The 53751-nt window shown below is 63.2% G+C and carries 63 protein-coding genes and 1 pseudogene (2 of these 64 only partly in view); 31 read left to right on the forward strand and 33 right to left on the reverse strand.

The features are described 5' to 3' along the window. Positions 1-13, forward strand: the 3' portion of a protein-coding gene (gene curA / locus BMW89_RS10485; protein WP_092025474.1) for an NADPH-dependent curcumin/dihydrocurcumin reductase. Its footprint begins 1010 nt before the window's first position; the window shows 13 of its 1023 coding nt (coding positions 1011-1023); its start codon lies beyond the left edge, outside the window; its stop codon occupies positions 11-13. Between the two features lie 160 nt (positions 14-173). Next, on the forward strand, positions 174-449 hold the full coding sequence (locus tag BMW89_RS10490) for a hypothetical protein (RefSeq protein ID WP_092025477.1): 276 nt from the start codon (positions 174-176) through the stop codon (positions 447-449). Between the two features lie 9 nt (positions 450-458). Here BMW89_RS10490 and BMW89_RS10495 read toward each other — a convergent pair whose 3' ends face one another. The 10 genes from BMW89_RS10495 to BMW89_RS37815 all read right to left on the reverse strand — a co-directional run bounded on the left by BMW89_RS10495 (position 459) and on the right by BMW89_RS37815 (position 8912). Continuing rightward, positions 459-1523: a LacI family DNA-binding transcriptional regulator gene (locus BMW89_RS10495; protein WP_092026281.1), complete on the reverse strand. Its 1065-nt coding sequence runs from the start codon at positions 1521-1523 to the stop codon at positions 459-461. 39 nt (positions 1524-1562) lie between these two features. Further along, on the reverse strand, positions 1563-2594 hold the full coding sequence (locus BMW89_RS10500) for a succinylglutamate desuccinylase/aspartoacylase family protein (protein WP_092025480.1): 1032 nt from the start codon (positions 2592-2594) through the stop codon (positions 1563-1565). Between the two features lie 58 nt (positions 2595-2652). Next, positions 2653-2997, reverse strand: coding sequence for a RidA family protein (locus BMW89_RS10505; protein WP_018645782.1), 345 nt, complete (start codon positions 2995-2997; stop codon positions 2653-2655). Between the two features lie 58 nt (positions 2998-3055). After that, complete coding sequence (locus BMW89_RS10510) at positions 3056-3853, reverse strand: transporter substrate-binding domain-containing protein (RefSeq protein WP_092025483.1); 798 nt, start codon at positions 3851-3853, stop codon at positions 3056-3058. A gap of 31 nt (positions 3854-3884) precedes the next feature. Beyond that, entirely contained in the window at positions 3885-4613 is a 729-nt protein-coding gene (locus BMW89_RS10515; protein ID WP_092025486.1) for an amino acid ABC transporter ATP-binding protein, read from the reverse strand. Beyond that, positions 4600-5250 carry an amino acid ABC transporter permease gene (locus BMW89_RS10520; protein WP_092025489.1) on the reverse strand — a complete coding sequence of 217 codons (651 nt, stop codon included), beginning with the start codon at positions 5248-5250 and terminating at the stop codon, positions 4600-4602. Before BMW89_RS10520 ends, BMW89_RS10515 begins: the two co-directional genes overlap by 14 nt. Before the next feature lie 9 nt (positions 5251-5259). Next, positions 5260-5919 (reverse strand): amino acid ABC transporter permease, encoded by a 660-nt coding sequence (locus tag BMW89_RS10525; protein ID WP_092025492.1) that lies wholly within the window; start codon positions 5917-5919, stop codon positions 5260-5262. A 9-nt stretch (positions 5920-5928) separates the two neighbouring features. Next, complete coding sequence (locus BMW89_RS10530) at positions 5929-7224, reverse strand: amino acid deaminase (RefSeq protein ID WP_092025494.1); 1296 nt, start codon at positions 7222-7224, stop codon at positions 5929-5931. Positions 7225-7365: 141 nt separating this feature from the next. After that, positions 7366-8208 carry a metallophosphoesterase family protein gene (locus BMW89_RS10535; RefSeq protein WP_092025496.1) on the reverse strand — a complete coding sequence of 281 codons (843 nt, stop codon included), beginning with the start codon at positions 8206-8208 and terminating at the stop codon, positions 7366-7368. A gap of 68 nt (positions 8209-8276) precedes the next feature. Further along, entirely contained in the window at positions 8277-8912 is a 636-nt protein-coding gene (locus tag BMW89_RS37815) for an acriflavin resistance protein (protein ID WP_177195957.1), read from the reverse strand. Positions 8913-9071: 159 nt separating this feature from the next. Here BMW89_RS37815 and BMW89_RS10545 point away from each other — a divergent pair, with 159 nt between their 5' ends. Both BMW89_RS10545 and BMW89_RS10550 read left to right on the forward strand, forming a co-directional pair. Further along, positions 9072-9494 (forward strand): MAPEG family protein, encoded by a 423-nt coding sequence (locus BMW89_RS10545; protein ID WP_092026284.1) that lies wholly within the window; start codon positions 9072-9074, stop codon positions 9492-9494. A 35-nt stretch (positions 9495-9529) separates the two neighbouring features. Further along, complete coding sequence (locus tag BMW89_RS10550) at positions 9530-10831, forward strand: RsmB/NOP family class I SAM-dependent RNA methyltransferase (protein WP_092025499.1); 1302 nt, start codon at positions 9530-9532, stop codon at positions 10829-10831. A 110-nt stretch (positions 10832-10941) separates the two neighbouring features. Here BMW89_RS10550 and BMW89_RS10555 read toward each other — a convergent pair whose 3' ends face one another. The 3 genes from BMW89_RS10555 to BMW89_RS10565 all read right to left on the reverse strand — a co-directional run bounded on the left by BMW89_RS10555 (position 10942) and on the right by BMW89_RS10565 (position 13078). Next, positions 10942-11151: a cold-shock protein gene (locus tag BMW89_RS10555; protein WP_008141931.1), complete on the reverse strand. Its 210-nt coding sequence runs from the start codon at positions 11149-11151 to the stop codon at positions 10942-10944. A gap of 264 nt (positions 11152-11415) precedes the next feature. Further along, positions 11416-11748: a DHCW motif cupin fold protein gene (locus BMW89_RS10560; protein ID WP_092025501.1), complete on the reverse strand. Its 333-nt coding sequence runs from the start codon at positions 11746-11748 to the stop codon at positions 11416-11418. 67 nt (positions 11749-11815) lie between these two features. Further along, positions 11816-13078, reverse strand: coding sequence for an MFS transporter (locus BMW89_RS10565; protein WP_092025504.1), 1263 nt, complete (start codon positions 13076-13078; stop codon positions 11816-11818). A gap of 95 nt (positions 13079-13173) precedes the next feature. Here BMW89_RS10565 and BMW89_RS10570 point away from each other — a divergent pair, with 95 nt between their 5' ends. Continuing rightward, on the forward strand, positions 13174-13626 hold the full coding sequence (locus BMW89_RS10570; RefSeq protein ID WP_092026286.1) for a winged helix-turn-helix transcriptional regulator: 453 nt from the start codon (positions 13174-13176) through the stop codon (positions 13624-13626). 174 nt (positions 13627-13800) lie between these two features. Beyond that, on the forward strand, positions 13801-15399 hold the full coding sequence (gene guaA, locus BMW89_RS10575; protein WP_092025507.1) for a glutamine-hydrolyzing GMP synthase: 1599 nt from the start codon (positions 13801-13803) through the stop codon (positions 15397-15399). Positions 15400-15430: 31 nt separating this feature from the next. Here guaA and BMW89_RS10580 read toward each other — a convergent pair whose 3' ends face one another. After that, a complete protein-coding gene (locus BMW89_RS10580; RefSeq protein WP_143062737.1) occupies positions 15431-17302 on the reverse strand; it encodes a P-loop NTPase fold protein in 1872 nt (623 codons plus the stop codon). Positions 17303-17696: 394 nt separating this feature from the next. Here BMW89_RS10580 and BMW89_RS10590 point away from each other — a divergent pair. Together BMW89_RS10590 and BMW89_RS10595 are read left to right on the forward strand one after the other, a co-directional pair. Further along, a pseudogene (locus BMW89_RS10590) lies at positions 17697-18028 on the forward strand (MerR family transcriptional regulator); the annotation flags it as partial. 126 nt (positions 18029-18154) lie between these two features. Continuing rightward, the gene (locus BMW89_RS10595; protein WP_143062739.1) at positions 18155-18571 is read left to right on the forward strand and encodes a hypothetical protein; all 417 of its coding nucleotides are present in this window, start codon (positions 18155-18157) and stop codon (positions 18569-18571) included. Between the two features lie 38 nt (positions 18572-18609). Here the strand turns inward: BMW89_RS10595 and BMW89_RS10600 are convergent, their stop codons facing one another. Next, the gene (locus BMW89_RS10600) at positions 18610-20028 is read right to left on the reverse strand and encodes a M6 family metalloprotease domain-containing protein (RefSeq protein ID WP_177195958.1); all 1419 of its coding nucleotides are present in this window, start codon (positions 20026-20028) and stop codon (positions 18610-18612) included. 356 nt (positions 20029-20384) lie between these two features. Here BMW89_RS10600 and BMW89_RS10605 point away from each other — a divergent pair, with 356 nt between their 5' ends. Next, on the forward strand, positions 20385-20813 hold the full coding sequence (locus tag BMW89_RS10605; protein WP_092026289.1) for a MerR family transcriptional regulator: 429 nt from the start codon (positions 20385-20387) through the stop codon (positions 20811-20813). After that, positions 20749-21147 (forward strand): carboxymuconolactone decarboxylase family protein, encoded by a 399-nt coding sequence (locus BMW89_RS10610; protein WP_177195991.1) that lies wholly within the window; start codon positions 20749-20751, stop codon positions 21145-21147. The genes BMW89_RS10605 and BMW89_RS10610 overlap by 65 nt, the downstream gene beginning before the upstream one ends. 76 nt (positions 21148-21223) lie before the next feature. On the opposite strand, the gene BMW89_RS10615 is transcribed toward BMW89_RS10610, so the two are convergent. After that, entirely contained in the window at positions 21224-22615 is a 1392-nt protein-coding gene (locus tag BMW89_RS10615) for an NAD-dependent succinate-semialdehyde dehydrogenase (RefSeq protein WP_092025523.1), read from the reverse strand. A 365-nt stretch (positions 22616-22980) separates the two neighbouring features. On the opposite strand from BMW89_RS10615, the gene BMW89_RS10620 reads away from it, so the two are divergent. Both BMW89_RS10620 and BMW89_RS10625 read left to right on the forward strand, forming a co-directional pair. Continuing rightward, positions 22981-24240: a serine hydrolase domain-containing protein gene (locus BMW89_RS10620; RefSeq protein WP_092025526.1), complete on the forward strand. Its 1260-nt coding sequence runs from the start codon at positions 22981-22983 to the stop codon at positions 24238-24240. Positions 24241-24331: 91 nt separating this feature from the next. Beyond that, positions 24332-25210, forward strand: a complete 879-nt coding sequence (locus BMW89_RS10625; RefSeq protein ID WP_092025529.1) for an AraC family transcriptional regulator — start codon at positions 24332-24334, stop codon at positions 25208-25210. Between the two features lie 13 nt (positions 25211-25223). Here BMW89_RS10625 and BMW89_RS10630 read toward each other — a convergent pair whose 3' ends face one another. Then, positions 25224-26363, reverse strand: coding sequence for an FAD-dependent oxidoreductase (locus tag BMW89_RS10630; protein WP_092026292.1), 1140 nt, complete (start codon positions 26361-26363; stop codon positions 25224-25226). A 78-nt stretch (positions 26364-26441) separates the two neighbouring features. On the opposite strand from BMW89_RS10630, the gene BMW89_RS10635 reads away from it, so the two are divergent. Then, on the forward strand, positions 26442-27125 hold the full coding sequence (locus BMW89_RS10635; RefSeq protein WP_092025532.1) for a TetR/AcrR family transcriptional regulator: 684 nt from the start codon (positions 26442-26444) through the stop codon (positions 27123-27125). Positions 27126-27146: 21 nt separating this feature from the next. Here BMW89_RS10635 and BMW89_RS10640 read toward each other — a convergent pair whose 3' ends face one another. After that, on the reverse strand, positions 27147-28067 hold the full coding sequence (locus tag BMW89_RS10640) for a LysR family transcriptional regulator (protein WP_092025534.1): 921 nt from the start codon (positions 28065-28067) through the stop codon (positions 27147-27149). A 124-nt stretch (positions 28068-28191) separates the two neighbouring features. On the opposite strand from BMW89_RS10640, the gene BMW89_RS10645 reads away from it, so the two are divergent. Next, the gene (locus BMW89_RS10645; protein ID WP_092025537.1) at positions 28192-28737 is read left to right on the forward strand and encodes a carboxymuconolactone decarboxylase family protein; all 546 of its coding nucleotides are present in this window, start codon (positions 28192-28194) and stop codon (positions 28735-28737) included. A 288-nt stretch (positions 28738-29025) separates the two neighbouring features. Beyond that, complete coding sequence (locus tag BMW89_RS10650) at positions 29026-29364, forward strand: hypothetical protein (protein WP_143062740.1); 339 nt, start codon at positions 29026-29028, stop codon at positions 29362-29364. Positions 29365-29369: 5 nt separating this feature from the next. On the opposite strand, the gene BMW89_RS10655 is transcribed toward BMW89_RS10650, so the two are convergent. From BMW89_RS10655 to BMW89_RS10680, 7 genes are all read right to left on the reverse strand, one after another. Beyond that, positions 29370-29873: an ASCH domain-containing protein gene (locus tag BMW89_RS10655; RefSeq protein WP_092025543.1), complete on the reverse strand. Its 504-nt coding sequence runs from the start codon at positions 29871-29873 to the stop codon at positions 29370-29372. Next, positions 29816-31147 carry a hypothetical protein gene (locus tag BMW89_RS37280; RefSeq protein ID WP_143062741.1) on the reverse strand — a complete coding sequence of 444 codons (1332 nt, stop codon included), beginning with the start codon at positions 31145-31147 and terminating at the stop codon, positions 29816-29818. Before BMW89_RS37280 ends, BMW89_RS10655 begins: the two co-directional genes overlap by 58 nt. Further along, positions 31138-32175 carry a radical SAM family protein gene (locus BMW89_RS10660; protein WP_143062742.1) on the reverse strand — a complete coding sequence of 346 codons (1038 nt, stop codon included), beginning with the start codon at positions 32173-32175 and terminating at the stop codon, positions 31138-31140. The genes BMW89_RS37280 and BMW89_RS10660 overlap by 10 nt, the downstream gene beginning before the upstream one ends. Then, positions 32172-32777, reverse strand: a complete 606-nt coding sequence (locus tag BMW89_RS10665; protein ID WP_092025549.1) for a DUF4186 family protein — start codon at positions 32775-32777, stop codon at positions 32172-32174. The genes BMW89_RS10660 and BMW89_RS10665 overlap by 4 nt, the downstream gene beginning before the upstream one ends. Positions 32778-32785: 8 nt before the next feature. Beyond that, positions 32786-34234, reverse strand: a complete 1449-nt coding sequence (locus tag BMW89_RS10670; protein ID WP_244547569.1) for a helix-turn-helix domain-containing protein — start codon at positions 34232-34234, stop codon at positions 32786-32788. Next, positions 34231-34704 carry a DUF6932 family protein gene (locus tag BMW89_RS10675; RefSeq protein WP_143062743.1) on the reverse strand — a complete coding sequence of 158 codons (474 nt, stop codon included), beginning with the start codon at positions 34702-34704 and terminating at the stop codon, positions 34231-34233. The genes BMW89_RS10670 and BMW89_RS10675 overlap by 4 nt, the downstream gene beginning before the upstream one ends. A gap of 81 nt (positions 34705-34785) precedes the next feature. Next, positions 34786-35283 (reverse strand): peptide deformylase, encoded by a 498-nt coding sequence (locus BMW89_RS10680; protein WP_092025556.1) that lies wholly within the window; start codon positions 35281-35283, stop codon positions 34786-34788. 77 nt (positions 35284-35360) lie between these two features. Between BMW89_RS10680 and BMW89_RS10685 the strand changes: the two genes are divergently transcribed. The 4 genes from BMW89_RS10685 to BMW89_RS10700 all read left to right on the forward strand — a co-directional run bounded on the left by BMW89_RS10685 (position 35361) and on the right by BMW89_RS10700 (position 39199). Further along, positions 35361-35945, forward strand: a complete 585-nt coding sequence (locus BMW89_RS10685; protein WP_092026298.1) for a TetR/AcrR family transcriptional regulator — start codon at positions 35361-35363, stop codon at positions 35943-35945. A 100-nt stretch (positions 35946-36045) separates the two neighbouring features. Further along, complete coding sequence (locus BMW89_RS10690) at positions 36046-36636, forward strand: DUF308 domain-containing protein (RefSeq protein ID WP_092025559.1); 591 nt, start codon at positions 36046-36048, stop codon at positions 36634-36636. Between the two features lie 207 nt (positions 36637-36843). Then, positions 36844-37860 carry an alpha/beta hydrolase gene (locus tag BMW89_RS10695; protein WP_092025561.1) on the forward strand — a complete coding sequence of 339 codons (1017 nt, stop codon included), beginning with the start codon at positions 36844-36846 and terminating at the stop codon, positions 37858-37860. Between the two features lie 118 nt (positions 37861-37978). After that, positions 37979-39199, forward strand: coding sequence for an MFS transporter (locus BMW89_RS10700; protein WP_092025564.1), 1221 nt, complete (start codon positions 37979-37981; stop codon positions 39197-39199). A gap of 6 nt (positions 39200-39205) precedes the next feature. Here BMW89_RS10700 and BMW89_RS10705 read toward each other — a convergent pair whose 3' ends face one another. Continuing rightward, positions 39206-40084 (reverse strand): bifunctional helix-turn-helix transcriptional regulator/GNAT family N-acetyltransferase, encoded by an 879-nt coding sequence (locus BMW89_RS10705; protein ID WP_092025567.1) that lies wholly within the window; start codon positions 40082-40084, stop codon positions 39206-39208. A gap of 254 nt (positions 40085-40338) precedes the next feature. On the opposite strand from BMW89_RS10705, the gene BMW89_RS10710 reads away from it, so the two are divergent. Beyond that, complete coding sequence (locus BMW89_RS10710) at positions 40339-41196, forward strand: matrixin family metalloprotease (protein WP_244547570.1); 858 nt, start codon at positions 40339-40341, stop codon at positions 41194-41196. A 72-nt stretch (positions 41197-41268) separates the two neighbouring features. On the opposite strand, the gene BMW89_RS10715 is transcribed toward BMW89_RS10710, so the two are convergent. The 3 genes from BMW89_RS10715 to BMW89_RS10725 all read right to left on the reverse strand — a co-directional run bounded on the left by BMW89_RS10715 (position 41269) and on the right by BMW89_RS10725 (position 42509). Further along, entirely contained in the window at positions 41269-41688 is a 420-nt protein-coding gene (locus BMW89_RS10715; RefSeq protein WP_092025570.1) for a cupin domain-containing protein, read from the reverse strand. A gap of 169 nt (positions 41689-41857) precedes the next feature. Further along, positions 41858-42010: a hypothetical protein gene (locus BMW89_RS10720; RefSeq protein ID WP_092025572.1), complete on the reverse strand. Its 153-nt coding sequence runs from the start codon at positions 42008-42010 to the stop codon at positions 41858-41860. 145 nt (positions 42011-42155) lie between these two features. Then, entirely contained in the window at positions 42156-42509 is a 354-nt protein-coding gene (locus BMW89_RS10725) for an MmcQ/YjbR family DNA-binding protein (RefSeq protein ID WP_092025574.1), read from the reverse strand. A gap of 75 nt (positions 42510-42584) precedes the next feature. Here BMW89_RS10725 and BMW89_RS10730 point away from each other — a divergent pair, with 75 nt between their 5' ends. The 3 genes from BMW89_RS10730 (at position 42585) to BMW89_RS10740 (ending at position 44543) form a co-directional block, all read left to right on the forward strand. Beyond that, positions 42585-43136, forward strand: a complete 552-nt coding sequence (locus BMW89_RS10730) for a carboxymuconolactone decarboxylase family protein (RefSeq protein ID WP_092025576.1) — start codon at positions 42585-42587, stop codon at positions 43134-43136. 127 nt (positions 43137-43263) lie between these two features. Then, complete coding sequence (locus BMW89_RS10735; protein ID WP_092026304.1) at positions 43264-43890, forward strand: PadR family transcriptional regulator; 627 nt, start codon at positions 43264-43266, stop codon at positions 43888-43890. A gap of 8 nt (positions 43891-43898) precedes the next feature. Continuing rightward, positions 43899-44543, forward strand: a complete 645-nt coding sequence (locus BMW89_RS10740) for an O-methyltransferase (RefSeq protein ID WP_092025579.1) — start codon at positions 43899-43901, stop codon at positions 44541-44543. A gap of 4 nt (positions 44544-44547) precedes the next feature. On the opposite strand, the gene BMW89_RS10745 is transcribed toward BMW89_RS10740, so the two are convergent. Next, positions 44548-44766, reverse strand: coding sequence for a tautomerase family protein (locus BMW89_RS10745; protein WP_092025582.1), 219 nt, complete (start codon positions 44764-44766; stop codon positions 44548-44550). Positions 44767-44869: 103 nt separating this feature from the next. Between BMW89_RS10745 and BMW89_RS10750 the strand changes: the two genes are divergently transcribed. The 4 genes from BMW89_RS10750 to BMW89_RS10765 all read left to right on the forward strand — a co-directional run bounded on the left by BMW89_RS10750 (position 44870) and on the right by BMW89_RS10765 (position 48961). Beyond that, positions 44870-45763, forward strand: a complete 894-nt coding sequence (locus BMW89_RS10750) for a LysR family transcriptional regulator (protein ID WP_092025585.1) — start codon at positions 44870-44872, stop codon at positions 45761-45763. Between the two features lie 270 nt (positions 45764-46033). Further along, the gene (locus tag BMW89_RS10755) at positions 46034-47698 is read left to right on the forward strand and encodes an acetolactate synthase large subunit (protein ID WP_092025588.1); all 1665 of its coding nucleotides are present in this window, start codon (positions 46034-46036) and stop codon (positions 47696-47698) included. Positions 47699-47916: 218 nt separating this feature from the next. Next, entirely contained in the window at positions 47917-48264 is a 348-nt protein-coding gene (locus tag BMW89_RS10760) for a Lin0512 family protein (RefSeq protein WP_092025591.1), read from the forward strand. A gap of 4 nt (positions 48265-48268) precedes the next feature. Continuing rightward, positions 48269-48961: a GNAT family N-acetyltransferase gene (locus BMW89_RS10765; protein WP_092025593.1), complete on the forward strand. Its 693-nt coding sequence runs from the start codon at positions 48269-48271 to the stop codon at positions 48959-48961. A 28-nt stretch (positions 48962-48989) separates the two neighbouring features. On the opposite strand, the gene BMW89_RS10770 is transcribed toward BMW89_RS10765, so the two are convergent. After that, entirely contained in the window at positions 48990-49553 is a 564-nt protein-coding gene (locus BMW89_RS10770) for a hypothetical protein (RefSeq protein ID WP_092025595.1), read from the reverse strand. Positions 49554-49799: 246 nt separating this feature from the next. Between BMW89_RS10770 and BMW89_RS10775 the strand changes: the two genes are divergently transcribed. The 4 genes from BMW89_RS10775 to BMW89_RS10790 all read left to right on the forward strand — a co-directional run bounded on the left by BMW89_RS10775 (position 49800) and on the right by BMW89_RS10790 (position 52158). Beyond that, a complete protein-coding gene (locus BMW89_RS10775; RefSeq protein ID WP_092025598.1) occupies positions 49800-50984 on the forward strand; it encodes a serine hydrolase domain-containing protein in 1185 nt (394 codons plus the stop codon). 95 nt (positions 50985-51079) lie between these two features. Beyond that, on the forward strand, positions 51080-51289 hold the full coding sequence (locus BMW89_RS10780; protein ID WP_092025601.1) for a YgaP family membrane protein: 210 nt from the start codon (positions 51080-51082) through the stop codon (positions 51287-51289). After that, positions 51286-51807 (forward strand): RNA polymerase sigma factor, encoded by a 522-nt coding sequence (locus BMW89_RS10785; protein ID WP_092025604.1) that lies wholly within the window; start codon positions 51286-51288, stop codon positions 51805-51807. The genes BMW89_RS10780 and BMW89_RS10785 overlap by 4 nt, the downstream gene beginning before the upstream one ends. Positions 51808-51810: 3 nt before the next feature. After that, positions 51811-52158 carry a carboxymuconolactone decarboxylase family protein gene (locus tag BMW89_RS10790; RefSeq protein WP_092025607.1) on the forward strand — a complete coding sequence of 116 codons (348 nt, stop codon included), beginning with the start codon at positions 51811-51813 and terminating at the stop codon, positions 52156-52158. A 42-nt stretch (positions 52159-52200) separates the two neighbouring features. Here the strand turns inward: BMW89_RS10790 and BMW89_RS10795 are convergent, their stop codons facing one another. Further along, positions 52201-53541 (reverse strand): RtcB family protein, encoded by a 1341-nt coding sequence (locus tag BMW89_RS10795; protein ID WP_092025610.1) that lies wholly within the window; start codon positions 53539-53541, stop codon positions 52201-52203. A gap of 114 nt (positions 53542-53655) precedes the next feature. Next, a protein-coding gene (locus BMW89_RS10800; RefSeq protein ID WP_092025614.1) for a TROVE domain-containing protein crosses the window boundary here: on the reverse strand, positions 53656-53751 show its end. 1236 nt of this gene lie beyond the right edge of the window; only the last 96 of its 1332 coding nucleotides appear in the window; its start codon lies beyond the right edge, outside the window; it ends in the stop codon at positions 53656-53658.

Below are 53751 nucleotides of genomic sequence, written 5' to 3' on the forward strand. Positions count from 1 at the left end.
GGATAAGGCCTAGCTGCAAGGCCCAGTTGCATTGGCGCCACAGTCCGGGCGCGGATGGTTAAGGAAGAGTCACCAAACGGTCACACCTGCCCGCAAAAGCCGCAGGTGTGACCGCTCATTCATTGACCTCTAGACGAAGGCATTGAATCATTGCGCATATTTCAGGTGTTGCGATGATTGAGATCGGTATTTTCTGCGTAATCCTTCTGGCTGCCGGCTATTGGGCGACGATGTTCGTCATGGGCCGGCGCGACGACGTCATCCATGGCAAGTTCGTGCGCGCCGAGGAGGCGGGCGATTTCGCGCCAGCCGCGATGCCGGCGCCGCCGTTCCCGAAGCGTCCGGTGAAGATTGTGCAGCCCGCGATCGCTGAAGCGAAGCCGGTGAACAGCGCCGCGCTGGAATCCCTGCTGGCTGCGATCCAGCAGGATCTCAAGAGCGTAGCCTAAGTCCAACGCTCAAACGCTGCCGCGCTCGACCAGGAACAATTCGACGGCCAGCCGCTGCTCGGCGGGCGGCGTGCCGGACAGGCGCGCCAGCAGCAGCTCGCCCGCGATGCGCCCCACCGCCGCCGCATCGAACGAGATGGTGGTGAGGCCGGGCGTGATCTGATCGGCGACATCGTTGTCGCCGAAGCCGAGCACCGCGAGATCGCGCGGCACGGAAAGTCCGCGTGCGCGAGCCTCGATCAGCGCGCCGGTCGCGAGCAGATCGTTGGCGCAGAACACGGCATCGACAGGATCGCTGCGCTCGAGCAGTGCAGTGAAGGCGGCGCGGCCGTCGACCAGCCCCGTGACCTCTCCAACGACGATCTCGTGCACGATTTCGAGCCCAAGCTGCGCCGCTGCCGTGCGAAAACCGTCGCGGCGCAGCGCGCCACGGCCGCTGCTGCGGCCGATGAAGGCGACGCGGCGGCGACCGGCCGCGGCCAGCCTGCGCGCCGCCATCGCGCCGGCATCGGCATTGGGCAGTCCGACCAGCATGTCGATGGGATCGCGCGGGAACGCCCAGGTCTCGATCACGGGAATGCCGAGCTCGGCAAGCGCTGCGCGGTTCTCCTCGAGCTCGATCACGCCGGTGAACATCACCGCTGCGGGGCGGATGCCGCGCAGCGACTGGATCATCGCGACTTCCTTGGCATAGGAGTAGGAGGTCTGGCCGACCAGCACCTCAAAACCCTCAGGCTCCAGCGTGGCGGCAAAGCTGCGCACGGCGAGGCCGAACTGCTGGCTGAGGATGTTGGAGACGAAGGCCATGACCACGTTCGAGCGGCCCGAGCGCAGTGCGCGCGCATGCGGGTTGGAGGCGTAGCCCGTCGCCTCGATCACTTCGAGAATGCGTTCGCGGGTTTCGCGATTGACCTTCTCGGGATGACACAACACCCGCGACACCGTGATCGGCGACACGCCCGCGCGTTCCGCGACCTCCGCGATGCGCGGCGGCCGTCCGGTTGCGCTGGCGCGGCCGGGCGGGGCCGGAATGCGCACCACATCGTCATAGCCTGGCTTTGCCGGATCGGTCATCGAATCCTGATCGGTGATGCGAGACAAGGCTAATCGAACTCAGCTCGTCGTCAAAACCTCCTCACGCTTCAAGGCACGGCCGACCTGGACCAGGCAGTCGCCGCTCTGGCTGTCGGTGTGCAGGCGCTGCGAGATCACGATGCCGTCGGCCGGAAAACGCAGCACCTCTTCCGGCAGTTCCGGTCGCTCGAAGTCGTGATACCAGCCGGCGACGTCGCCGGCCGCGACGCGTGCGCCGACAGTGACGGCGGGCTCGAACCAGCCGCGCCGCGTCGCGAACACCGCCTGTGCATGGCTTTGCAGCGCCAGCAGCTCGGTGGCGCGTTCGACCGGCGCATGCGGCCCCAGCACCGGCGCCTGAACCAGACCGAGTGCGAGCAGCAGACGATCGACGGCGCGCGCGGTGAGCGCCATGGTCTGCGGCGTCACGGTGCCGCCGCCGCCGAATTCGCCTGATAGCCCGATCGCGCCGGCGCGCGCGGTCGCCGCCATCGAGGTCGGTGCGGTCGCGCCGTTCTCGGCGACGAAGGCGAAGGGCATGCCCAGCCCTTCCATCAGGCGCAGCGCGTGGCCGAACATCTCGGGCGGCCCCTGCCGCTCGATCAGCGCGCAGGGCACGTGCGCCATCGAGGTGCCACCGGAGTGGATGTCGAAGACAACGTCGTGGCGCGGAAACAGCTCGTGCTCGAGGAAGTGCGCAAGGCGGAACGTCGGCGTGCCCGCAGCATCGCCCGGGAAGGCGCGGTTGAGATTGCCCTCGTCGAGCGGCGAGCGGCGGCGCGCCGCCATCACGGCGGGCAAATTGGCGAAGGGCAGGATGGTGATCTCGCCCTTGATGGCGGCTGCATCGAGCCGGCGATACAGCCGCGTCAGCGTGATCTCGCCCTCATATTCGTCGCCGTGATTGCCGGCCATCAAGAGAAGTTTGGGGCCGGCGCCGTTCTTGATCCGGAAGATCGGGATCTTGAGCTGGTAATAGGGGGAGCGGTCGATCGAGAAGGGAATGCCGAGGTGGCCGGACCATTTCTGGTCCTTCTCGAAGTCGATGTCGTGGAACAGTCCGGTATGCATGGGAGGCCTCAAGGCCGCGTCGTCGCCGACGCCGGCCGAAGGTTGGAAGGAGCGCTCTTCAGAGCAAGGCGACCGCGGTCATCTCGACGCGCAAATCGGGGTCGGCGAGGCGGGCTTCGACGCAGGCGCGCGCCGGCGGATTGGCCGGATCGATCCAGGCGTCGTAGACCGAGTTCATGGTGTCGAAGTCGGTGATGTGCGGCAGGAAGACATTGACCGCGATCAGTTTGGAGCGGTCGGAGCCGGCCTCTTTCAGCAGCGCGTCGATCTTGGCGAGCACCTGCTGGGTCTGCGACACGATGCCGGCCTTGCGGTCATCGGCGACCTGGCCTGCGATGTGCACCATGCCGCCGGCGGCGACCGCCTGGCTCATGCGCGAACCCACGACGTAACGTTTGATCATCTGAAAATCTCCTCGTGAAAGTGTGGCTCCCGCGACGCGCGCGGGAGCAAGTGTCGGCTTACAGCGTCGGCAGCGTCTGCTCTTCCTTGAACCACTTCAATTGCAGTGCGCCGAGCTTGCCGTTGAGCTTGTTGAAGAAGATGTCTGTGTTGATCCAGTTGAGCAGGTTCTGCTCGCCCTGGCGCACACCGACATGGGCCGGCGACTGACGGATCAGGAATTTCAGCTCGACCTCCTTGGTCGGGTTCTGGTCCTGCACCTTCAGCGCGATGGCGCTGTTCTCGGCGAAGGTGTCGGCCTGTCCCGCGAGGTAGGCGGCGAGCGCGGCCGGCGTGTCCTCGAAACGCACCAGCTTCACCTTCGGCGCGTTGTCGGTGAGCCAGACGTCGAGCGTCGAGCCCTTGGCCACGGCAACGCTGCGGCCGTCGAGATTGTCGGGCTTCTTGCCGGTCGCGGCCGGAATCGACTTGGGGCCGTAGACGCCGAGATTAACCACCGCATAGGGTTGCGAGAACATCACCTGCTGGGCGCGCTCGGGCGTGGCGCCAAGACCCGCGATCAGGATGTCGATCTTGTCCGAGAGCAGGCTGGGAATACGCGCGGCGCCCGTCACCGGGACGAGCTCGAGCTTGACGCCCATGTCGGCGGCGATCAGCTTGGCGAGATCGGCATCGAGGCCGGCGATCTCGCCCTTGTCGTCCTTGAAACCCCACGGCGCGGCATCGGTCAGCAGGCCGACGCGGAGCTTGCCGGAGCCGAGCACGTCCTGGAGCTTGTCGGCGTGAGCAAGGTTCGGCGCAGCAATGATTGCGAGCGCGGTGGCTGCGATCGCAAAGAGGGACTTCAATTGTCTCATGACTCTCTCCTGGTGACGGATGGCTGGTTGATCATTTCGCGGAAGCGATGAAGCTTGCGAGCTCGGGGGTCTTGGGGTTAGCGAACAGTTTTGCCGGTGGGCCCTGTTCCCAGACGCGGCCCTGATGCATGAAGACGATGCGGTCGGCGACGTTGCGGGCAAAGCCCATCTCGTGGGTGACGAGGATCATCGTCATGCCCTGTTTCGCCATCGCCTCCATCACTTTCAACACTTCGCCGACCAGCTCGGGATCGAGTGCCGAAGTGACCTCGTCGAACAGCATGAGGTGAGGGGCCATGGCGAGGCAGCGCGCAATGGCGACACGCTGCTGCTGGCCGCCGGAGAGCTGCTCGGGCCAGGCGTCGATCTTGTCGGCGAGGCCGACGCGGGTGAGCACGTCTTCGGCCAGCGCACGGGCCTTTGCCTTCTCGGTGCGGCCGGTGAGGAGCGGCGCGAGCGTGATGTTGCGCTCGACCTTCAGATGCGGAAACAAATTGAAGGCCTGGAACACGATGCCGACGCGCTGACGAAATTTTTTCAGGTCCGGCATTTTGGCATGGACCCGCTCGCCCTCGACGCGGATCTCGCCGGAATCGACGCTCTCCAGCGCGTTGATGCAGCGGAGCAGCGTCGACTTGCCCGAGCCGGAGCGGCCGATGATCGTGACGATCTCGCCTTCCTCGACGTCGAGCGAGACGCCCTTGAGCACCTCGACCTTGCCGAATGTCTTGTGCACGTCGCGGATTTCAACGAGAGCCATCGAGGCGGGCCTCCAGGGAGCGGGACCAGAGCGTGAGCGGCAGGCACAGCGCGAAATAGATCGCGGCGACCAGCGCGTAGGTGAGCAGCGGTTGGAACGTCGCCGCGCTCACCACTTGCCCTGCGCGAGCGAGCTCGACGAAGCCGATGATGGAGGCGAGCGAGGTGCCCTTGATGAGCTGCACCAGGAAGCCGACGGTCGGCGGCAGCGATAGCCGCAGCGCTTGGGGGCCGATGATGTGGCGGAATTGCTGCCAGGCGGAGAGGCCGAGGCAGGCGCCGGCCTCCCATTGCGCCTGCTTCACCGCCTCCAGGCCGCCGCGCCAGATCTCGCCGAGAAAGGCGGCGGTGTAGAGCGTATAGGCGACGGTGACGGCGAGGATCGCGGGCACCTGGATGCCCAAAAACATCGGCATGCCGAAATAGAAGAAGAACAACAGGCCGAGCAGAGGCACGCTCTGGACGATCTGGATGCACGCCGCCATGATCCAGCGCAGGCCGGCGAAGCGGCTGATGCGGCCCATTGCGAGCCCGAGCGCCAGCGGCGCACCGAAGCCGAGCGCGAGCACGACGAGCGCGACGGTCCAGCGCAGGGCTTCAACGAGCGAGACGAGATCGATGAGGGAGAAGGATCGCATCGCCTGCCCTTAGCGCCGTCGCGGCCAGCGGAAGGCCGCCGCACCGATGATGGCGAACAGCGCCTTGAACGACATCGCCATCGCGAAATAGACCACGCAGATCACCGCGTAGACCTCGAAGCTGCGATAGGTGCGGCTTTCGATGAAGCCTGCGACATGGAACAGCTCGTCGGTTGCGACTTGCGAGGCCAGCGAGGTGCCGAGCAGCAAAAGCACGAACTGGCTGGTCACGGCCGGATAGACGTTGCGTAGCGCCGGCGGCAGCACGATGTGGCGAAACACCTGCCAGCCTGATAGGCCGAGACACTGGCCGGCTTCGACCTGGTTGCGCGGGATGGAGTCGAGGCCGGCGCGAATGATCTCGACCGAATAGGCGCCGAAATACAGCGAGAGCGCGACGCTGGCGGCCTCGAACGCCGGCAGTTTCAGGCCGAAGTTCGGCAACACGAAGAAGACGATGAAGAGCTGGATCAGCGACGGCGTGTTGCGGAGCAGCTCGATGTAGCCGCGCACCAGCCAGCGCAGCGGCGTGATCCGCCCATTCAGTGCGACCGCGCCGGCAACGCCGATCAGGAGCCCGCATACCGCCGAGATCACCGTCAGCTCGAGCGTGACGATGGCCCCGTCGATGAGCTGGTTCTGATAGCGCCAGAGCGGCAGGAAATTCATGCGCTGCTCTCAGCCGAACTGGGTGGGGAGGGCGCGCGTCACGACACCGTCGGCGTCGAGGGCGAGGATCACGCGCCAGCGGTCGAGACAGGTGCAGGGATGCGAGATGCCGAAGGCGATGATGTCGCCGACGGCAAGCGCGGCTTCGGGAGCGACGGAGAGGAACGCGTGCTGGTCGTTGAGGCGCGTCACCGCCAGCTGATCGGCGAGCCCTTGCTGCTCGACGCCGTCGCGGAAGACGCGCAAGGGCACGGGCAGTCCCTGATCGAAGGAGGCATCGCGCATGCCGAAGCCGGCGATTGCAAGCCCGGCTTCGGGGCGCGACAGCACCTCGGCCCAGAGCGTCAGCGCGGGACGAAAGTTGTCCACGGCCGAGTGGCGCGTGCCGTCAATGAGCAGGCCGCCGCGCCGGTCCAGTTCAGCGAAGGCGCGGGCGTAGATGCCGTGATCGGCAAAGAACAGCGCGCCCGAACGCAGGATGACCGTGGCGTTGCCGTCGGCCTGCGCGCTTGGTGCGAGTGTTTGCGCGACGATATCGAAATACGCGGAGCCGCCGGCACTCATGATCAGTGGCCGCTGCGGGGCAGCAGTGCGCACCAGCGCGAAGGTCTCGACAGTGCGTTCCATCAGTGCCGCGATCGCGCGCATCGTCTCATCGGCATCGGGCGTTGCGACCGCGCCTTCGTAAGTGGCGACGCCGCCGAGCACGAGCCGGTCGGCCGCGAGCACCGCGGCAATCGTTGCTTCGACCGCGGCACGATCGCGCGCGCCGGCGCGGCCGGCGCCGAGTTCGATCAGCACGGACAATTCGCTGCGACCCGCGATGCGCGCTGCCTCGGCGAGTGCTGCAACGGCGGCCGGCGAATCCGCGAAGGCGTGAAACTCGACATCGGGATAGGCGCCGAGCAGCGCGCCGAGCCGCCGGCCGGAAGCGAGCCCGCCGATCTCGTTGGCGAGCAGCAGGCGTCGCTCGCCGCTCGCGAGCAGCACGGCGGCCTGCTGGATATTGGCGACCGTCGTGCCCCAGGCGCCGGCCTCGCGTAGCGAGCGGGCGAGCTCCGGCGACATCGGCGTCTTGGCATGGGGGGCAACCGCAACGCCGGCGCTCGCGCACCATCTCAGGAAGAGGTCGCGATTGGATGCGAAAGCGGCTTCGTCGAGGGTGAGGGCGGGCAGGGCAAGATCGCCGCGGGAAGGCTGCCAATTCTGGCTGGCGATCTCATCGACCGGCAGGCCATCGACCAGGGGAATACCCCGAATGGTCGCTGAAAGACGTTGGCTATCCCACCGGGACAAGAACTGCATCGTCGCTCCGTTTGCGGCCCTCGACCGCGGAAGGAACGATATGTCGGAATGACAACGTTGTCATCAGGCTCTTTTAGTCATTCCCAAGCCATGTTTGATGCAATAAGGTATCAAGGTAGGGAATGGTGCTCGTCGCCTAGGCTAATGCTCGCCGCCCATCTGCGCGAGCAGCTCCTCGATATCGACATCGACCTGACCTGCCGCGCGGAGGTGACGAACCTCAAAGCTGTCGGGCTGGAAGCGGTATTCGACGAGCCCGACTTCCTTGATCGCGATGCGGTCCTGGCGCGAATCGTTGATCCTGAAGCCGGCCGACGGCGCCCAGACATGGCGGGTGTGGCGATAGCTGAAGTCGCGGCGCTGGTGCACGTGACCGCTGGCGATCAGGCGCAAATCGACATTCGCAAACATCTCGATCAATCGCGCGCGCGCCGGCTGCGGCACGTAGCGGATCGAGGTCTCCGGCGTCTCTGGATCGTTAGGCAGGTTGAGGAACAGCGGCTTGTGCAGGAACAGCGCGACGGGCTTGCCGTTCACGCGCGATACGTCCTGGGACAGCCAGTCGAACTGCTCGGCCTCGAAGGCGAGGCCCGAATTCATCACCAGCGTGTTGAGGCCGATGAAGCGCCAGCCTGCGGCCTCGAACGACCAATGATCCTCGCCGATGATGTCGCAGAATTGCCGGCGGTGCGCTTCCATGACCGGCGGTTTCGGCGCAGGTCCGATCGCGGTCGGATTGTCGCCGATGTCGTGATTGCCGGGGATGTAACGGCAGGCGACGGGCAGGGCATCGTGCAGGCCTTTGGCGAAGGCGACATCATCGCGGCTGGTCGGCCCGTCGAAGGAGACATCGCCGGTGTTGATCACGAGATCGGGTCTGTTCGCGTCGATGTGCTCGCTGACGCGCTCGAAATTTGCGATCAGGCCGGGAAAGCGCCGGCCGAGATGGGTGTCGGAAATCTGCGTCAGGCGAAATTCGGACATGGGCGAAGTATTGCGCCGCCAGACGTCGGAACGATGACGCGCGCGTGCAATCCGCGATCGAACAAAGTTTAAAGCACGCGATAGCGGATGGTGTAGGCGTCCTGCGGGGCGACGGCGCCCGCCCCCGGTGAAGCAATGCGGTCGGCGAGGTGCCAGGGGCCGAACTGCTCGGAGCGATGTGGTTCGGCGGGCAGGCGAAGGCGGAATTCGAACGTGCCCTTGCCGGGCAGGTTCACGACCAGCACGCGGTCGGCGGTGCGGTGGTTGAGCGCCACCGCGCCGCGCAGCACGGAGCGTCCGTCGGCGAGGTCGCGCACGCCGTCGACCAGCGCCAGCGTCTGGTTGCGGTCGGTGTGCAGCTCGATCTGGCTGTCGGACGCCGCGGTCAGAGTCTCCCTGGGCATGCGGATCTCGAACTCGACCGCGGGTTTGGATGGATTGAGGCCGAGATAGGCGAGCGCGGCGTGGCGCATGTCGTAGGCGGCGAAGCCGAACAAGGCGACGGCGGTGAGCGTGGCCAGGCCATGCCTGACGATGTCGCGCCAGCTCCGGTAGCCCATGCGGAAATACACCGTCAGCGCCAGCGCAACTGCCAGCGCCGTCGCGATACCCGAGAGCGCCGACATCAGGATGCCGAGCCGGCCGTCAGCGGATTCGGACAAAGAGCTCATCAAACCGGCGATCTGGCTGAAGAGGGTGTTCATGGCGGGTGCTCGCCTCAGGCCCCGAAAAGGGGCCGAAATCGCTTTAACTATCGGTGGTTGGTCGCAAGATATGGAACCCCGGTTCAACTGGTTGATTGTCAGCGCCAGCAGTCGCGGCTAATGACGGCTCGCGGCGTTCCGCCTTACGGGAAAGTTCCGATGTCCATCCAAATGGTCCTGCTGCCTGTCTTCGTGCAGGTCGGCCTCACCTTCGCGCTCCTGATCGGCATGGTGTTCGGGCGCCGGAAGGCGCTGGTCTCGGGCGAGACCAAGATCCGCGACATTGCGCTGGGCGAGCCGAACTGGCCCAAGGACGCCACCCAAATCGCCAATTGCTACCGCAACCAGTTCGAATTGCCGGTGCTGTTCTACGCCCTGATCGCGCTGGCGCTGCCCTTGCGCCATGCCGATCTCTTCATCGTGCTGATGTCCTGGGTGTTCGTGGTGACGCGCTTTGCCCATGCCGGCGTGTTCGTCGCCTCGAACGATCTCGGACGGCGCTCCACGGTCTGGCTCGCCGGCGTGCTGGTGCTGCTCGCGATGTGGATCTACTTCGCGCTGAAGATGCTGTTGCTGATCTAGGCGCTTAAGCGCCAATCCTCATCTGAAAGATTCAAATGACTCCTGCTGCCCGGCTGTCCGCAGCCATCGAACTGATCGACACCATCGAGAAGGACCGCGTGCCCGCGGCGAAAGCGCTGAAGGAGTGGGGCACCGCGCACCGCTTTGCCGGCTCCGGCGACCGCGCCGCCATCGCCGGCCTCGTCTGGGACGTGCTGCGCCGCTACGCCTCGAGCGCGTATCTGATGGACGCCGATACCGCACGCGCCCGGCTGATCGGCATGCTCCGCCTCGAGCGCAACATGGACACGGCGACCATGGCCGCCTTGTTCGACGGCAGCCGCTTTGCGCCGGCGCCGCTGACGGAGGCCGAGCAGGCGGCGCTCTCCGCGCGCTCCCTGAAGGGCGCGCCGGCCGCGACCGCCGGCGACTATCCCGAATGGCTCGATCCGTACTTTGCAAAAACGTTCGGCGAGGACCGCGTTGCGGAGGCAACCGCCATGGCGAGCCGGGCGCCGCTCGATTTGCGCGTCAACACGCTAAAGTCCAATCGCGACAAGGTGCTGAAGGCGTTGGCTCATCTTCATGCAGAACCGACGCCATGGTCCGCAAACGGCTTGCGCATCGCGCTTTCGGCCGATGCGCGCAACCCCGGCATCCAGGCCGAAGAGGATTTCATCAAGGGCGCCGTTGAAGTGCAGGATGAGGGATCGCAGCTGGCGGCCGCTTTGACTGCGGCAAAACCCGGCGAGCAGGTGATCGATCTCTGCGCCGGCGCCGGCGGCAAGACGCTGGCGCTCGCCGCGATGATGCAGGGCAAGGGCCGCTTGATCGCGACCGACAGCGACAAGCGGCAGCTCGTACCGATCCACGAACGTCTGTCGCGCGCCGGCGTCCACAATGCCGACATCCGCACGCCCAAGGGCGATGCCGATCCGCTGGCCGACATTCGTGCGTCAGCCGACCTCGTCGTGATCGACGCCCCCTGCACGGGCACGGGCACCTGGCGCCGCAATCCCGACGCCAAATGGCGGATGCGCCCGGGCGCGCTGGAGATCCGCATGCGTGACCAGGTTGAGGTGCTGGAGCGCGCGGTGCCGCTGGTGCAGACCGGCGGTCGCATCGCCTACATCACCTGCTCGGTGCTGGCGGAGGAGAATGGCGACCAGGTGAGGGCGTTCATCGGCCGGCATCCCGAGTTCGCGGTGGTGCCGCCCGAGCAGACCGCGAGCGTGCTCTGGGACAAGGCGGAGGATTTTGCGCAAGCCGCGATGCAGTCGCCGGAAGGCTGGCTGATGACGCCGCGGCGGACCGGGACGGATGGGTTCTTCGTGTCGGTGTTGAAGAAGACGGGCTGATCAACGTTGTCATTCCGGGGCCCAAAACAAAAACCCCGCGAACCGAAGTTCGCGGGGTCTTCCAACTCGACGTTCTGCCGGTACGTCCGTGGTCAGAACGGTGCGCGGCGTTAGCCGACGCGGAGATTGTCAGCCGAGGACTTGCCGCTGCGACGATCGGCGACGATGTCGAACGAGACCTTCTGACCCTCGTTGAGGGAGGAGAGGCCAGCGCGCTCGACGGCGCTGATGTGCACGAACACGTCCTTCTGGCCGTCATCCGGCTGGATGAAACCATAACCCTTTTGGGTGTTGAACCACTTCACGGTGCCCATAGCCATGGGAATTTCCTTTAGTTAGTTAGAGAGGATACGCACGCGGACCGGTACGCAGCCTTGCGCCCATGGCCCTGATGAGTCGATGTTTTGGAGAAGTCATCTGGCGTGCGCGCCTGTCTTGGACGAGGCGTAGCGGCCCAGTCGTTCGGCCAAGTATCGATGATCACATTATAGCGAGATTTTGGGCCACTTCAAGGCACCACCCGTCACCCGGTACATCGGGTGACTTTGCTATTTTGCGGTGCAAATCAACTGGTCCGGCGTGCCTCAATCCACGATGAAAAGCGTAGCCCCGGTGACTGTCGAGGACCGGTGCGCGGCATCGCCGAAGTCCGAGACCTGATAGCTCATCCCCGCCGTGAGCTTGGATTTCCGCCCGTCGCGCAACTCGCTGTCGAGTTCGCCCTTGACCACGAAGATCACGTGACCGCGGTCGCACCAATGGTCGGCGAGATAGCCCGGCGAATACTCGACCATCCGCACCCGGAGATCGCCGATGTTGAGCGTGCGCCACAGCGCCTGGCCGGTCTCGCCGGCATGCGTGGTCGGCTCGACCTTGCTCCAGTCGGTGACGGTGAAGGGGGAGGTGGGGAGTTTCATGGGGAGGGTCCTTGCTTCAACGCGTGCAGGCCCCTGTTAGCGTATGCTGACGTCCGGGTCTTGCCGTTTACATGGGCAGCTCGTGCGTCAACGCGCAGCCGGCCGGCTCTTGCATTCTGCTCGCGGTGATGACCCAGACCAGCAGCGCGGCGGCGCTGATGCCGGCACCCAGCATGCAGACGCCGCTCCAGCCCGCCATCGCGTACACCATGGTCGATGCTACCCCGCCAACCGCGCTGCCGACCGAGTAGAACACCATGTAGCCCCCGACCAGCCGGCTTGCCGCCTCGGGTCGCGCGGCGACGATCAGGCTCTGGCTGGTCACATGCACCGCCTGGAGCCCGAGATCGAGCATGATCACGCCGGCCACGACGAACCAGAGTGAGGTGTGCAGGCAAGCGATCGCGGCCCAGGCGGCGAGCATCAGCATCAGCGACAGTCCGGTGCTGCGTTGGGCCCATCCAAGATCGGCGAGGCGGCCGGCATTGCGCGCGCCGAGCGCTCCGGCGAATCCGGCGACCCCGAGCAGTCCAATCGTCGTGTGCGACAGCGCGAAAGGGGGCACTGAGAGCGGCAGCACGATCGACGTCCAGAGCACGTTGAGATCGGCGAAGATCAGGAACGCAAACAATGCGCGCTCGCGCAGGATCGGTTCCTCCGCGAACAGCGCCACCGTCGAGCGCAACAGCGACAGATACGAGGCGCCGGCCATCGTCGCCTGCGGTCCGCGGGGCAGGACACGCAGCAGCAACGCAGCCGTGGCGAGCATGAGGCCGGCCGAAACCAGGTACACCGTGCGCCAGCCGCCGATATCGGCCAGCGCGCCCGAGGCGAAGCGCGCGAGCAGGATTCCCCCGACGACGCCGCTGGTGACGGTGCCGATGGCACGGCCGCGGCCGTCCGGCGTCGCGAGCGTCGCGGCAAAGGCGACGAGGATTTGGACGACGACGGCAAGCACGCCGACCAGCGTCAGTCCCGCGAACAGCACCGTGGCGTCGGATGCGGTTCCGACGATCACGAGGCCGATTGCCGACAGTGCGATCTGGCCGGCAATCAGGCGCCGGCGATCCCAGAGGTCGCCGAGCGGCACGATCAGGATCAGTCCGAGCGCGTAGCCCACTTGCGTGAAGGTGACGACCATGCCGATTGCGGCGGGAGCGATGCCGAAATCATGGGCCATCGCATCGAGCAGCGGCTGCGCGAAGTAGATGTTGGCGACGCTGAGGCCACAGGCCAGCGCGAGCAGCAGCGCCATTGCGGATGAAAGCCCACGCCCTGCCGTTCCGGCGATCGTCTTCGGGCTCCCTTTGGCGAGGTCGTCGCTCGTCATCCGTCATCTCCGGCACTTTCATTTAAGTCCTATAATAAGACCAGTTGCGCAGGATGCTGTCCAGTCTTATTTTAGAACCGGATTGGAGAATGAACATGAAGCGGACCGGTTTTTCCGGGGCTGAATGCCCGGTGGCGCGCGCGCTGGACGCGATCGGGGACTGGTGGTCGCTCCTGATCGTGCGCGACGCCTTCGACGGGCTGCGCCGGTTTGGCGATTTCCAGAAGAATCTCGGCATCGCCAAGGGCATGCTCAGCACGCGCCTGCACACGCTGGTCGAGCTCGGTGTGCTCGAGCTGGTTCCGGCCTCCGATGGGAGCGCCTACCAGGAATACGCGCTGACGAAGCGGGGGCGCGACCTGTTTCCCGTCATCGTCGGTCTGCGCCAATGGGGCGAGGCACATCTCTACGCGCGCGGCGAGCCGCATTCCGACCTGGTGGATCAGGCAGGCCAGCCGGTCGGGCAGCTCTTGCTGCCGTCGCGGACTGGCCGGCCGCTGACATGGTCCGACACCAAGGTGCGGAAAGCCGGTGCGCGAAAACGCTGAGGTCGCGACGCGGGCGGCTGACGTCAGTGCGGCCGATGGTTCGCCCCCCGTTTGCCGACGAGCCAAATTAGGTCAATAATACTTACCTATATCGATTTGCCCATGCCCAAAGAAGGATGTGGGCGCGCGGCCCGCGCGGTTGCGGGCAGGGGCCGGGTCGCGTATTTGCTTGCCATGACAGCAGCACAGAACGACCGCTCCGCGTCGACGCCTTCCGTGGCCTCGGCGCATGACAAGATTCTCATCGTCGACTTCGGCAGCCAGGTGACGCAGCTGATTGCGCGTCGCGTGCGCGAGGACGGCGTCTATTGCGAGATCGTCCCGTTCAACAAGGCCGAGCAAGCCTTTTTGGAGATGAAGCCGAAAGCGGTGATCCTCTCCGGCGGCCCCGAATCGGTGCATGAGGCCGGCTCGCCCCGCGCCCCGCAATTGATCTTCGCATCCGGCGTGCCCGTGCTCGGCATCTGCTACGGCCAGATGACCATGGCCGAGCAGCTCGGCGGCACCGTCGAGGGCGGCCATCACCGCGAATTCGGCCGCGCCGATGTCGAGGTGAAGGCGCCGAGCAAGCTGTTCGAGGATGTCTGGTCGCCGGGCGGCAAGAACCAGGTCTGGATGAGCCATGGCGACCGCATCACAAAAATGCCGCCGGGCTTTTCGGTGGCCGGCACCTCGCCGAACGCGCCGTTCGCGATCATCCAGGACGAGACGCGCAAATACTACGGCCTGATGTTCCACCCCGAAGTGGTGCACACGCCCGACGGCGCAAAACTGATCCGCAATTTCGTCCGCAAGATCGCCGGCCTCTCCGGCGACTGGACCATGCGCGCCTTCCGCGAGGAGGAGATCGCCAAAATTCGAGCCCAGGTCGGCAAGGGCAAAGTGCTCTGCGGCCTCTCGGGCGGCGTCGATTCAGCCGTCGCCGCCGTGCTGATCCACGAAGCCATCGGCGACCAGCTGACGTGCGTGTTCGTCGATCACGGCATGCTGCGCCTCGACGAAGCCAAGACCGTGGTCGAGCTGTTCCGCCACCACTACAACATCCCGCTCGTGCACGTGGATGCCTCGAAGCAATTCTTGGGCGAGCTCGAAGGCGTCACCGACCCCGAGACCAAGCGCAAGACCATCGGCCGCCTCTTCATCGAGGTGTTCGAAGCCGAGGCCAAGAAGATCGGCGGCGCCGACTTCTTAGCCCAAGGCACGCTCTACCCTGATGTGATCGAGAGCGTCTCCTTCACCGGCGGCCCCTCGGTGACGATCAAGTCGCACCACAATGTCGGCGGTCTCCCCGAGCGTATGAACATGAAGCTCGTCGAGCCCCTGCGCGAGCTGTTCAAGGACGAGGTCCGCAAGCTCGGCCGCGAGCTCGGCCTGCCCGAAATCTTCGTCGGCCGCCACCCGTTCCCGGGCCCCGGCCTCGCCATCCGCTGCCCCGGCGAGATCACCCGCGAAAAACTCGACATCCTGCGCCAGGCCGACGCCGTCTACATCGACCAGATCCGCAAGCACGGCCTCTACGACGACATCTGGCAGGCCTTTGCCGTGCTGCTCCCGGTGAAGACAGTGGGCGTCATGGGCGACGGCCGCACCTACGACTTCGTCGTGGGCCTGCGCGCCGTCACCTCCACCGACGGCATGACCGCGGACTTCTACCAGTTCGACATGAAGTTCTTAGGCGAGACGGCGACGCGCATCATCAACGAGGTGAAGGGCGTGAACCGGGTGGTGTATGATGTGACGAGCAAGCCGCCGGGGACGATTGAGTGGGAGTAGGGGGGCGGTTCAGCAATCAGTATGATCCAACTCACTGCTCCGGAGCAGCATAGGTAAGCAGGTCCGCTTCTATGCCAGCGTCCTCAAACAAGCGTTTGATCAATGTTCCGAGCCGCGCTGAGTGGGGATCGCCAATAATGTTTTTGCAAGCCTCTACGAAACGATCCAAGGCCGATCCGAAGTGGCTTTCGTATTGCTGCCGCTGAAGCCACATCTCAAGCATGCGTCTCATGAAACGCCGAAAGTCATCCATTTCGAGCCCCTTGAGAGCCGACTCGAAATCCTCCACGGTAGCGTTCTTCATTACGGCTTCTTGCATAGCACCCCAACCGCTGTTGTTGATTATGTGCATGCAAACATCGAACACCGTCGCCTTTGATTGAGCGCGAGCTTTGATGGCTGCGAATTCGCTTTTGATGTCTGGATGCAGCGGTCGGTGGTAAAGGCTGTCGTCGTTGCTGACGTCGTGTTCAGGCGGCCGTTCGCGGAATGAAGTGATCCAAGCTTGCACGAACCTTGAGCCAACCGCGCTGCCGTCAGGCAGTTGTGCGAGATTTCTATCAAGGTCGGTGACCGTGTACGGGTCGAGCAGGTTTGCAAGCGAGAGCAAACCGTTAGCTTCAGTGATTAGTTCGGCATCCTCGGCGCGAGGATCCCAAAAGAGGCGCTCGAGCAATTGGCCCACTCGGTGATGAGCTTCCATCCTGACGGTCTCGGCGACGTAGCGATCGACGATCGCCGTGACTTTGCTCGCGTCAAATTGGCCGGACTCCAGAAACTGTACCACGAGCGCTTCAAACTCGTCGCAGCGGCCTATGCTCAACTCCTGGAGTAAGAGGCGCCATCTTGCCTTGCGCTTCTCATTTGCGTCTGGTGCCTTGTCCTTGTTTGTTACGCGCTCGGCCAAATCGCTCGTGGACCCAGCGGCTAGGACAAATTGGAAGTTGGGGCCGTCGTCGATGCCCCTGTAGTTGATCGCCGTAAGTACGACAATTGACGGAACAACGCGCGCGAGTATTACCTCCGAGAGATCGCGCGGACCGAGCAGTCGGTTCACGGACCGAATTACTCTCTGAACGACGCGAATGTTAGTCAGTCGGCAGATTCCAACGGCTTTCTTGATCTGAGCGGAATAGCGAGACGGCATCAGTCCGATCGCAATTGCAAACGCCTCTTCTGGGGTTGTGAGTAGTTGAATCTCTTGATCAATAACCTTTTCTCGCAGCGTGTCCCAAGCTTGTCTTTGCGCAAGCTGATCGCTGTTGAGGATTAGTACGAAGCGCGAGCCGTACTGCTCGCTGTACTGGTCGATGAAACCTAGTATTTCATCAATGCTAAGCTTTTCGTGCTTACGCTCGATGTCATCAATTACGATCGTCTTATTGCGCAATATCGCTGGGGCCAACAACAGGCTCAGGTCATTGATTGCACCGAAGCCCTTGTGAAACGATTCCAAGACCTTGATGCCAGAACTCACCGCCTGTTTAGCACCATCCCAAAGGCGGGGATGGGACTCGGCAACTGGGACGACCGATTCAAGTAGCTTCCGCTTTAATTGATCGATGTCGGATAAGCCAAATAGGGACACGTATAGGGCGCCCTTGACGGTCTCATCGTCAGAGACACTCTGGACCTCACGCCACAAATGACTTTTTCCGGTGCCCCATTTCCCAGACAGGGCAATTACTTTGTTTTCCTGATCGGCGAGCAGCTCGACAAAGTGCTCCCTTGTTTCGTGTAACGACATATTTGAGGCCTGCAGGTTGGGGTACGCGTCAATCTTGCCATAGTAGGCCCATGCATGGAATGCCCACTGAACCGAGTTTGTTGCAACGCGATCTTTGTTTTTGGCTCTCCCTGCGTATTCTTTCAACTGCGGAAGCAGGCCTCGCTTCAGCCACAACAGCTGTTGAATCGAAGACAAGTTACGGGGACAGTGCTGGACTGCACCCCGTAAGTGAGACACGCTAATTTCTGTGACAGGTTATCCTTGGGGATGACCGATGACAGACAAAATGGCGATCCGAACGTTTCCGACAGCGTACAAATTGAAGGCGATCAAGCGGGTTGAGCGGGGCGAAGGCGTCCTTCCTGTGGCCCGCGAGCTCGGGATCTCCCGCAAGATTCTCCATGACGGGATCAAGGCCTGGGGTTACGGTGAGAGTGCACTAATTAGTTCAGTGCACCGTCACCCGTACCCCGATGTTCGCATACGACGCCGCTCGTAAAACAACACCCTTGACTTAGAGTGCGCTCAAACGCGTAGCTTCCTTCGCGTCGTGACGAAGCAGGTGCTCATGAAGATCGGTGAACTGGCGAAGCGTACGGGATTGTCGGCTCATACCATCCGTTACTACGAGCGGATCGGGCTGCTTCCCTATGCCGACCGGGACCGATCCAGCCAACGTGACTATGACGCATCCATCCTGACCTGGATCGAATTTCTCGGCCACCTGAAGACGACCGGGATGCCGATCCGGGACATGCTGCGCTATGCGGCTTCGCGGGAACGCGGCGTCAAGACGAAAACCAAGCGCCGTGATATGCTGCAACAGCAACGTGAGCGGGGCGTGCCCATGTGGACGAACTCCAGGACCGCCTGCTCGTCGTCTAAACCAAGATCGCCGGATGAGTTGGCGAGGACCAGAGAATGAAGGATGATTACGCAACGCCACCAGAGGGCGTGAGCCGGGTGCTGGACCATGTGACCAGCAAGCCGCCGGGAACGATCGAGTGGGAGTAGGGATCTTGTGCAATGGTTCCTGATTATCGATCGCCGGGGATAATTGTTCTGGCTGGCCTCGGAGTTTGGCTGGCGTCGGAACAATCTGCCGCGCAACACGGCATGCAGTATCCGGTCGCCGAACAGAAGCAGGAGGGAGTCGCGATGCAGATCAAGCCCAACAAGACCATTCTGCAAGGCAAGGTCAGTCGGGTGGAGCGTTCAGCTGATGGCTGGGGCGCCGATGTGGACATTGCGGTCGAGAACAGCACTGCCGCCGAGGGCTATTTAGACTTCGTTCAAGCGAAGCCGGGCTCCACCGTGACAGTTTTCGCAGCGGAGCCGGGCGCCGTGGAAGTCGGAAAGGACTATACGCTCACCACCAAAGTGCTTGGCGGGCCCAAAGGCGAGCGGGTGGTCATCGAAAGCGTGGACGTACCGAAACGCTAGCGTGCGCCGAGATGATCCGCACAGCGTCTTCCTTCGCGTCAGACCTTGACGCTGAATTGGATGACGCCGGCGGTTTCCTTGATTTTCGATAGCGCGACACCGCTGCTCGTACCGTCATTTTTTCGCGTGTGCGGATGCGCGGCGCCCTTGTCGTCCACCTTCGTCACGCCTGCAGATCCCGGGAACGTGTCGCCGGCATCACCGGAATTCTTGTTGAATTCGAGATCGCGCTTTCCATCGGCCTGCACCAGCGCAACCTTGTAGGCGAGGGGATTGGTGTTGTCGGATTGGGTCTCGTCGATATGCCACACCGCGAGCCCGTGGCCAGGCAGCTTGGCATCACGTCCCTTTTTCTGCCGGTTCTCGATCAGGAAATATTCCTTCGACGGCTTTCCCTTGGTCCAGAGTCGATAGCACGCGGTTTTGTCGCTCTCGAGGGCTCCAAGCGTGAGGTTGCCGGCCGTGGTGACATTGGTCGGCTTGATCCAGCCAAGGGTCGAGAGGCACCATGCGGACATCCGGGCTGGTTGATTTCCGCCGCCATTCCATGATCCTCCGGACATCAGGCACCAGTCGCCGATCCCGCCGCTGCGATAACTCGTGTCATAGAGATCGGGCAACCCGAGGAAATGTCCGAATTCATGCGAGAATACGCCAAGTTTCCCATCTTCCGGAGCCGTGAAATAGGCGTACGCCTTGACGCCGTTGTTGGTAAAAGCCGACGGAAGCGTCCATTTATGCGACCAGATCATGTGCTTGCGTTTGGCGGGGTCTGGCTCTGCTTCTGCGCCACCGCCGGCGTGGACCAGGAACAAGCCGTCAATGAATCCGTCGCCATTGAGATCAAACGGCGCCAACGACTTGGTCAGGCAATATTGCTTCAGAATCTCCTCCAGCAAGCCGGGGGTGTTCTTCGGGAAATTGTTGCCCGTCCCGCTTTGACCATCAGCGTAATAGCCGTACGGATGGGCGGCGCGGATCCAATCCGTCACCTGGCCTTTCACCGTCAGATTGCCGAACGACATCTCCTTGTAGAAAGTGGTCATCGAATTCGGATTGGCCGGGTCAAAAAGCAGGTTCTGGTAATGGGAGGGCTTCTCCTTCCCGACGTTGTCGGAAAAGTCGACGAGCAGGACGAGGCAGTTGAGCGTGAGCTTTCCGCTCGGAGGCGCTAGCGAAACGCGGGCGGCCGGCCGCCGTCCGCCATCCCTGGCGATCAGCATTGCTCCATCGCCCCCCGTCGGCGGGTAGATGACTCCGTCGTTGAAGCCGGTTCGGCCGACAGCGGGAATGCTGAGCATCCCGGCCAGGGTTGCAATCCGAGCATCAGCCGTGGAAAGAATCGAATTGTCAGAAATCTGTTTTCGAATGTTTTTGAGCACATCGGGGTGAGCGATGCAGGCGGTGGGGCCGGTGCCAAAGGTCTCACCGGGGCAAGCGCATGTACGCAATTTCATGACGCACTCCTTGTTGAAAGGGATTTGACAATAATCGAGCACGATAACAGCAAACCGACCCAACGTAAAGTTGTGCATGGCGGGACCGACCTTTCTCCTAAGTTCGTGCAGGATCATGCTTGCACTGAAGTTCTCCAAGTCGCCATGTATCTGCGCTTACTGTCTTCAGGACGGGCACTCGACTGGCGATCACCCGGCGCGAATACTTGGATTGAGGGTTGCCGTGCACAAACCAGTTTGGTGCACCGTCACCCTAACCCCGACGTTCGACTGCGACGCAGCTCGTCAAAACCCCACTTGACTTAGAGTGCGCTCAAACGCGTAGCTTCCTCCGCGTCGTGACGAAGCAGGTGCTCATGAAGATCGGTGAACTGGCTAAGCGTACGGGATTGTCGGCTCATACCATCCGTTACTACGAGCGGATCGGGCTGCTTCCCTATGCCGACCGGGACCGATCGAGCCAACGTGACTATGACGCATCCATCCTGACCTGGATCGAATTTCTCGGCCACCTGAAGACGACCGGGATGCCGATCCGGGACATGCTGCGCTATGCGGCTTTGCGGGAACGCGGCGTCGGCACGGAAGCCGAACGCTGTGACATGCTGAAACAGCAACGTGAGCGGGTTCGTGCCCATGTGGCCGAACTCCAGGATTGCCTGCTCGTCCTCGATACCAAGATCGCCGGATATGCCGGCGAGGAACAGAGGATGAAGGATGATGACGCAACACCACCACAACGGCGGCGAAAGCCGCCTGGAACGCGGGCGGCGAGCGCTCGCTGAAATCGACGGCGAAGCCGGGGCGAATGTGATCGCAGCACTTGCCGACATTGCCCCCGACTTCGCGACCTATGTGTTCGAGTTTCCCTTCGGTGACATTTACAGCCGTCCCGGTCTCGATCTCAGGGCGAGGGAAATCGCAACCATTGCGGCGCTGGCAGCTCTCGGCAACGCCGCGCCTCAGCTCAAGGTCCATATCGAAGCCGGATTGAACGTTGGCCTTTCACGCGACGAGATCGTGGAGATCATGATGCAGATGGCCGTCTATGCCGGTTTTCCGGCAGCATTGAACGGCCTGTTCGCGGCGAAGGAAGTTTTTTCGCATCGCTCCGATTGAGATGTGCGGAATGAACTCGCCGATGGTTCCGCCTCCCGGCGCGGGATTTCTCGCGCCGGATGCGGCGGGCCTGCCCTCAGAACGGAGCGTCGATGTCGACGACGTCGATGAGCTTGTGGTTGACGAATTCCTTGATGCCGAGGCCGAGCAGTTCGCGGCCGTAGCCGGACCGGCGGACGCCGCCGAAGGGCAGATCCGCCTTGACCATGGTCGGATGGTTGACGAACACCATGCCGGTGGAAATTTTTCGCGCGACCTCCGCGCCGCGCTTGGTATCCGAGGTGAACACGGAGCCGCCCAGACCGAACGGTGAATCGTTGGCGATGCGGACCGCGTCGTCCTCGTCGCTGGCACGGAACAGCATGGACACCGGGCCGAAGAACTCCCAGTAGCGGGCCGGGTTGTCCTCGGCGATCTCGGTCAGGATCGTCGGCTGTACGAAGGCGCCGCGGTTCGGAACCGTGGGGCCGACCTCGGTCGCCTTGGCGCCATGGGCGACCGCCTGCCGGATCTTGTCCTTGATCTCGTCGGCGGCGCCCTGCGACGACAGCGGCGCCAGGGTGGTGTCGGGCTCGAACGGGTCGCCCGCCCGCAAGCCGGCGACACCGGCGGTGTAGTTCTCGAGGAAACGATCGTAGACCTCGTCGACGATGATCATGCGCTTGGAGGACACGCAGACCTGCCCACCGTTCCAATGCCGGCCGAACACCGCCCACTTCACCGTCTTCTCCATGTCGGCGTCCGCCAGCACCACGAAGGCGTCGGCTCCGCCGAGCTCCATCGTGGATTTCTTGAGCGCCTTGCCCGCCTGGGCCGCGATGATCGCACCGGCACTTTCCGAGCCGGTGAGCGCGACGCCATGCACGCGCGGATCGTTGAGGATGTATTCGACCTGCGATCGCGTCGCGTACAGGTTCTGGAATGCGCCGTCCGGCAGGCCGGCCTCGCGCATCAGCTTCTCGAACGCGGCCGCACATTGCGGCACGTTGGAGGCGTGCTTGAGCAGCATCGTGTTGCCCGCGGAAAGCTGCGGCGCGATGATGCGGGCGATCTGGTAATAGGGGAAGTTCCACGGCTCGATGGCAAGCAGCACGCCGAGCGGCTCGTGAACGAGCACCGCATCGCCTTCCGCCGGATCGGCCACGGACAATTTTTCCGGTGCGAGCAGCGTCTCGGCCTTCTCGGCGTAATATTCGAGGATCTTCGCCGACAGTTCGACTTCCGCTTTCGCCTCGGCAATCAGCTTGCCCATTTCGAGCGTGAGCAGCCTGGCATAGGCCTCGCTATCCCTGCGCAGGATATCGGCGGCCTTCTGCATGATCCCGGCGCGTGCGGCGAAGGAGGTATTCTTCCAGGACAGAAACGCAGCATGGGCGTTCGCGACGGCGCGCGCGACTTCGGCATCCGTTGCTTCGGGGAATGTATTCAGAACTTCGCCGGTATAGGGGTTCGTGGTTGCGTAGGCCATGATGCGTTCCTTCGATCGCTAATCCAGGGGGGCGAGATTTCGGCATCTCGAAACGTCGGGACCTGCAAAGGATGGCATCCGACCACGCCGCAGATGTTGGACTGGATCAATCCAACGTCTATCCGTTTCCGAGTTCATACGATCACCAGTCTCGGTGACCAGCCTTGAGCGAGATCAAGGTCACGAGCACGTGCTCGCACGCCGTGTTGCGGTTGCCGGAGCTTACCTTCATGAGGTGAGCGGTTTCATTGCCGTCCTCCGACCGCCGTCCTGATCTTCGCGCAGCACCTCGGCGCAATCGCGAGATGTGCGCCGTGTGGGCCCATGATACGACATCGGCATCGTTCTCTCCGGAGCCCGTCTTCATGTCCGCCGCGCCCATCCCCACCCAACCGCCCGCGAGCCCCGCCGCCACCGACCCCGAAACCCTCGGCTGGATGCGCGGCTTCCCACCGTCCCCCGACCGCACCATCACCTTCCAGGACGGCTCGTTCCGCAGCTTTCCTGAACTCCGCTGGGCGTGGAGCAACATCCGCCAGCTGGTGCCGACGGTGAATGTCTGGCGCGGGGCGGGGCCTGCGTCTGTGCTGCCGCGCCAGGACCACGACATCGGCGCAGTCGCCTCGACCACGATGGACGGGCGCCCCATGACGTTCGCAAAAATGCTGGAGGAGGCCTACACCGACGGCATCGCCGTGCTGCATCGGGGCAGACTGATCTATGAGCGCTATTTTGGTGCGTTGAAGCCGCACAAGCCGCATATCGCGATGTCGGTGACGAAGTCGTTCACCGGCACGCTTGCCGGGATCTTGATCGCGGAAGGCAAGATCGATCCGCATGCGCCAATCACGGACTATTTGCCGGAGCTAAAGGCGAGCGCGTTCGGCGATGCGCGTGTGCATGAGGCCATGGATATGACCACGGGGCTCGAATACACCGAAGTTTATACCGACAAGAATTCCGCGGTGTGGGGCTTGCGGCGGGCGAACGGCATGGCGCCGATCCCGCCGGACTATGACGGCGCGACCCATATTTTCGATTTCCTCGTCGAGCAGAAGAAGCAGGGCGAGCATGGCAAGGCGTTTGCCTACAAGACGGTCAATTCCGACGTGCTGGCCTGGATCATCCGGCGCGCGAGCGGCATGACGTTGTCCGATCTTCTCTCCGAGCAGATCTGGCAGCCGATGGGGGCGGAGGAGGACGCGCATTATCACGTCGATCGGATCGGCACCGAGAGCGGCGGTGGTGGCCTCTCCACCACGTTGCGCGATCTCGCCCGGTTCGGCGAGACCATCCGCAATCACGGCCGCTTTAACGGCCGCCAGATCGTGCCGTCGTCCGTCGTCGAAGACATTTCGCGCGGTGGCGACCCCGAAAAGTTCAAGCCGGCCGGCTACACCACGCTGCCCGGCGCGTCCTACCGCAATCAATGGTGGGTCACGCACAACGAACACGGCGCGTACATGGCGCGCGGTGTCCACGGCCAGGGCATCTACGTCGATCCCAAGGCCGAGATGGTGATCGCGCGCTACGCATCGCATCCCGTCGCGGGGAACGCGGCGAACGATCCCGTGACGCTGCCGGCCTATATGGCGCTGGCGAAGGCGTTGATGGCGGGCGGTTAGTCTCCCACGAACAGCCCACGCCAAACCGCAAGATCGGTCGAGCGCATCACGCCCGTCACCGCCTAACTGGAGCCGCCACGGAGGAGGGACGATGACGGCGGCACTGCAAAACTATCAGGCCCGGATGCGGCGGGTGCTGGATCATATCGACCGGCATCTCGACGATGATCTCGACCTGGACGCGGTCAGCGCAGTTGCGGCCTTCTCGAAGTTTCATTTCCACCGGCAGTTCACGGCGACCTTCGGGTTGTCGGTGCATCGCTATGTTCAGCTGGCCCGTATGAAGCGCGCTTCCTACCGGCTGGCCTACAGTGACGCCCATAACGTCACTGACATCGCGATGGATGCCGGTTACGACGCACCGGATGCCTTTGCCCGCGCCTTTCGGCAGAGGTTCGGGCAATCGCCGTCGTCGTTCCAAAAGTCTCCCGACTGGGAGCCGTGGCTTGCGGCCTTCGGACCTCTCGACAACGCGCGGAGCAAGCTCATGAAGATTTTCACCACTGACGACGTGACCATTCGCGATGTGCCCGCCACGAAGGTGGCGATCATGGAGCATCGCGGCGACCCTGCGACACTCGGTGACACCATCCGGCGATTCATCGCCTGGCGCAGGTCCGCCGGCCTTCACCCCAAAACAAGCCCGACCTTCAATGTCTGGCATTCCGAACGGCGTCCCGTGCCGCCTGCCGATTATCGCATGGACCTTTGTGTCGGGACCGACCACCCGATTGCGGCGAACGGCGAAGACATCACGGCCGGCGAGATTCCCGGCGGACGCTGTGCGGTGCTGCGCGTCGTCGGCTACACCGACAATCTCGAGCCAGCCGCGCTCTATCTTTATCGCGACTGGCTTCCGGCCAGCGGTGAGGAAGCTCGCGACTTCCCGATCTATTGCCAGCGGCTGAGCTTCTTCCCGGAGGTACCGGAGCACGAGGCGGTGGCGGACGTCTTTCTGCCGCTGAAATAGGTTGATGCGTGGCTCAATCCCGCGCCGTCCCGCGCATGCCGGTAAAGAACTCCACCAGGCTGAACGGCGCGCGCTCGCCAAGACAAAGCTCGAGGACCTGGTGCGCGCCGGCTGCTGCTGATTGGCTGCGGAGAAACATCGCGCCTTCGTAAATCCCAAGCGCGGCTTCGACGTCGTCGGGACGCGCGGCGATGGCCTGGCCGAGCTCGGCGCCGTCGAGCATTGCGAGATTGGCGCCTTCGCCGGCGGGCGGCATCAGATGCGCGGCATCGCCGAGCAGTGTCACCCCGGGCACACGGTCCCAGCGATGGTCGTTCGGCAACGCGTGGATCATGCGCAGCACCGGTGCCGTGTCGGCGGCGGTGATCAGCGCGGTGAGGGCGGGCGCCCAGCCGTCGAATTCGGCGGCGATGCGCGCGCCAGCAGCGGGGCCGTCGCTGAAGTCGATGCCGGCAATCCATGCGGCGGGCCTGTTCAGCGCGATGTAGGCGTGCAGCGTGCTCCCGGGCTCGCGATGCGCAAAGATGCCTTTGCCGGGTGCGATCGCGAACAGTCCGCCGCCGCCGACCGCTTCGGCCGTAGCCTCGTGTCGCATGTCGGCGTCGTGGAGATACATCTCGATGAACGAGGTGCCGACATATTTTGGCTCAGCACTCGACAGCAGCGGCCGGACCTTCGACCATGCGCCATCCGCGCCTACGAGCAGGTTTGTGCTCGCGCCAGAGCCGTCGTCGAATGTCAGCTCATGCCGCCCTTCGCCGCGGGCGACAACGTCGGTCAGCTTCTTGCCCCATCGGATCGTCCCGGCGGGCAGGGAGTCCAGCAGGATGCGCCGCAGCGCGCCGCGGTGCACCTCGGGCCGCCCGCCCGTGCCGTCATCGGGTTCGTCGAGCAGCAGCTGGGCATGCCGGTCGAGCACGCGCGAGGCCTGGCCGCCCTCGTGGATGAGGCTGCGGAATTCGTCGAACAGACCGGCTGTCTTGATTGCCAGCTGTCCGCTGTCGTCGTGGATGTCGAGCATTCCGCCCTGCGTCCGCGCCATCGCGGAGGCCTCCGCCTCGTAGACTTCTGCGGCAATGCCATGAAGGTGCAGCACGCGGGCAAGCGTGAGGCCTCCGAGGCCTGCACCGATAATCGTGACCGGTGGTGTCATCGGAATGCCTTTCATAAGTCCGTTGGAACGTTGTTCCATAGTATTGGAACGATGTTCCATTTATGTCAAGATGCATCCATGCCGACCAAAACCCGAAAGAAGACCCAGCGGATCGAACGGCGCACCGACGCGCTCTCCCGGGAGCGGATCATCGCGGCCGCAATCGAGATCCTCGACGCCGGCGGCGAGGGCGCTTTGACCGTCCGTGCGCTCGCGGCGCATCTGGCGACGGGAAGCGGGGCGATCTACTGGCACGTCGCCGACAAGAACGAACTGCTCGCTGCGGCCGCCGACGACGTCATCGCCCGTGTCGTGAGCGAGGTGGCCGGTGGCGCCGAGCCCCGCGAGGCGATCCGCGCGGTCGCCATCGGCGTGTTCGACGCCATCGATGTTCATCCGTGGGTCGGCGCGCAGCTTTTTCGCGAGCCGTGGCGGCCCGCGACACTGGAGATCGTCGAGAGCGTCGGCGGCCGGCTCCAGGCGCTCGGCGTGCCCAAGGCCGCGCTATTCGACTCCGCGTCCGCGCTCGTGCACTACATCCTCGGCGTCGCCGGACAGAACGCCGCCAACGCTCGCATCCATACCGCCGGCATGGATCGATCGGCCTTCCTTGCGTCCGTCGCCGCACAATGGGAAGCGCTCGATCCCGCAAAATATCCGTTCGTGCGGCAGATGGCGGCGCAGCTGCGCGGCCACGACGACCGCGAGCAGTTCCTCGCCGGTATCGATCTGATCCTGGCTGGCATCGGAACGGTTCGATAGCGCATGATCAAATGGAGCGCGCTAGCTGCCTGCGCCATCGAGGCTACGCAGTCCCTGTCTCAATTGTTTTGCTGCGAAATCCAGGAACACGCGCGTCTTTGAAGGAAGCGTGTCGCGTCCGGCGTGGATGAGGTGAACCGGAAACGGTTCGACCTCGAAGTCAGCCAGGACGATCCGCAAGCGTTCCTCGCGCACGGCGTCGGCGCATTGATAGTGCAGCACGCGGGTGGCGCCGACGCCTTGGGCCGCAGCCCAGACGGCGGCCTCGGCGGTCGAAACCGACAGCCGAGGCGCGATGGAGATATCGGTGATCCGCTTTGTGTCCTTGGTCCGGAACGGCCAGGCCGGTGCCGGTGATAGAAAATCGAAATTGACGCAAGGAAGCCTGGCCAGGTCCGCAGGCGATTTCGGCATGCCATAGCCGGCAATCAGTTTCGGACTGGCGCAGACAACGGTCCGCATCGTGCCGATACGCATGGCGACCTTGCTGCTGTCGGGCAGGTGACCGATGCGGACGGCCATGTCGACGCGATCGTCGATCAGATGGAGATTCAGGTCGGACAGCACCAGCCGCACGTTGATCTCCGGAAAGGCCGTGAGGAAATCGGTGACGACGGGAAGGATGTGCATGCGGCCGAAGAGGACGGGAGCGGTCAGGATCAGTTCGCCGCGAGGCGCATGAAACTCACCGGCGGCGACCCGCTCGGTCTCGTCGATCTCTTCGAGAATGCGCCGGGCGGCGGCCACGTAGGTTGCGCCGGTATCGGTCAGCGTCACCTTACGGGTCGTGCGCACCAGCAGCTTGGTCCCGAGGTGTGTCTCGAGTTCGTTCACCTTCCGGCTGACGGTTGCCAGGGGCATGCCCAGCTCGCGGCTGGCGGCGGAGAAACTCCCCTTGGTCACCACCCGCAACAGGACCGTCATAGCTTCGAAGCGATCCATGACTATTCCATTTCATGAGAACTGCCCTCTCAGTCTTAGATGATTATCCCAGCAAGTGGAATGGACTACCTCTCACAACAGGCGAGCCGCTTCCCGGTTCAGCCCGCTGCAAAAGGAAAAAGCCATGTCCCGTCTCGCCATTCCCGCCCGCGACGATGTCCCCGAAGCTTCGAAGCCGATCCTGGACGCCGTGCACAAGCAACTCGGTGTCGTGCCCAACATGTTTCGCCTGATCGCATCGAGCCCGGCCACGCTCCAGGGGTTTGCTGCCAACAACGGCGCGCTCACCAAGACACTCGACGTCAAGACGCGTGAGCGGATTGCGCTGGCCGTCGCTCAGGTGAATGCTTGCGACTACTGCTTGTCGGCGCACAGCTATCTCGGTCTCAACCTCGCGAAGATCAGCCCGGAGGAGGTCGCGCTCAACCGCAAGGGAGAGTCCGGTGATGCGAAAGCGGATGCGGCGGTACGGTTCGCGGCCAAGATCGTGCGCGAGCGCGGGCATGTCGGCAATGCCGATATCAAGGCGGTGCGTGACGCAGGCTTCGGCGACGGCCAGATCGTCGAGATCGTTGCCGTCGTGGCCGAGAATATCTTCACGAACCTGCTCAATGTGGTTGCGGAAACCGACATCGATTTTCCGGTCGTCCGCGCGACTGAGGCGGCCTGATGCCAAGCGCGCCGAGGCGTGCGCGCGCCTCGGCCGTGTTTCTCGTCGGCTTCTTTCTCAGCCGTTTGCAGCTTCAGTGTGATGTCTGCGTTAGGTATCTTGACGCCAGAGGCGTACCCAATTGAGGCAGTTAGCGATGACCGTCTCCATTGGTTCGTTTGCGTCAACAATCGCGTCGGCGTATTCTGGTAGGACAGTTCGCAGTTGTGCTTCGACGCGGTGATCGGAAGCGCGAGCAAAATCGGTTCGATCTGGCCTAGACTCAACACGCACCAAGCGGGTTGCCTCTTGGGCGCTGAGAAACAACATCCGAGCCTGCATTGGGGCTATCTGAGTTTGAAGATTTTCGAAAATGCTGACGTGCCGGATTCCATCGATGACGAAATCCCGCCCGGGTTGAAATCCTCCGGCAGTAAGTACGTCGCGGCAAAAGGCTGGTGCATTTTCTTCGACACGCCTTTGCCCGAGATCCTGCAATGCCTCGCGAGAGTTCGGATCACCGCCCCCGCGAGCGATCTCGTCACGCAAATAATCGCCGAATCCCCCGCGGCGCCATCCGAGCGTGTTAGCGACGGCGACACTGATCGAAGATTTTCCGCTGCCGATTTGACCGGAAAAACAAAGTAAGATGTTCATGCGAAGTCGAACGCCATCTGACGTGATCGGAGAGATACCCAGCCACGGCGATCTCGCTTTTCGCAGCTTACCGGAGCGACAAATGCTGCTAAATCGAGTTCGATCAGAGTCGCGTAGAGCGCGTCGGTGCGAGCAGCCCAAAATGCGTCGTCGCCTCCGATCCCCCAGCCGAATCGCCCTCGGATGCGGTCAATCGGCTCGCTGACAAGGTCGTAGAACCAAGTACGGCGCGCGAGAGCGATGCCGCATATCGGCCCTGCTACCTGCTTAATGAGGATAATGTCGCCATCGCCGATCTCTCCATACGGAGCACAGCGGTTGCGACTGAATCGCGACTCGATGGTCTTTTCGCCTGACAGCACCTTCGACAAAAACGGCTCGGAAAAAATGGCGAGATGAATGCCAATACGACTCTGAGGTCGCATCGCGTCCGACAAGTAGGTCAGCCAGAACTGATTGCCGTTGACGTGTCGCAGTAACTGGTCGAATTGGACCTCCAATTCATGCTCCGTTCCAGCGCCGTCCCATCGTCGCCGTGTTCTTCCCGTGCCTCGAGGGCAGCCAAGCCGCGCAGCTCTTCTGCGACTCGCAGCACCGCGTCACGTTCGCGCATACTGCCCCAGAGAGTAGGTTGCAGGCTAGAGCCACTAGCCATACTGGCGCACGAAACCGCTGCTTCAAGCAGAAGCTGTGGATTGTCAGTGCAAAAGATGCGATTCCCAGACGTCCAAGCCTGGACTTTTCTCCGTCGCCGGTCACGTCGGCTAACAGTCGGTAGTACATCACCATCTACCAACGAGATCAGTCCGATCTCACCAGTATCATGCCGGTTCACGTCTTTCAGGAAAAGTCGCATGCGGCCAATTGAGATCTCTATCCAATCACGACGACGGTTTGTGTCAACAAGAGGGGCTCTTGTTGATTCCCGCGCCTTTCGAAAGACGAAGAGGTCGCCGCGTCTCCATTGCGGTGGCGGATGGATGCCGGATGCTGCGAGTGCGTTACGTTCGAAAAAAGGAGTATCGTAGGTGATCGCCAACTCGTTATGGTCGATGAGGTCGAGGCCGAGTCGTTTCGCAAAACGGACTGCCGCGTCGCGATCGGCTTCTGCAGTTGGACGCGTACAAGATGGGGCGAGGCTGATTAGTATGACGCCGCCTCGCCGGCAGGCGTGCGCCGCAGCGGTCAACATCGGGCGCACGAAGTCGGGATACCAAGGCGGGTCGAGTAGCACAGCATCGGCGCTCTCGAACGGTAGACCAGTGTTACAGTAGGCTATAGAGATTGGCGATCCAGTTGCGCGATTGAGGGAGCGAACGCGGTCAGTAATGCAATTGTTCTCGGCAAGGAAGTGGACGCGGCGGTCAATCGGCAGTGCCAGCGCCTCGATAGCGAGGCCGGGCGTACCAAACAGCAATAGCTCACCATCCGTGCGCGTTAAGTCAGTCGCGCGATTGAGCAGTAAACGCGCTGCATCGGATGTAAAACGCCACTCGTAGTCTAGCGGGTGCGGGAGCGGCAGTAGCGATCGGCCTTCGATCGACGTGGCGTTCTGCGCAGCTTGTCGTCTCACGTTCGCGACAAACGTGGCGGAGATGGCTCTGCGTTTCGCGAGCCGATCTAGAGATGCGAGAATCTCGGTTGGGTAGATTGACGGCAATTGATGAAGAAGGGCAGCGAAGCTTCTCGCTCTGCCGGACGCAGCGGCATACGTGAGTGCGTCAATCTTTGCGGCAAAATCAACCTCGGCGATTGAGCGGCGCGCTACGACCACGTGTCCCTCCGGTCGAGGGGCACATCGTATATAGGGCGCGCGCGTAGTTCTGGACTAAAGCGACGAACGATCTCGTCGGTCCAAGCGGCAATAGCTTCCTCCTGAACAGCGAGGCTGCGTTCTCGTTCGATATCGCGGGTCAGTCGTTGTTCGACCGGAGTAAACACCTGGATGCGTAGCGGCACCATACGCAACGGGAAGTTGGGTTCGATCGCCTGCAGGCGGTCCAAGAGATCAGCGACACCTTGAGTGACGCCATCCGTATTAGGTGAAGTCAGCGTCACATAACCGTAGAGATCGAGGCCAAGCTTGAGTAGCTGATGCAGAACCTCGAACTGACGATCGTATCCGCGCGGGGCAGCGCGAGTGTTGAATGTAAATGAGCTCGCATCGAAGCCTTTGATGCAGCAGACTCGGCCATAGTTTCGATAGCTACGCAGGAGATTCAGGTCTTCGCGCGAAACCGCGTCGAATAGATATGTGGTGCTGAGATTGTCATCGGTCCACAGATAGGTGGTCTCATGGAGGCCCGCGTTCATCAATGCGCGCATCATCCAAGGGGTCCATTCCGGCACTAGGTCGGGTGACCCACCTGACAGATCAATGATCCGTGGCGCGTCGGGAATTTGCTGATACAGGCCGACGAGGTCTGCAGCTGTGAACCACTCGGAGCGGTTGACGTCGGCCTTTAGTAATTCCTCAGGCACAAAGCAGTACCAGCAGCGCCAGGCGCAAGCAGCGTTCTGGAAAACAAGGGCCGTCATCAATTCGGGGACAGCGGCTAGGCCGAGGGCGCGGCAGGCAGGCGCTATTGGGAGAGGATTCTGAGGCCAGCCGTCGGCGGTTGCCAAACGAAAATGACGGACGCGGCCATAACCGTTACAATTAGCTGGAAGTGTTAGGTCGATCTCCTGACCTGATCCTGTGAGGCGGGAGATCAGAATGCGGCCGCTCTCGATATCAATCGCCCGGGCGCGTAGCCGCGCCGCGAAACGTTCCGTATCGATGAGCTTTGCCGGACCAGTCACGGGCTTAAGGCCTCTGGTTCAGGTGGCAGGCCCTGGCGTCGAGACACTTTAGTCGGCTGATCCGCGAGATTGGGTAGCTTCAAGTCAAGAAAAAGGTCTACGAGCGTGGCGCAATAGTCAAACTCTTCGGTCGTTAGGCGGCGCCCCTTCGGAATATCGTGCCAATATTCAAGGCAGGTCCGACAGCAAGTGGCGGTCGCATGCTGCGCATAATAGATCGCGTTGCCCTGAAGAGGCGTTTGCCGGCCGTCGCGCGGCGGTTCGGCGACGGCAAGATATTTGTTCAGGCGATCACGGACGGACTCTTTCAGGGCAACGCGCCCCTTTCGTTGCGCGTGTCGCACCGCGTGCTCGTCAACAGGGCGGTGAAAGAAATGGTGTCGGATCATCTCGCGCTGTAGTGCTCCGAACGTGTGTGCCGCGTCGCCCCTGTCGCGTCGATGTAGGCGTTTCCAATCGACCAAATCGGCTGAACACGCGCGACACTTGCCGCGCTGTTCGGGCGTCATTTTTTTCAGTTGCTTGAAGCAATGCAGATCATTGTCGCAATCGGTCGACGTGCATTTGATCTCAAGCGGCGGCGGCTTTTGAAAATTGTCCATGGCAGACCTCAATGAAGTGCCCGATCAAGTAACTGCCGATCGAGTTCGTTGTCGATGTCGTAGGGGAAGCGCTCGATGAAGACGTCGCGTGCAATCATCCAGGGATCACCATCGTCCGTCTGCAAATTCGCTGCGGCTCCCCACCAGTTTACGCCCTGCCAAGAGAGACGGAATGCAAGATAATTGGCGAGTGCACCTACACCGACAGCGTATTTGGCTGCGATACTTGGTACGATGCTCTTTAGCCGCTCCACCGAATTCCTGGCCGCTTCTACACAGGCTTGCGTCAACATCTCAGCCTTGCCATCGAGAATGACTTCTCCGGCAAACTGACTCGCGGCGACCTCCTCGTTGGAGTGGCGTCGCTCGATCGAAGTTTCATCCGCCTCAATAACTTCAAGTGTGTCGGCCTTGGGGTCCTGGCCAGCATGGAATAGTTCATGCAGAAGATCGAACAACCACCGAGCCTCATGCCGAGAAGTTTGCTTTAGTACGATCGCGTTCCGTCCCTCATAACGCCAGCATGCCCCATGAAAAGTGCCCCGATCGCGCAGAGGAAGAACAACAACGCCTAAATCCCATGCGGCGTGAAGCGCGCTTTTCAAGTCTACGGCCTTGTAGCTCCTTCGAATAAAACGATGCATTACGGCAGCGTCGGTTGGAATCTCAGCTCTTGGTAGTGATCGTGCGCCCTTAAGCGCTACGACGGCGAGATAGTTAGCGTAAGCTGCATAGAGGCTTGTCGTAGTTTGAGCGCGATTGGCCGGCATTTTGAACCGAGCCTCGGCGGCGGCAAAGCGAGGCGCTACGAGAGCTTGAGCACCAAAGACGTTATCGCGCGTCCAGCCGAACACTCGCTCTAGGACCGCACCGACCTTTGCGGTTAGAGCGTAGTCATCATCATCGATACCGACTTCGCCGCTCGCGCGTGCGGCGTCTGCAGACGGTAGTAGGCGCGACACTAGGAAATCGCGGTCAAGGCCAACTTGACGCAACTTGCTGACAAGTCCTCCGAAGCTATCCGGCGCCACCGGCAATAGAATGTCGTTTTTGATACGAACGCCGAGTGCCGCAGCGATCTCGCGAAGGCGTTGATAACTTGCTGACGCATAGCGTTCAGCTTCATACCGCTGAATTTGCTGCTCTTTGAGATTGAGCCGTTCAGCAAGGACTTTTTGACTAAGGCCGCCAGCGATCCGTGCCTTGATGAATCCGTCCGCCAGTTCATCGAACGAACTGATGGATATCACCGAAATGTCTGCAGACTTGAGGCGGTCGTATTCGGCGAGTTCGGCCTGCAGATCGGCAAGCTGGCTCTCCATCGCTTCTCGTTCAGCTTGCACCAGGCGCTGATGCACGTCGTCGCGTGTGGTACCCGTGGCGAGACTACTTATAGCCTCGCGAAAACGATCGGCTTCGCTTCGAGTAATTTTGTACTGCCGTTCATTTGTGATCATGGCAGACTCCCGAGACCGATATTCACGACGCCCTTTGGTATCCCGTTACGATCCTTCATAAAGAAATCGCGGTAGAGCACGCCGGGGGCGGCCGCAGCGCTCGCCGGAAAGAGCTCTCCTAGGTATTTTGTTTTCATAGCCGCCCGACCATTCGAAAAATCGAGCAACACGGGGTCGATGAGGCCGGGATCGACCCCTTGAGTGTCCCACGCTCCGTCATAGTCCTCCGGTAGGTGCTTTAGGCTAACGAAGCTTCCATCGAGAAGTACCGATCGGCAGCCTGCACCGGCAAGGTTTTGGAGGGCTGCGAGGAGGCCGCCGACCAGCAGAACCCGATGCCCATTTCCGCTAAACCGGGACGCGACTTCGCTCCAGGGCGCGTCGTGGACCCCGGGTGGAAGGTAGCCAGTCGACGAATCAGCTTCAGGGAGCATGATCACAACAATATTGTTGTGTTGAATGTTCGTCAAGTGTTCTTCTCCGGCTAAGTTTGCCGAGCGGCACGGCGCCGGTTGGCGAAGCTGTGCCAAGCCGGGTCAGCCGCCAACGTTTCACCCCCGTGCCATCTTCTCGAACTTCTTCACCAGCCGCTCCCGCTTCAACCGCGACAGCCGCTGGATCCAGAACATGCCGTCGAGCTGGTCGATCTCATGCTGATGGCAGACCGCGCGCAACGCGTCCGACTCTTCGCTTTGCATGTTGCCGTCGATATCCTGATAGCTGATCCGCACGCGGGCGTGGCGCTGCACCTCGTCGTTGACGCCGGGCATCGAGACGCTGCCTTCGCGGTGCATGATCAATTCGGGCGAGGCCCATTCGATCTCGGGGTTGACGTAAGTCTGCGGGCCGTCCTTGGCGTCGAGCTCGAGCACGACGATGCGCAAGGGCACGCCGATATGCGGCGCGGTGATGCCGATGCCGGGCGCGGCGCGCATCGTGTCGAGCAGGTCGGCCGCGAGCTCGCGCAAGCCGTGGTCGAACGTGGTGACGGGGCGGGCCGGCACCGCGAGCCGGCGGTCGGGGTAGCGGACGAGGGGGCGGATGGCCATTCGAGGCTCCTACCACTCACGGATGGTTGAAGCACCCTGTTCTTGACTGCCTACCAACTGGAAGGTAGCTAATGGTCATGGCCAATGTTTCCTCGACCGCCGACGACATCCTGTCCTGCGCGCGCAGCCTGATCATCGCGGGCGGCTACAATGGCTTCAGCTACGCTGATGTCGCCGAGGTCGTCGGCATCCGCAAGCCGAGTATCCACCACCATTTCGCCAGCAAGGTCGATCTGGTTCGCACCCTCGTATCGCGCTACCGCGAGGAAGCCGAGGCGGGACTGGCCGCGCTCGAGCGCAACATTCCGGACCCGCGCGACCAGCTCAAAAGCTATGTCGGGTATTGGGAGGCGTGCATCGCGGATGCGACGGCGCCCTTCTGCGTCTGCGCGCTGCTGGCCAGCGAGCTTCCGATCTTGCCGGAGGAAGTCGCGCTGGAAGTCCGTGCGCATTTCCGTTCGCTCGCGTCGTGGCTGACGTCTGTCATGGAGCGCGGCAAGCGGAAGGGGCGGCTGCATCTCTCCAGCACAGCGAAGGTCGAGGCTGAAGGATTCATGGCGACCGTTCACGGTGCGATGCTGTCGGCGCGCGCCTATGGCGATCCAAAGATGTTCGGTGTGATCACAGGGCCGTTGCTGGAGCGGTTGTCCAGCAAGCACTGAAGATATTGGCGAGACGATAACGACATCCCGCAGGCAAGCGTGGGTGAGCGCATCTCGCTGCGCGTAAAACTACCAACTAGTCGGTAAAGGAGAGAGTGTCGTGGTGCATCATCAATTGAATCTCGTTCGTGCCGACCGTGAGCGGTGGCTGAAACAATACTATTTCGTCCGGGCGACGTTCTCCGTCGCATGGGTCGTTGCCGCATTTGCTGTCGGAGCATCGTCTCCGCCGATCGCCGCTGCCTTGCTCGTGCTCTATCCGGCATGGGACGCCGCGGCGAACTTCGTGGACGCGTTGCGCAGCGGCGGCTTGAACCAAAACCGCACGCAGGCGCTGAACGTCGTGGTCAGTCTGGCGACCACCGTCGCCGTTCTCGTTGCCTTGCAGACGAGCATGAATGGGGTGCTCGGCGTATTCGGCGCCTGGGCTATCCTGTCAGGGTTGCTCCAGCTCGGGACGGCCATCCGGCGCTGGAAGAGTTTTGGCGCGCAGTGGGCGATGGTGCTCAGCGGCGGCCAGTCAGCGCTTGCCGGCGGTTTCTTCATCTTTCAGGCCACGACGCCGATGTCTCCGACGATCGCTGACGTCGCGGGCTATGCCGGGGTCGGTGCGGTCTATTTCCTGGTTTCAGCAGTGTGGCTCACCGTCAGCGCATGGCGCCAACGCGCCAGGCGGGCTCAGCTGGGATGATGCGATGGTGATTTCGGAATAATGACATTATGCCAGTGTTTTGCCCGACGTGTCAAATCGCGATTTGCCATCGCGATGTCTCGGCTTCGCAATTCACCCGCATCTTGAGTCATTGATCCCGCAGGGGTCGGCTACTGTGCATGGGGTTGTTTTCAACATTGTTGTTGGCGACAATGCTGCCAACAACAAGTTGCGGAGGAAAACTTCATGCGCAGGATCGCAATCGCACTGGCGGCAACCATCGCAGCCGCAACGCCCGCTGCGGCCGATTATCTGGTCAAGGAGGTCGGCAGCTTCCATATCGGCGGCCACACCGAAACCCTGAGCGGGCTGCCGTCGAAGGAGATCGTGTTCTCGCCCGGCGCTCCGCCGATCAAGGTCGATCCGAACGGCGAGTTCGAGGTCGAGCAGATGTATGTCCAGTTCGTCAAACAGGCCGCGCCGAAATCGAAGCTGCCGCTGCTGCTCTGGCATGGCGGCGGGCTCTCGGGGGTGACGTGGGAGACCAAGCCCGACGGCAAGCCGGGCTGGCAGCAATTCTTCCTCAATGCCGGCTATGACGTCTACGTTTCCGATGCGGTCGAACGCGGCCGTGCCTCCTGGGCGCGCTATCCGGAGATCTTCAAGAGCGAGCCGTTCTTCCGGCCCAAGAAGGAGGCGTGGGAGCTGTTCCGGATCGGGCCCAGCTATGAGGTCGGCGGCAAGCGCGAAGCGTTCGAGGGCGAACAATTCCCGATCGAGGCGTTCGACCAGTTTGCCAAGCAGGGCATTCCGCGCTGGGCCACGAACGATGCGGCCACGCAAAAAGCCTATGACGCGCTGGTGCAGAAGGTGTGCCCGTGCATCATCCTGGTCCACAGCCAGGGCGGCAATTTCGGCTTCACCGCCGCGCTCAATGCGCCCGACAAGGTGAAGGCGCTGATCACCATCGAGCCGTCGGGTGCACCGGATCCGGCGAAGGCCGATGCGGCAAAGCTCAAGGGCGTGCCGCATCTGATCGTCTGGGGCGATTTCCTCGACAAGGTTCCGGTATGGTCGAAGCTCGTGGTCAACCCGACCAAATGGGGGCAGGCGGTCGCGGCCGCCGGCGGCAAGGTCGATACGTTCGAGCTACCGAAGATGGGCATCAAGGGCAACACCCACATGATGATGATGGACCGCAATTCGGACGATGTTGCGCGGCTCGTCAACGACTGGATCGAGAAGCAGGGGCTGGCCAATTAGGGGTGGCGCGCGGCAGGGTAACGAGGAGTTCCCGTCGGCCAGAAAATCAGGTGAAGGATTGTCGGCCCGCGCCGTTCCCATTCGTCTTCCACCCAGACAGACCTGACGGGAGACCAAAATGAACGCTTCCTCCTATCGCTGGGTGATCGTCGCCGCGGGCGGCTTGCTCGGCTGCGTCGCGATCGGCGGCATGTTCTCGCTGCCGGTGTTCTTGCAGCCGATCGCCAAGGACACCGGCTGGTCGGTGACGGGCATTTCCAGCGCGATGACGATCGGCTTTCTGGCAATGGCCTTCACCAGCATGGCCTGGGGCACGCTGACGGATCGTTTCGGGCCGCTGCCGGTGGTGCTGACCGGATCGATCGTGCTGTCGCTGAGCCTGTTCGCGGCGAGCCATGCGACCTCGCTGCTGGCGTTCCAGTTTGTGTTCGGCCTCCTGGTCGGTGCCTCCTGCGCGGCGATCTTCGCGCCGATGATGGCGACCGTCACCGGCTGGTTCGATACGCATCGCAGCTTGGCCGTGTCGCTGGTGTCGGCCGGCATGGGTGTGGCGCCGATGACGATGGCGCCGCTCGCGGCCTGGCTCGTTTCCAACCATGACTGGCGCACCGCGATGCAGATCGTGGCGCTCGTGGTCGGCGCGATCATGATCCCGGTCTCGTTCCTGGTGCGCCGCCCGCCCGCGCTCGCGCACGCTGTGGCCGCACCAACGGGCAAGGGTGCGGCGCAAGGCGAGATGTCGATGGGCGAGGCGTTGCGCTCGCCGCAATTTTTGATCCTGCTCGCGACCAACTTCTTCTGCTGCGCCACTCATTCCGGGCCGATCATCCACACCGTCAGCTATGCCGTCAGTTGCGGCATTCCGCTGGTCGCGGCGGTGACGATCTACAGCATCGAGGGTTTTGCCGGCCTCGGCGGGCGCATCGCCTTCGGCCTGATGGGCGACCGCTTTGGCGCCAAGCGCGTGCTGGTCTCGGGTCTCCTGTTGCAGGCGTTTGGCGCGCTCGGCTATGTCTTCGCGCATCAGCTTGCGACGTTCTACGCGGTCGGCGCCGTGTTCGGGTTCATCTATGCCGGCACCATGCCGCTCTATGCCGTGCTGATCCGAGAAAACTTTCCGCTGCGCATGATGGGCACGGTGATCGGCGGTACCGCCATGGCCGGCAGCCTCGGCATGGCCACGGGCCCGCTTGCCGGCGGCCTGATCTACGACGCCTTCTCCAGCTACGCCTGGCTCTACATCGCCTCCTGGGCGATGGGCCTCGGTGCGTTCCTGATGGCAATGAATTTCCGGCCGTTTGCCAAGCCGCAAGGCGAGGTGGCGCCGGCGGCGGCGTGACCAGGTCTATGACGGGATACGCTTCTCGAAGAACAGGTCCGGGTAGGGATCGTCGTTGAAGCGCGGAATCTCGGTCCAGCCCATGGTGCGATACAGCTGGCCGGCCTCGGGCAGCGCGCTGTTGGTGTCGAGCCGCAACAGCGCGATACCGAGCCCTCGCGCGGCATCTTCAGCCGCGTCCATCAGGCGCCGGCCGAGCCGCAATCCGCGCGCGGCGGGGGCGACCCAGAGCCGCTTGATCTCGGCGTAGCCGCGATCGGTTCCCTTCAGGCCCACACAGCCGATCGGCAGCGTGTCCGACATCGCGACGATGAAGGTGCCGCGCGGACGGCGCATGTCCTTGGCATCCGGGTCTCTCGAAAGAGAAACGTCAAAACCCTGTTTGAAGCGGCGACCGAGCTCGGCGTAATACTCGCCGAGGCAATAGCGGGCCTCATCGCTCTGCGGGTCCATCTCGGCGAGCGCGACGCGGTCGCGCGTCAGCGCCGAGGCGATCAGGTCCATCGCCGCCAGCAGCGCATCGCGCTGCGAATGCTGCGCCAGGAAGCCCTCGGCCTGCGCGTTCGACAACGCCTCATAGGCCGCGAACTCGCGACGACCCGTGCGCGTCAGCTTGGCCACGCGGCGGCGCGCATCGTCTTCGCGCGGTGTGGTCTCGACCAGCCCTTCGTCCTCGAGGCTGCGCAGCAGGCGGCTCATCAGGCCGGAATCGAGAGCGAGATAATCGCGAATCTCGGCCACGTCCGAGCGTCCGTGCCCGATCGCGTTCAATACGCGCGCCGCGCCCAGCGGCCGCCCGCGCCCGAGGAATGAGGTGTCGAGCGCGCCGACGGCGGAGGTGACGGCACGGTTGAAACGGCGGACGCGGGAGACGGGATCGAGCATGATGTCTGACTTTAGTCAGATATCTATTCGAGGTCAATTGAGGAGAGTTCACGCGATTTACGGCAGGCCTTTCCAAGATGCCGCGGGACCAAGGGGGACGATGCAATGGCCGGCGGCCCGATACACGGGCCGGCTTATGCGGCGATCTGCCTCTCGACGGCAATGTTCAACTTATGGTAATATAGTTCTTTGCATCTCGTAGAGATAGTGTTTGCGCCATTATTTGCCCAGCAAGGTATTCGAAGGAGGTTTTCATGTCGCGCGCTCCCAAGAAGTCCAAGACGAGCAAGGCATCGACGAGCAAGACGCATCAGCCCGGTAATCCATTCGCTCTGTCGGGGAAATCGAGGGATAAGCCCAGCGCGCACGAGGTCATGACCGGCGTGCGATGTGACACCGAAGGCCTCGGTCATCATACGCCTCGCGGCCGCTCCCCCCTTGAAATCGTTGTCGACGCTTCGGAGGGGTTCATCCCGCTTTGGGCAAAGGACACCACGCTCCGCTGGCGTTTTCGCGACAGGTCCTTTGCACATTTCGCCAGTCCTTCGGCCGCCAAGGCTTCCGTTGAACAATTGGTCGCCAAAGCGATCCTGGCGTGGGGAGACGCCGCGCCGGTGAAGTTCGCGAAGCGGGACGATTCCTGGGATTTCGAGATCGTGATGAAGGCGGCCGATGATTGCGACGGCGGCGGCTGCGTGCTGGCGAGCGCGTTCTTTCCCGACGCCGGCCGGCATAAACTCCTGGTCTATCCTCGCCTGTTTCAACAGAGCCCCGAAGAACAGGTAGAGACCCTGATTCACGAAATCGGGCACGCTTTCGGTTTGCGGCACTTCTTTGCCCTCGTCAGCGAGACGTCGTTTCCCGCGGAGGTCTTCGGTACCCACAGCAAGTTTTCGATCATGAACTATGGCCCGGACAGCAAGCTGACCGCCGACGACAGGCTGGATTTGAAGCGCCTTTATCAGCAGGCCTGGAACGGTCAGCTGACACACATCAACGGAACGCCGATCAGGTTCGTGAAACCGTATCACGACAGCGGCACTGCCGCCGAAAGCCCTGTCGCTCTCGCCGCGATGCGAACGATCGTTACGCCTTATCGCGAACCACGCTAGCGGCTCTCTTACGACAGGCCGGGATGCGATTGACGCTGCGCGGATTGGATCGCGCCGCGCGGACGGCTATTGTCATCGCACCAGCGTCAGCAGCGGCTTGTTCTTCTCGACGATGTAGGTCGCAAGCTCGCTCGCAGGCACCGTGCCCACGTTCTTCGCCGCGTGCACCGTCCCGGCGGGAATGAACAGCACGTCGCCCGCTTTCAGCGTCACCGGCGGCTTGCCCTCGACGTCGTATTCGATGGCGCCGGCCAGCACGTAGATGATCTCTTCGCCGGGATGGGTGTGCCGGCCGAACGCGACGCCTGGGGCGAGGTCGACGCGCACCTGCACGGCCTCACGCCCGGGGGCGCTAAGATCGTGGCGCTGGAGGTCGGTGCGCGTCACGCCGGCCGGCTGTGCATGTGCTACCGTCGGCAGGGTAAGGAGATTTGTGGCGAGGATGCCTGCGCTCGCCAGCGCGCGCACGGCTCGCAAAAGGGAATGGCTCATGGTCGGCTCCTTGATGGTCGCCTGGTGGCCCGCGTCGCGCGGACCCGGCTGTTGGGACCGGGCCGCGTCGCGCAGTTTCAGACGAAAGCCGTGGTCACCTCGATCAAGACGCGGCGCGCGTTCGGAGACAACAACTGCCTCCGACGCGGATATGAAGGGCGAGCGCGCGCTAGCTACAGGCTGCCTGCGGAATCATCCACGTCGCAAAGGTCTGCCACAGGCCGTCCTCGCGGCGGCGCTGATAGGCGACGAAGTCGGCGCCTTCGCCGTGCACCAGTTCGTAGCGGTGGGTCTTGGTGGATGCAGTGTTGGACTTGGTCATGGAACCTCTCCATCTCAAATGAACTTTCCATTGAGCTAGTTGCGGTGCAGCATGACGCCAGTGGGAGGATGAGGATCATCTCATCACGTTGTGGAGAGGGACGAGCCCGGCCATCCGCCGGCTCACGCGGCCCCGGCGCTCGCGCTCAGTCGAGCCCCAGCGCCTTGCGCGATTTGCGCGTGAGTTTTGCGACGATCAGAGCATGGGCCTGCGCGAGATAGGCGGTCAGCTCCGCATCGGGCAGCGCGTTGTTGCCGACGAGCTGCACCCATTTGGCGCGTGCCAGATACGGTGCCGGCCGCGCAACACCGTGCTCGATCAGCATCGCATAGGCCATGTCCGAGACCTTGAACATGTAGCCGCCGGAGCTTGCCGCAAAGCCGCCGCCGAGCGCGAACATCTTGCCGCCGACCTTGAACACGGAGGTGCCTTCCCACTGCACGACCTTGGTGGCGGCGGGCAGGCGCAGGCAGCGCGTTTCGAATGTCCTGGGTGTCATGCGATCGCAACCGGGAGGTGGGACATGGACGTGCCGTTATGGCAGCATGCGCCCGCCAACGAGGGATGAATTGCCATGTCGCGCGTTTCGATCAAGACCAGGGACGATCTGCCGGAGGCGCTGAGGCCGCTGTGGGACAAGATGACGACCTACGGTGCGTTCGAGAACCAAGCCGGCGTCATGGCGCATCGCGCGCCGATCTTCAAGCACATGTGGTCGCTGCTGGTCGACCTCGCCGAAGAAGGCAATGTGTCGAAGCGCCATCTGGAATTGGCGCTGGTGACGGTCTCGCTGCTCAACAAATGCGACTATTGCGTCTCGCACCACGCGCCAAAGCTGGCAATCCAGGGCGTGTCGGAGGAGGGCGCGGCGCACCTCGTCGACTACAAGGACCATCCCGAGCTCGATGAGCTGGACAGGCTCGTCGTCGAGTATTCCATCGCGGTCACCAATAACTGGAACAAGACCCGCGACGAGATCTTCGCCCGCCTGCGCGCCCATTTCTCGGAAGCTCAGATCGTCGAGCTGACCTGGCGTATCGCGCTGTGCGGCGCGTTCAACCGCTTCAACGACATTCTTCAGCTCGAAGTCGAGCAGGGCGTGCCCCACAGCGAAGCCGCCGAGTAACGCTGCGCCGCCGGCGGCGCTGGTCCCGCCGTGATCGGCGCAGAGGTCCCCGATCACGGATTTGTGGGTTGCGGCCATCCTATCGCAAATTATATCGTAAGATATGTTTTACAAAAGGACTTACGATATGCGACACGGACGAGACCACCAAGACTTCCATTTCGGGCATTTCGCCCACTTGGCCATGGGCCGGCACGGCGGAGGGCGGCGCTTTGGCCGCGGCGGGCATGGCTTCTTCGGGCGCGGCCCGGGCGGCGATTTTCCCGGCGCGCGGCGGCTATCCTCGCAGGACCTCCAACTCGTGATCCTGGCGCTGCTCGCGGAAAAACCGGCGCATGGCTATGAGCTGATCAAGATCATCGAGGAGCGGTCCGACGGCTTCTACACGCCGAGCCCGGGCGTGATCTATCCGGCGCTGACCTATCTCGAGGAAGTCGGCCACAGCAGCGTCGCGCAGGATGGCGGCCGCAAGCTCTACAGCATCACGCCGCAGGGCGAGGCGTATCTTGCCGAGAACCGCTCGACGGCGGATGCAATCCTGCAAGCGTTGTCGCGGATCGGCCGCCGCATGGACGAGGTGCGCGAGGCCTTTGCCGGCGTCAGCGATCTCGATACGGACGCTTCCGACGAATTGCACCGTGCCCGCCACAACCTCAAGCGCGCACTGCGCTCCAGGCACGGCAGCGATTCCGCCGAGGCGCGTCGCATCGCCGCGATCCTGGATCGCGCAGCCGTTGAAATCCTCGGCAAGTGAGGTTCGACATGAATGATCAGCCTCACAGCCCGATTCAAGATCCCCGCGTGAAAGCCGTGCTCGCGCGCCTGCAAGGCGCGCGGCAGCGTCCATCAGGCGGGGGCCCGCGCGGCGCTTTCAATAGCCGCGATCCCCACGCCTATGCCGAGCAGGGATTTTCGATCCATCCCGAGCAGGGTGAATTGATCTATCTGCTCTGCCGCGGCCTGCGCGCCACGCGCGTGGCCGAGTTCGCGACTTCCGTCGGCCTGTCCACGCTCTATTTCGCCGCCGCCATCCGCGACAATGGCGGCGGCACTGTCATCGGCTCCGAGATCGTGCCGGCGAAGGTCGAGACCGCAAAGCGCAACCTCACTGACGCCGGCCTTGCCGACTACGCTGAGATCCGCGAGGGCGATGCACGACAAACCTTGCGCGATCTCGGCGGCCCCGTCGACTTCGTGCTGATCGATGGCTGGCCGGGCGAGGGAGGTCCTTCGCTGGCGCGCGAGGTGATCGAGATCGTCGCGCCGCAGCTGCTTGTCGGCGGCTACGTCATGAACGACAATGCCGAGCCCGACTATCTCGACTTCATCCGCGATCCCCAAAACGGCTTCGTCTCGATGACGCTGCCGCTCAAGGGAGGCACGGAATTGTCGTTGAAGGTGGGGTGAGCCGTCAGGCGCCATCGCTGGCACGATACGCGTCGGGAACGATGAACACCTCGTCGGCGCGGCCATAGCCGCCGTCGCCGACTTCCTCGATCAGCACCATCGTGTGCGGCCGCGCCGCTTCTCCGAAATAGTCGACGAACAACGCGGTGAGGTGCTGCACGATCTCGGCTTTCTGACTCCGTGACAGCGCGGCCTGCGGGATCTTGATGTTGGCGAACGGCATGCTGACTCTCCTCGATTGACTGGACCCGAGAGATACCGGATCGCCGCTGCCGGATAATCGCGCGAGACTTGCCATGACCTGTCGGCTGTGGTGAACAATCGCCATGGACCGATTTGATGCGATGCGCCTGTTCGTCCGCCTCGTCGAACGGAAGAGTTTTACGGCTGCGGCGGCCGACCTCGGCATTCCCCGCTCGACGGCGAGCGAGGTGTTGCGCGGTCTCGAAGCGCGGCTGGGCGCGCGCCTGCTCGAGCGGACGACGCGGCACGTCACGCCGACGCTCGACGGCGAGGACTATTATCGCCGCTGCGTTGCCATCTTGGCGGAGGTCGAGGAAGCCGAAACCGCGATGCGCGACGCGCGGCCGCGCGGTCTCTTGCGCATCGACGCGCATCCCTTGCTGACCCGCACCTTCATCCTGCCGCATCTGCCGGAATTTCTGGCGCGCTATCCGCAGCTCGAACTGCAGATCGGGCAGGGCGACCGCCTGGTCGATCTCGTCCGCGAAGGCATCGATTGCGTGATCCGCTCGGGCGAGCCCGAGGACAGCGGGATGATTTTGCGCCGGCTCGGCACCATCGCGGAGATCACGGTGGCGAGCCCGGCCTATATCGCCAGCCACGGCATGCCCGTGGCGCCTGATGCGCTCGACGGCCACCAGATGGTCGCCTTCGTCTCCTCGCGTACCGGCGATGTGCTGCCGCTCGAATTCTCCGTCGCAGGCGAGCTTCGCCACGTCGTGCTGCCGAGCCGCCTTCGCGTCAACAATTCCGACACCATGGCCGATCTCGCGCGGCTCGGTTTCGGCCTTGCCCAGGCGCCCCGCTATCGCTTCGCGGACGATCTCGCCAGCGGCGCGCTGGTCGAGGTGCTCGCGGATTACCCGCCGTCGCCGACGCCGCTCTCCGCGCTGTTTCCGCAAAACCGCCAGCTCGCGCTGCGCCTGCGCGTGTTCCTCGACTGGATATCCGGGATCTTTGCCGAGGCGAAGCTGTAAGTATGGATTTGTAGCCCGGATGGAGCGAAGCGCAATCCGGGACCGTTGCGTCGGCGAGCGTGAAACCCGGATTACGCTTCGCTCCATCCGGGCTACGATAATGCACCCGCGGAGAGACTCTGGATTGCTTCGCTGCGCTCGCAATGACGGAACGAATAGTGTCACGCTGGGCCTACCATGCGCCCCTCTTTGTGAGTTGTGCCCCGGCCACGAGCCGTTACCATGCGCGCGCTCCCGGAACACGGGAGCCAGCAGCGACCGGGAGGCGATATGAGTGGGCAGGAGCGCAAGGTGAAGGGATCGGACCTGTTTGTCGCAGCGCTCGAGAATGAAGGCGTCGACCGCATTTTTGGCGTGCCCGGCGAGGAGAACCTCGATCTCGTCGAATCGCTGCGCACCTCCAAGATCGAGCTGATCCTGACTCGCCACGAGCAGGCCGCCGCCTTCATGGCCGCCACGCACGGGCGGTTGACCGGCAAGCCCGGTGTTTGTCTCTCCACGCTCGGCCCCGGCGCGCTCAACCTGTCCACTGGAGCTGCCTATGCCCATCTCGGCGCGATGCCGATGATCCTGATCACCGGCCAGAAGCCGATCATGAGCAGCCGGCAGGCACGTTTCCAGATCGTGGACGTGGTCGCGACCATGAAGCCGCTGACAAAACTGTCGCGGCAGATCATCAGCGCCTCCAGCATTCCGACTGTGGTGCGCGACGCCTTCCGCGTGGCGATGGAGGAGCGGCCGGGACCAGTGCATCTCGAGCTGCCCGAGGACATCGCGGGCGACGAGGTGCCTTACGCTCCCGTGATCCCGGTCCATCCGATCGAAATCCCCGTCGCCCATCGCGCCGCGCTTGATCGTGCGGCCGAGATGATTTTGGCTGCAAAGCGTCCATTGGTCATGATGGGGGCCGCAACCAGCCGGCCAAGCTCGACCCACGGCATCGCAAGCTTCGTGCGGCGGACCGGCATTCCGTTTTTCACGACCCAGATGGGCAAGGGCACGGTGCCCGGCGGCACCAATCTCTACATGGGCACGGCGGCGCTGTCCGAGCGCGACTATGTCCATGACGCGATCGATGCCGCAGATCTGATCGTGGCGATCGGCCACGACCCGATCGAGAAGCCGCCCTTCATCATGGGACCGTCAGGGCCGAAGGTCATTCACGTCAGCTACACCACGGCGAGCGTGGAGCTGGTCTATTTTCCCGATGCCGAGGTCGTCGGCGACGTCGGCCCGAGCCTGGAGCTGCTGGCCGATCGCCTTGAAGGCAAGCTGCCGCAGGCCGCGGCGCTCTTGCCGCTCAGGGAAGAGATTCTCAGTCATATTGCCGACCGCGCCACCGAAGAGCGCTGGCCACCGACGCCGCAGCGGATCGTGCACGACATCCGCCAGGTGATCCCCGAGAACGGCATCGTCGCGCTCGACAACGGCATGTACAAGATCTGGTTCGCGCGCAACTACCGCACCCGCGTTGCCAACACGTTGCTGCTCGACAATGCGCTGGCGACCATGGGCGCAGGGCTGCCGTCGGCGATGATGGCCGCGATGCTCTATCCCGATCGCCGCGTGCTCGCGGTTGCCGGCGACGGCGGCTTCATGATGAATAGCCAGGAGATGGAGACGGCCGTTCGCCTCAAGCTCAACCTCGTCGTGCTGGTGCTCGAGGACAACGCCTACGGCATGATCCGCTGGAAGCAGGCCGTCGATCATTTTGCCGACTATGGCATGACCTTTGGCAATCCGGATTTTGTGCTGTACGCAAAAGCCTATGGCGCCAAGGGCCATCGCATTGCGAGCATCGACAGTTTTGGCCCGACGCTGGATGCGGCCTTCAAGGAAGGTGGCGTGCATCTGGTCGTGATCCCGATCGACTATTCGGAGAATGTGCGCGTGCTGGTCGATGAGCTGCGGGCACACGAGAAGGCGAAGGCGTGAGAACGAAGGTCTCGTGCCCCGGACGCAGCGCAGCGCCCCTTCGGCGGTGCGCTGCAGAGCCGGGGCCCATGCATCAGCAAATTCTGCGGCTTTCTGGGTCCCGGCTCTGCGCAGCAACGCTGAAGCGTTGCAGCGCGTCCGGGACACGAGGGGAGCACTTGTCTCGCGATCCTCGATCACTCACACTCCCATCATCCAACCAACCACAGGAATATGAAATGACTCGCGTTCGCTGTATCACCGAGATGGGCATGGGCGTCGACGTTCACGGCAGGGACGCCACCAAGGCGGCGAAGCGGGCGGTGTCGGATGCGATCAGGCATTCGAGCCTCGGCTTCTTCCGGATGATCGGCAAGACCGCGAACGACATGTTCGTCGACGTCACGATCGCGGTACCCAATCCCGAAGCCGTCGACAAGGAGGCGGTGGCCAAGGAGCTTCCTTACGGCACCGTGACCGTCAACGCGGTCAAGGGCGGGCTGGAGATTCCCTCGGCGGCGGAACAGGCTAACGACCCTATCCTCATCGCTAACGCGGCCGTCATCGTCAGCTTCGAGAAGGACTAGGCCGGTGTCCGACAGCGATGAGCGGCTTCTGGATCGTCCGATCTGGAGCGCGCTGACGACGAGCCAGAAGCATCTGGCGGAGGGCGGGCCGCGCGCGATGCGCTATCCCGTGGACATGACTCCCTTTGCCGACATGGTCGATATGTCGGCGGCAAGCTTTGCCGCGCTCGGCGATCTCCTGCCGGATTCGCAGGTCGCCGCGCTGTTCACGCCGGAGCCGGTTATCGTTCCCGACGGCTTCAAGGTCGTACTGGCCGAGACCGGCGAGCAGATGATCGGCTCGCCGGCCGATAGTCCGCTTCGCGAGGTCGAGATCGTCACGCTCGGCAAGGCGGACGTTCCCGCGATGCTGGCGTTGACTGCGCTGACCAAGCCCGGGCCGTTCGCCGCGCGGACGCACGAGCTCGGAACATTCCTCGGCATCCGAGCCGGCGGCGAGCTGGTCGCGATGACCGGCGAGCGGATGAAGCCGGGCAATTTCACTGAGATGACGGCGGTCTGCGTGCATCCCGATCACCGCGGCCGCGGCTACGCGCAGGCGCTGCTTTCGGCCGTCGCGCGCCAGATCGAGGCGCGCGGCGAGATTCCGTTCCTGCACGTGTTTTCCAGCAATGCGTCTGCCATCGCCCTCTATCAGCGGCAGGGCATGCGGATTCGCCGCCGCCTGCACGTCACGGCATTCATGAAGCAGGGATGATGGCCCGGATTGCGCCGGGCCGCAGGCCTCAGGTCTTGTAATCGACGAGCAGCGAACTCGCCGAAGACGAGTTGGAGTTGCCGCTGGAGCTGTAGGAAGTCGACTGGCTGGTCGCGCTCTGAAGCATCGCGATCAACTCCTTCATCAGCTCCGCGGTGGTGGTGGAAGACGAGCTCGAGGAGGAATCGGTCGAGGATGTTGAGTCCGTGCTGCTCGTGCTCGATGAGTCGCTGCTTCCATCCGGCGGCGGAGGCGGGCCACCGGCGCCATTTGTGCTATTGGAGAGGGTGTTGGAGAACACGTTCTTCAACTCGCTGGCCTGGTCGCTGGTCAGCTTGCCGCTCGACACCTCGCCCTGGATGAGGTCGTCGATCTTGGACTGCATCTCGTCCGACGAGGGTGGCGACGAGGAGCTGGAGCTCGAGCTCGACGCGCCGCTCTTCATCGCCGAATCGATGTCGTCGAGCGCGGAGGAGAGCGCGGATGCGTCGCTCGAGCTGATCGTGCCCGCCGAGACTTCCTTGGTGAGCTCGCTTTTGAGGCGGTCGAGCGGGGAGTAGGAGTTAGTGGTCGTTGCAGAGATCGAGGTCATTGCTGGTCACCCCTGGTGAAAATGAAGATACGCAGAACATGCGGGTGAGGCTAAAGGTCGCGCGATTAATGAGGTCTTTCCGCAAAGGTTGCAGCGCTTTTCGTTGTGTTGCTCGCGCCCGGGACGAACACGCGGTGAAACAAAAATGTGGGTTTTCCGACGCGTCCGGAGCCTCCTGCGAACGGGCTTCCCCGCAGCCGATTCGTCGCTATATCCATCTCAACCAACTCGGGGAGGGACCAATTCATGGACGCCAGGGCAACCGATTTTTCCGCCGTGCGGACGGCGATGCAGCGCTATGTCGATGCGGAGATCATCCCCGGCGCGTCCTGGGCGGTGCTGCGCGGGCGTGAGGTGGTCGACCAGCAATGCGTCGGCTTCGCCGACCGCGAGGCCAAAACCGTACTCCAGCCCGATCACATTTTTCGTGCGTACTCCAACACCAAGATCTTCGTCACGTGCTCGATCATGCTGCTGGTCGAGGAGGGCCGCATCGGGCTAGATGACACGATCGAGAAATTCCTGCCGCAGCTTGGCAATCGCAAGGTGCTGAAACAAGGCGCGGCAAGCCTTGCCGATGTCGAGCCGGCGAACAGCCCGATCACGATCCGGCAGCTCCTGACCCACACCTCCGGCCTCAGCTACGGCATCTTCGATCCCGGCTCGGTGCTGTTCAAGGGCTACAACGCAGCCGGCGTGCTCAATCCGCTGACGCCGCTGACCGACATGATCGACAAGCTCGCCGATCTGCCGCTGTCCTATCATCCCGGCACAGGGTGGGAATATTCGGTGGCGACCGACGTGCTCGGACGCGTCGTGGAGGTCGTCTCGGGCAAGTCGCTCGATTCTTTCCTCAAGGCGCGCATCTTCGATGCGCTCGGCATGACTGATACCGGCTTCCACGTGCCGGAGGCGCAGCAGGGCAGGCTGGTTGCGCACTACACCGGCGCCGATGTGCTCGATCCGATGAAGCCGGGCCTGACGCGCGCCGACAATCTGCCGTATCCGCAGGCCTATCGGCGGCCGTTCCCGCGGCTGTCGGGCGGCGGCGGCCTGGTCTCGACCTTGCCTGATATGCTCGCGCTGGTGCGCGCGCTGCTGCCGGGATCGGATGTGCTGCTGAAGCCCGAGACGTTGCGGCAGATGATGACGAACCAGCTGCCCGCGGGGCAGGCCATCCGCTTTGCCAATCTCGGCCCGATCCCCGGAAAGGGCTTTGGCCTCGGCGGTGCCGTCACCTTTGCGCCGATGCCGTTCGATCCGCCGAACTCAACCGGCGAATTCCAGTGGGGCGGGCTTGCCGGCACCCATTGGTGGATTTGCCCCGAGGCCAATACCGCCGGCGTGCTGATGGCCCAGCGCCACATGGGCTTCTGGAATCCGTTCTTCTTCGAGTTCAAGCGTCTGGCCTACCAGGCGGTCGGCGGCTGATCGCGAAAAAAATGCCGGCCTCCGCGAATCCTTTCCGGCCGTCGCGTCCTCTTGTTGGTCGAGGCAGTCCGCCTCGGCTCGCGTCGGAGGATTTGATGGCATTCTATCGGAAGAATATCGGCGGCCTGCATCAGGCGGTGCGGGTCGCCGCAGGGATTGCGGTGGCGATTGCCGCGTTCGTGTATCTCACCGGCGCGGCGGCGTGGTTGGTGGCGCTCGGCGGCGGTGGCTTCGCGCTGACGGGGCTCGTCGGCTACTGCCCGATGTGCGCGATGGCCGGGATCGGACGAGGGGGAGTGTCGTGAGTGCGGTTGCGATCTCGCCCAACCTGTTCGAGGCGGCGCGGCTCGGCGATCCCCAGGCGATCGCGTCCCTGCTGGAGACGGCGCAGCCTGACATTCGTCGTTATGCACGCGCGACCTGCCGCAGTTCGGCGGATGCCGAGGATGCCGCGCAAGAGGCGCTGTGGATCCTGTTCCGCCATGTTGGCAGCATCCGCTCGATGCTGGCGCTCTCGGCCTGGCTGTTCAGCGTGGTCCGTCGTGAATGCCTGCGGCTCGCGCGCAGGGCCGGCCTTGCGCCGGCGATCAACGAAGGGGAGGCGGAGGCGCTGCTGCTGTCGCGCCCGGAAGTCGAACTGCGGCTCGACGTGGCCGCGGCGTTCGAGGCGCTGCCGACGCACTATCGCGATGTCGCGCTGATGCGGGACGTCAAGGAAATGACCATCGAGGAAATCTCTGCTGCACTCGGTGCGTCGAGGCAGACCGTCAAGGCACGCCTGCACCGCGCCCGCGCCCTGATGCGCGAATATCTGACGAGGTGAGCCATGACTGATTATCAAACCCCCGACGATCTGAAATCGATTCCGGCCTTCGTGGCACTGGCTCCGGTCGAGGCCAAAGCGTTCATCGCGTTCAATCATGCCGTCGAGCGCAAGGACGGATTGATCCCACCGAAATATCGCGAGCTGATTTCGCTCGCGGTCGCGCTCACCACGCAATGCGCCTATTGCCTCGACGTCCATACGGCGCAAGCGGCCAAGGCCGGCGCGACGCGCGAGGAGGTGGCCGAGGCAGCGCTGATTGCGGCAGCCGTGCGCGCCGGCGGCACACTTGGCCATGCGCTGCTGGCGCAGCGTTTGTTCGAGAAAAATCAAGGTGATGGTGAAACATAGATGATGCAGGCGGGAGGCATCGCCTCCCGCCCACTGTTTGCGTCAATCCTTCCACGGATCGAACTCGCCTTCGCCCGCCATGGCGACGGCGAACGGCCGCAGCGTGTGCAGCACCCGCACGGTGCCGGCGTGCTGCGCTAGCACGTCGGGCAAGCGGCGATAGGCCATCGGGCTCTCGTCGAGGTCGGCACCGATCAAGGTGACGCCACGCTCGTTGAGCCAGCGGTCCATCTCCGGGCGCGAGAAGCGCCGCTTCGCTTCCTTGCGTCCGAACATGCGGCCGGCGCCGTGCACGGTCGAGTAGAGCGAGGCCCTGGCTTCCGGACTGTCGACGCCTTCGAGGATGACGGCGTCGTCGCCCATCGAGCCGCCGACGAATCCCTTCTGGCCGGGAAACGCCGGCGTCGCGCCCTTGCGTACCACCCACAGATCACGCCCGTCGTGGGTCTCACGCCAGGCATAGTTGTGGTGGTTGTGCACGCTCTCGGTGACGCTGCCGCCGATGATCTGGCGGACGCGATCGACGACCCATTCGCGGCCCGCATAGGCGTAGCGCCCGGCGAGCTGCATCGCCGCGATGTAGCGGCGGCCGAGCTCGGACTCCTCGTCAACCACGGCGGGCGGGACGTGCATGCCGTCCTTGCCGCCGGCGGCCTTGAGGTAACGCGTCGCGGAAGTATGCCCGAGACCGCGGCTTCCGAAGTGGACACCGATCCAGACAAAGCCGTCCTCGTCGCGCATGAGGTCGACATAGTGGTTGCCCGATCCGACCGTGCCGAGCTGGCTCACCGCTTTCTGGCGGTAGGCCTCCATGTCGCTCTCGCGCCAGGCATCGCCGTCGTCGAACAGATCGTGCTCGGCCCGTTCGACGTTGGCGCGGCCGACACCGAACGAGATCACCTTGGCGACGTCGCGGATGATCGTGGGCACGCGGCCTGCGATGTCGTCGAAGCGCGTGTCGAGCTTCGCAGCCATGTTGCCGCAACCGATGTCGAAGCCGACGCCGGAGATGCTGATCTGCTTCTCATATGCGATGACCCCGCCGACCGGCTGGGCGTAACCGAGATGGCCGTCGGCGCAAATCACGCCGGACACGACATTGCCGACCGCCATGCAGTTGCGCATCTGCGCCACGGTCGAATCCTCGTGCGGGCCGAAGATTTTCAGCGGTGCATTCTGGAACCGGGCGGCCTGCGGACGCAAATTCGCGATCTCGCTCGCGGTGGCGTTGGCCTCGCGGGCGAGGTGCTCCTTGCGTGCAGCGTCCCGGTACGAGCACCAGGCCGGCTGGCCGCGTCCTTCGCCGACGCGCGAGTCGGGATCGACGCCGGCGGCGAGGCAGAGTTCGCGGGCGCGTTCCATGTAGGGATCGGATCGTCGCATGGTCGTGTGTCCTGCATTGCATCCCACGCCTACCATAAAAGAAGCGTGCGGATCATTTCAGAGGTTTCGAGAGCCCCGGGCGCGTCTTGCGTCCGGGGCCGTTGTCGTTGCGCATCAGTTGCGCGCCGTCTCGGACGCCGCGATCCACGCGACCACGGCCTCGGAGAAGCCGTTGACGCGGGTCCAGGCGCCGTGGCCGACACCGTGCTG

It is taken from the genome of Bradyrhizobium sp. OK095 (assembly GCF_900109945.1).
Classification (GTDB): Bacteria; Pseudomonadota; Alphaproteobacteria; order Rhizobiales; family Xanthobacteraceae; genus Bradyrhizobium.

Bases quoted from the DNA above. Each gene is read 5' to 3' on its own strand.
- BMW89_RS10490 (WP_092025477.1), top strand. From the start codon at position 174: ATGATTGAGATCGGTATTTTCTGCGTAATCCTTCTGGCTGCCGGCTAT.
- BMW89_RS10495 (WP_092026281.1), bottom strand. From the start codon at position 1,523: ATGACCGATCCGGCAAAGCCAGGCTATGACGATGTGGTGCGCATTCCG.
- BMW89_RS10500 (WP_092025480.1), bottom strand. From the start codon at position 2,594: ATGCATACCGGACTGTTCCACGACATCGACTTCGAGAAGGACCAGAAA.
- BMW89_RS10505 (WP_018645782.1), bottom strand. From the start codon at position 2,997: ATGATCAAACGTTACGTCGTGGGTTCGCGCATGAGCCAGGCGGTCGCC.
- BMW89_RS10510 (WP_092025483.1), bottom strand. From the start codon at position 3,853: ATGAGACAATTGAAGTCCCTCTTTGCGATCGCAGCCACCGCGCTCGCA.
- BMW89_RS10515 (WP_092025486.1), bottom strand. From the start codon at position 4,613: ATGGCTCTCGTTGAAATCCGCGACGTGCACAAGACATTCGGCAAGGTC.
- BMW89_RS10520 (WP_092025489.1), bottom strand. From the start codon at position 5,250: ATGCGATCCTTCTCCCTCATCGATCTCGTCTCGCTCGTTGAAGCCCTG.
- BMW89_RS10525 (WP_092025492.1), bottom strand. From the start codon at position 5,919: ATGAATTTCCTGCCGCTCTGGCGCTATCAGAACCAGCTCATCGACGGG.
- BMW89_RS10530 (WP_092025494.1), bottom strand. From the start codon at position 7,224: ATGCAGTTCTTGTCCCGGTGGGATAGCCAACGTCTTTCAGCGACCATT.
- BMW89_RS10535 (WP_092025496.1), bottom strand. From the start codon at position 8,208: ATGTCCGAATTTCGCCTGACGCAGATTTCCGACACCCATCTCGGCCGG.
- BMW89_RS37815 (WP_177195957.1), bottom strand. From the start codon at position 8,912: ATGAACACCCTCTTCAGCCAGATCGCCGGTTTGATGAGCTCTTTGTCC.
- BMW89_RS10545 (WP_092026284.1), top strand. From the start codon at position 9,072: ATGTCCATCCAAATGGTCCTGCTGCCTGTCTTCGTGCAGGTCGGCCTC.
- BMW89_RS10550 (WP_092025499.1), top strand. From the start codon at position 9,530: ATGACTCCTGCTGCCCGGCTGTCCGCAGCCATCGAACTGATCGACACC.
- BMW89_RS10555 (WP_008141931.1), bottom strand. From the start codon at position 11,151: ATGGCTATGGGCACCGTGAAGTGGTTCAACACCCAAAAGGGTTATGGT.
- BMW89_RS10560 (WP_092025501.1), bottom strand. From the start codon at position 11,748: ATGAAACTCCCCACCTCCCCCTTCACCGTCACCGACTGGAGCAAGGTC.
- BMW89_RS10565 (WP_092025504.1), bottom strand. From the start codon at position 13,078: ATGACGAGCGACGACCTCGCCAAAGGGAGCCCGAAGACGATCGCCGGA.
- BMW89_RS10570 (WP_092026286.1), top strand. From the start codon at position 13,174: ATGAAGCGGACCGGTTTTTCCGGGGCTGAATGCCCGGTGGCGCGCGCG.
- guaA (WP_092025507.1), top strand. From the start codon at position 13,801: ATGACAGCAGCACAGAACGACCGCTCCGCGTCGACGCCTTCCGTGGCC.
- BMW89_RS10595 (WP_143062739.1), top strand. From the start codon at position 18,155: ATGGTTCCTGATTATCGATCGCCGGGGATAATTGTTCTGGCTGGCCTC.
- BMW89_RS10600 (WP_177195958.1), bottom strand. From the start codon at position 20,028: ATGAAATTGCGTACATGCGCTTGCCCCGGTGAGACCTTTGGCACCGGC.
- BMW89_RS10605 (WP_092026289.1), top strand. From the start codon at position 20,385: ATGAAGATCGGTGAACTGGCTAAGCGTACGGGATTGTCGGCTCATACC.
- BMW89_RS10610 (WP_177195991.1), top strand. From the start codon at position 20,749: ATGACGCAACACCACCACAACGGCGGCGAAAGCCGCCTGGAACGCGGG.
- BMW89_RS10615 (WP_092025523.1), bottom strand. From the start codon at position 22,615: ATGGCCTACGCAACCACGAACCCCTATACCGGCGAAGTTCTGAATACA.
- BMW89_RS10620 (WP_092025526.1), top strand. From the start codon at position 22,981: ATGTCCGCCGCGCCCATCCCCACCCAACCGCCCGCGAGCCCCGCCGCC.
- BMW89_RS10625 (WP_092025529.1), top strand. From the start codon at position 24,332: ATGACGGCGGCACTGCAAAACTATCAGGCCCGGATGCGGCGGGTGCTG.
- BMW89_RS10630 (WP_092026292.1), bottom strand. From the start codon at position 26,363: ATGACACCACCGGTCACGATTATCGGTGCAGGCCTCGGAGGCCTCACG.
- BMW89_RS10635 (WP_092025532.1), top strand. From the start codon at position 26,442: ATGCCGACCAAAACCCGAAAGAAGACCCAGCGGATCGAACGGCGCACC.
- BMW89_RS10640 (WP_092025534.1), bottom strand. From the start codon at position 28,067: ATGGATCGCTTCGAAGCTATGACGGTCCTGTTGCGGGTGGTGACCAAG.
- BMW89_RS10645 (WP_092025537.1), top strand. From the start codon at position 28,192: ATGTCCCGTCTCGCCATTCCCGCCCGCGACGATGTCCCCGAAGCTTCG.
- BMW89_RS10665 (WP_092025549.1), bottom strand. From the start codon at position 32,777: ATGGACAATTTTCAAAAGCCGCCGCCGCTTGAGATCAAATGCACGTCG.
- BMW89_RS10670 (WP_244547569.1), bottom strand. From the start codon at position 34,234: ATGATCACAAATGAACGGCAGTACAAAATTACTCGAAGCGAAGCCGAT.
- BMW89_RS10680 (WP_092025556.1), bottom strand. From the start codon at position 35,283: ATGGCCATCCGCCCCCTCGTCCGCTACCCCGACCGCCGGCTCGCGGTG.
- BMW89_RS10685 (WP_092026298.1), top strand. From the start codon at position 35,361: ATGGCCAATGTTTCCTCGACCGCCGACGACATCCTGTCCTGCGCGCGC.
- BMW89_RS10695 (WP_092025561.1), top strand. From the start codon at position 36,844: ATGCGCAGGATCGCAATCGCACTGGCGGCAACCATCGCAGCCGCAACG.
- BMW89_RS10700 (WP_092025564.1), top strand. From the start codon at position 37,979: ATGAACGCTTCCTCCTATCGCTGGGTGATCGTCGCCGCGGGCGGCTTG.
- BMW89_RS10705 (WP_092025567.1), bottom strand. From the start codon at position 40,084: ATGCTCGATCCCGTCTCCCGCGTCCGCCGTTTCAACCGTGCCGTCACC.
- BMW89_RS10710 (WP_244547570.1), top strand. From the start codon at position 40,339: ATGTCGCGCGCTCCCAAGAAGTCCAAGACGAGCAAGGCATCGACGAGC.
- BMW89_RS10715 (WP_092025570.1), bottom strand. From the start codon at position 41,688: ATGAGCCATTCCCTTTTGCGAGCCGTGCGCGCGCTGGCGAGCGCAGGC.
- BMW89_RS10720 (WP_092025572.1), bottom strand. From the start codon at position 42,010: ATGACCAAGTCCAACACTGCATCCACCAAGACCCACCGCTACGAACTG.
- BMW89_RS10725 (WP_092025574.1), bottom strand. From the start codon at position 42,509: ATGACACCCAGGACATTCGAAACGCGCTGCCTGCGCCTGCCCGCCGCC.
- BMW89_RS10730 (WP_092025576.1), top strand. From the start codon at position 42,585: ATGTCGCGCGTTTCGATCAAGACCAGGGACGATCTGCCGGAGGCGCTG.
- BMW89_RS10735 (WP_092026304.1), top strand. From the start codon at position 43,264: ATGCGACACGGACGAGACCACCAAGACTTCCATTTCGGGCATTTCGCC.
- BMW89_RS10740 (WP_092025579.1), top strand. From the start codon at position 43,899: ATGAATGATCAGCCTCACAGCCCGATTCAAGATCCCCGCGTGAAAGCC.
- BMW89_RS10745 (WP_092025582.1), bottom strand. From the start codon at position 44,766: ATGCCGTTCGCCAACATCAAGATCCCGCAGGCCGCGCTGTCACGGAGT.
- BMW89_RS10750 (WP_092025585.1), top strand. From the start codon at position 44,870: ATGGACCGATTTGATGCGATGCGCCTGTTCGTCCGCCTCGTCGAACGG.
- BMW89_RS10755 (WP_092025588.1), top strand. From the start codon at position 46,034: ATGAGTGGGCAGGAGCGCAAGGTGAAGGGATCGGACCTGTTTGTCGCA.
- BMW89_RS10760 (WP_092025591.1), top strand. From the start codon at position 47,917: ATGACTCGCGTTCGCTGTATCACCGAGATGGGCATGGGCGTCGACGTT.
- BMW89_RS10770 (WP_092025595.1), bottom strand. From the start codon at position 49,553: ATGACCTCGATCTCTGCAACGACCACTAACTCCTACTCCCCGCTCGAC.
- BMW89_RS10775 (WP_092025598.1), top strand. From the start codon at position 49,800: ATGGACGCCAGGGCAACCGATTTTTCCGCCGTGCGGACGGCGATGCAG.
- BMW89_RS10780 (WP_092025601.1), top strand. From the start codon at position 51,080: ATGGCATTCTATCGGAAGAATATCGGCGGCCTGCATCAGGCGGTGCGG.
- BMW89_RS10790 (WP_092025607.1), top strand. From the start codon at position 51,811: ATGACTGATTATCAAACCCCCGACGATCTGAAATCGATTCCGGCCTTC.
- BMW89_RS10795 (WP_092025610.1), bottom strand. From the start codon at position 53,541: ATGCGACGATCCGATCCCTACATGGAACGCGCCCGCGAACTCTGCCTC.